The following is a 57671-nucleotide window of genomic DNA, read 5'->3' as shown; positions in this document are numbered from 1 at the left end:
CACAGGAAGCTTTTGAACAGGCCAGAGCAGACTGGATCAATGGAGATGCCATTCAGGAGGCTGCAAGATATTATATGACTATATATGGAATGAGTCAGGTAGAGTATCATTATGGAATTCTGGAAAATATGAAAACGATCTATTATATGTTTTAAAAGGAAGAGGTATAAACAGATATGGTTGATATTTTAAAAAATATTATGAATATTGCATACAGAGTTCGGGATATGCAGATCGCGGGTACTTTGTCCATGGCGTTATTTGGAGTAGTGCTTGTGTTCGGAATTATGAACTGTGTACTCGGATACCGTCTTTTAAGATTCTGGATGATGATCTTTGGATTTCTCATTGGAGCAGGAATCGGATTATTTGCCATTCATCAGATCGGATTCGGGGAAAAGATGTATTATGCAGTGGGAATGATCGGGGTAGGACTGGTACTTGCCATTCTTTCTTTTGCAGTGTTTAAGGCCGGTATTTTTATTATGGGAGCAGGAATTGGGCTGACGATTACTGTATATATTATCCATCCGACTACTTCTTTCAGCTTTTTCATCTGTCTTCTGGCGGGAGTAGGTCTCGGAATGCTGGCGCTTCGCTATGAAAGAGAAGTGATCATTGTGGGAACCAGTATTCTGGGTGGTATCTTAAGTGGCTTTTCTGCTGCCAAGCTGGCAAAAATGGAGGAAATTCCTTTTGGAATTATTTTTTCCATTGGGTTCGCCCTTGTGGGAATGTTGATCCAGTTTGCCATTAATAAGCCGAAATATGACGATGATTACGATGACGAGGAAGATGAGGATCAGGGGAAAGTACCAGAAAGACGACAGAAACGGGAAGAAGCTGACTGGGAGGAGGTTGAAAACGAGACAAAGCGCAGAGGGAAAAAAGAACGTGATGATAAAAAGAATCCTTCCAGGGAGCAGTACAGAAAGTATCAGGAAGAGTATGAAGATGATGATTTAGATGATGATCTGTCTGATGCAGATGACAAGGAAATTGATGAGATTCTGGATGAGTATGGCGTGGACGAGGAAGATGTGATTGAGGAATATCTGGAAGATTATTATGGCGAGAACAAGAGAAAGCCGCAGAAAAGACGGAAAAGTAAGAACAAGCGGAAAAACAGTGCCAGCCCTTATCAGAAGAACAGATAGATGAAATCCATTTTCAAACACGCTCTAGAGAGAAAGGCAGAAGAAAGTAAATAAAAACTATGAAATCCTGGAGTCAATAATGCTTCAGGATTTTGACTTATAAAGAAAACGCAGTCAATTGATTTTGAAATTGACTGCGCTTTGTTTTGTGAATTAGAATTCGATTTCCTTTAAATATCTTGCCAGAGCATCCTGCCAGGTTGGAAGAGGGGTGAATCCATTTTCTACCAGCTTCTTTTTGTTCAGACGGCTGTTAAATGGGCGTGCTGCTTTGGAAACTCCGTATTCAGCGGTGGTAACAGGAAGAACTGTTACTTTATCCTCGGCATACTCGGTATGTCCAAGCTCAACAGCCTGACGGAAGATTTCCTTAGTGAAATCATACCAGCTGATATAACCACCCTCATTGGTTGCGTGATAGTAACCGTATTTGTCAGTGAGAATCATGTCGATCATCAGGCGGGCAAGGTCATAGGTGTAGGTTGGAGTACCGATCTGGTCGTTGACAACCTTTAAGGTATCATGCGTTTTGGCAACGTTTAACATGGTTTTGATAAAGTTCTTGCCATTTTTACCAAATACCCATGCAATACGGATAATAAAAAATTTGTCAACATTGTTATAAACTGCAAGCTCTCCGTCAAGTTTCGTCTGACCGTAAACATTCAGAGGCTTGTAGGCTTTACAGTCTGGCTCCCATGGAGTGGTGCCCTGACCGTCGAATACATAGTCTGTGGAAAGATACATCATTTTGATGCCCAGCTTTTTGCAGACTTTTGCAATATTTTCAGTACCAAGAACATTTACTTTGCGGACGATTTCCTGTTTGTCCTCATCTTCAGCTGCATCTACAGCTGTCCAGGCTGCACAGTGTACCACGCCGTCCACGCCTGCTTCTGTAATGGCTTTTTCCACAGCGGAAGCATCTGTAATGTCTACAGAAATATAAGGCATTGTGGTGACAGCAGTACTATCCTGAATTCCGCTATACTCCGGGGCAAGGTCAGAGCCTACCCCTTCGTATCCGCGTTTGTTAAGTTCGTTCATTACATCATGACCAAGCTGACCGGCCACACCTGTTACAAACAGTTTCATAAAAACAGCCCTCCTTAGCGGTTGCCGTACATTTTTTCGTAGTAATTCTGATACTCTCCGGAAATAATGGTCTCCCACCATTCCTTGTTGTCAAGATACCACTGGATGGTCTTCTTTATACCGTCTGCAAATTTGGTTTCTGGCAGCCAGCCCAGTTCGTTGTGGATCTTGGTTGGGTCGATCGCATAACGCATGTCATGACCCTTACGGTCTGTTACGTATGTGATCAGGCTCTCTGGTTTTCCAAGCTCTTTGCAGATGATCTTAACGATGTCGATATTTTTCATTTCGTTGTGTCCGCCTACATTGTAAACCTCACCAACACGTCCTTTGTGGATGATCAGGTCGATGGCGCGGCAGTGATCCTCAACATACAGCCAGTCACGAACATTCTCACCTTTTCCATAAACAGGAAGCGGTTTGTCATTTAATGCGTTGGCGATCATAAGCGGAATCAGTTTTTCAGGGAAATGATATGGGCCGTAGTTGTTAGAGCAGCGGCTGATGGATACAGGAAGTCCATAGGTTCTGTGGTAAGCAAGTACCAGAAGGTCAGCAGAAGCCTTGGAAGAGCTGTATGGGCTGCTTGTGTGGATCGGAGTCTCCTCTGTGAAGAACAGGTCCGGTCTGTCAAGTGGCAGATCACCGTAAACCTCGTCAGTGGAAACCTGATGGTAACGTTTGATTCCGTATTTGCGGCAGGCATCCATAAGAACAGCAGTACCAATGATGTTTGTGTTCAGGAAAACTTCAGGGTTTTCGATGGAACGGTCAACGTGGCTCTCAGCCGCGAAGTTTACAACCATGTCCGGATGTTCTTCCTCAAAAAGCTTGTAAACTGCTTCACGGTCTGTGATGCTCTCTTTTACAAAACGGAAATTCGGGTTATCCATAACCGGTGCCAGAGTAGAAAGATTACCTGCATAGGTAAGGCAGTCCAGACAGATGATGCGGTAGTCCGGGTACTTTTTTAACATGTGGAAAATAAAGTTGCTTCCGATAAATCCGGCACCGCCGGTAACGATAATATTCATGATATAATTCTCCTTTGATTTTTATAATTAGTGAAGTACGTCCATATATTTGCCATCCAGTACGTCCTTCAGATACTGACCATACTGATTCTTCTTCAGCACGTTGTAAACTTCCATAACTTCTTCTCTGGAAATCCAGCCGTTTAAGTAAGCAATTTCCTCAAGGCATGCAATCTTACGGTGCTGATGGGTTTCTACTGTTTTTACAAAATTAGTTGCGTCTACAAGACTCTCATGTGTACCTGTGTCAAGCCATGTGAAGCCCTGACCAAGAAGCTCTACATTTAACTGACCTTTTTCCAGGTAAATACGGTTCAGGTCTGTGATCTCCAGCTCACCGCGGGCGCTTGGTTTCAGGTTCTTTGCATATTCAACAACTTTGTTATCATAGAAGTAAAGACCTGTTACACAATAGTTGCTCTTCGGATGCTCCGGCTTTTCTTCGATGGAAATGGCCTTGCCTTCCTGGTCGAATTCAACGATACCAAATCGTTCCGGGTCGTCTACATAGTAGCCGAATACAGTAGCACCTTTTCCTGAGCTTGCATTCTCAACAGCGGCTTTCAGACGCTTCTTAAGACCGTGTCCTGCGAAAATGTTGTCTCCAAGAACCATGGCAACCGTGTCATTTCCAATGAACTCTTCGCCGATGATAAATGCCTGTGCAAGTCCATCCGGGCTTGGCTGTACAGCGTAAGTAAGAGATACGCCGAACTGATGACCGTCACCAAGAAGCTCCTTGAAACGTGGGGTATCCTGTGGAGTGGAAATGATCAGGATATCACGGATCCCTGCGTTCATAAGAACGGACATTGGATAGTAGATCATTGGTTTATCATAAATTGGAAGCAGCTGCTTGGATGTGACCATAGTCAATGGGTAAAGTCTGGTACCGGATCCACCGGCTAAAATAATTCCCTTCATAATTTCGTTCTCCTTTGTTGGATTTGCTATATTGTTCCTATTGCGAACAATATCTGATTTATGCTGTCAGGTGCATAATTTCGTAGTCGTTCATGAATGCTGCCGGATTTTGGGCAGCATTTGTTTGCCCTGACCTGAGTCTGTAGCTACATTATAAAAGGTGACCTTACGTTACCTTCAAGACCTTTTTTACAATTATTTCAAGTTTGTTACTTTTTCACAAAGAAATACCCCTGCATCCTTGGTGATATGGAACCCATTTTCTGTTTTTTTCTTAACAAGGGCGCGAAAATCCTTGTAACGGTCTGGCAGATACTGGTTCTGATTGCCGTGGCAGGAGAGAATATAGGAAATTAAAGGTTCCGCATCGGTGACAATCAGTTCGTCCTCATAGGATTTCCAGGTAATCTGCTGAAAATAAGGGGAAAGGATATCCGTTCCATTTTCCCTGCCAAAGCGTTCGTACAGTTTATCTGCGGAGAGGGCAATCCTTTCATCGAAGGACTGGACTAGAAGGCTGACCTCCCGCATATGTCTGGAACCGTAGGTACTGCAAAGAAAACGTCCGCCTGGCTTCAGGATTTTTGTTACATTTTTGCACACCTTTCCAATGTCGTCACAGTAAAAAAGTACATGATTGGCAATGACCAGATCAAAGGTGCCAATCCTTGGAGGAATGTTGTGACAGTCAAAAGCTTTGAAAGAAAAACGGGGATCTTCTCCGCCAATGGCACGCCTGGCGTCACGGAGCATACCCTCGGAAATATCAGAAAGGGTAATGTGTATGTTCCCTGGCAGTTTTGATAAGTTCTGGGTCCAGAGAGCTCCGTCACCGCATCCAAGCTCCAGAATATTCATTCCCTCATGAATCTGGCACTGCTGGCAGATCCAGGGAAACCAGCCTTCCTGGTTTACAGAATAAAGACTGTGCAGGTTGATCCTGGAAGAAATGTTGGAAGCATTCTGGTACTGATTTTTCAGGCTTTTTTCCATAACAGTCAGATGAATCAGGTCCAGCATACGGCTCCAGTCCACGGTATGCTCCTCAGAAATGGCCTGGGCAGTATCTTTCAGTGTTTTTTCCACAAGCTGCATCTGTTCAATCCGGTCCTGTACAAGCTTCAGCTGTACATTCAGGGCATTGAGCATAAAATGACTGTCCGGGTCTTCGATAGTCATCTCCCGGATATCCTCCAGGGAAAATCCAAGATATTTCAGCAGCAGGATCTGCTGCAGCCTTGCAAAGTCTGTGTCAGTATAAAATCTTGCGCCGGACTCGGATACAAGAGAAGGTTTCAGAATATCGTGCTGGTCGTAATAGCGGATGGTCCGCAGTGTTACTCCAGCCATCCGGGCAAACTGACCGGAAGAGTAGTAGCCGTCTTTTTTCAAAAAAACACCTCCTGGATTGCCAAATGTTATATTATATTATAGGGAAAATTTATCTGGGGTGCAATGGAAAGTTTGAGGCAGGTTATGGTTTATTACACTTACAAAAGAACAGCTTGCGGAATATTACTGGCAGATCCTGTCGCAAAGAGGCGAACGCTTTTCCTTGTGCTTTTTTTATCTGTGTGCTACCCTTTAAGCAAGGCCAGCGGGGCCGAAGATGAATCTTAAAACTGGCAGTTCTGTCAGTCTTTTTCCACAATAAAATGTAAGGAAGAGAAGAAAAAAGGACAGGAGGTTAACATGAACCTATTCGATTTTACCTACTGCGGTAATTATAACCGGCAGATTCAGAACTTGGCCAGGATATCCCCTGAGAAGTGGAGTTTTGGGCAGTCCGGGGATAACGGGATCCTGAAAGGTTATCTGGAAAATACATTCCGCAGACTGTATGAGGAAGGAAAAGTACGGGAAGAGAAAGAATATGCCCTTTTTCATACAGGACTCTTTAATCAATATTATCAGCCAATTTATGCTTATTTTGTTCCAAATGTAGTACCGGACAGACAGAAATGGTATCTGGAAGGATTTTATACAGACTACTCGCTTTTAAAAATAAAAATTACGGATCTGCCGCCCAGGGCTGCTTATGTGGAAAATCCTTCCGATCTGGTGTTTGATACCAAGCTGCCGGTGGTGCCTCAGTATGAGCATATTTTTGATGATGAGGAAAATGTGCAGCGGCTTCCTTCCGCAGTGAGGGAGAGCGGCATGCGGGTACAGCTTTTTGATGGAGCCTTACAGCAGACCAGACGGATACTGGAGTCAGACTACAAGGCTGCCATTCCTCAGTATTATAACCATTCCATTCAGCTTTTAATCCCAATCTGCCTTCAGAATCCGGGAATTCCGGATCTGGCACTGGCCTGTATGAAAACTCCGGATGGGACCAAATATCTGGGACGAACCTGTCTGACTCTCCGGATGGCCTATCACAATGCCAGACTGCTTGCAAGGCTGGACGGGAGCTGGCTGAGGGCGTGAAGAAGTTAGAGAAAATGAAATACCTTCAAAGAGGATATTGGAACAGCAATCGGAAAGCTGCAGTTTCCTAGCAATGTCCTGCTGTTATGGGGCAGATTGTGAACAGGGATAAAGAGTGTGAAAGAACTGTGACTTTCTTTCGGAAAAACTGTTCAAAATATATAAAACGTGTTACAATATAAAACTATCACAGAGAGAAAATCAGAGGTAAGGACTACATAAGACAGCAAGTCCTGGATCGATCAGAGAGGCAGGCGTCAGACCTTGGATTTTCTTACAGAACACAGGAGAATGTATGAGAATCGAATTAAAAGACGAAAATCAGGAAGAACCGCAGAAAATTGATGAGAACGACATCCGTTACAAACACGAGACCGATCTGACGAAGAAAGAGAAGCGTGAACTTGAGAAAATGAAGCTTGCCAGTATGGGCTGGAAGGGAAAGCTTCAGTATATCTGGGCCTATTATAAGCCACAGATGGCAGCCATTGTGGCGGTGATCGCCATAGCCTTTTTTGTAAAAGATCTTTACGAAAATTCCAGGATCCATACAGCACTTACGGTTATGGTAATTGACTCCTACGGAACGAAACAGGAGGAAGCCGAAGAAAAGGTACAGGAAGCGCTGGGAATCCAGGATGATCCATATGAAATCGTCACAGTAGACGAAAGCCTGCGCACCGGTGAAGACGGAGTTGCATTGGAATCCTACAGCCAGATGGCCTTTACCACCAAAGTATCTGCCAGGGCAGTGGATGTGCTTATTGGTTCCGAAGATTATATGGACGGTTTTGAGTTCAAAGATGAGTATTTTATGGATCTGACAGAGCTTTTGCCAGAGGATGTTTACCAGGTATTTGGGGAGCAGAATGACAAATACAGCATTACCATTGATTCTGATGAACTGGCAGAGGAACTTGAGGTGACCTATGAGCCTGTTAGGATCGGAGTTCTCGCTAATTCAGAGAATGTGGAGAATGCAGTGAAATGGCTGACGAAACTGGCAGAAGAATTATCGTAAATAATGAAGGGAGACGTGTGAAAGCTGCCACGTCCCCCTTCCTTTTTCTGTAAAAATATGCCGGATTTTCTGAGTGCATTTCACATCAAAGCTTTTTCAGATAGTGTTTTTCAATAAAAGAGAGAACTCCATATAGCCCCATGGCAATCAGACACAAAACCACAATGGACATCAGCACCCAGGTAAGCTTGAAGAAGTGTGTCTGCAATCTGAAAGAAAACTATATAAAATTCAGAAAAAATTTTGTAAAAATGTCAATAGGATATTTGACCGAAATAAGGTATCCTAAACAGACAGAAGAGATTCTAAAGGATAACAGGAGAGAAGAATATGAAGGTTTTGCTGGCCGGGAATACCGGCTATGTGACAGAAGAATTTGTAGAAGAAGCATTTCCAGAATGTCAGGTAATGGTACTTGGAAATAAAATGCTAAAGACAGTCCGGAGAAGGGAACTTATTTCCAGACCATTTCCCAGGACGGAACTGGAACTTGGAGATATTTTCAGAACATACGAATTTGAAGCTGTGGTATACTTTTCTAATTATCTGACCTTACATGGAGAACTGGAAGGGGAAGCAGAGAATCTGCGCAAGATCCTGCAATACTGCAGGAAAGGGGTTCAAAGCCATTTCCTTTACGTGACAGGACCAGAGGGAATGTATGATGTACCAACAGGCAAGACTCTACTGGTGCAAAATGCAGAGGATGTGTGCAGACGCTATGCGGGACTGTACGGTCTGAAGGTAAAAATACTGCGGGTACCCTATTTATATTCAGGAATCTATAAAAAAGATTTTTTTTACAGAATTTTCCAAGCTTCGAAAGAGAGCCAGAAGCTGTTTTTTCAGGAAGCTCCGGAGCAGAAAGCCTGTTTTTTATATTCTATGGATCTGGCAGAACTGATGTACAAGCTTTTTGATAACTGGAATGATGAGGAAGAGGTATTGAATGTTCCAGATGTATTTGACATCTGTTTTCAGGATGTGACCGAAGAACTGAAAAAGGTTTTATCCCCGGTCTCCATTATCTATAAAAGCAGTGCCGTTGTAGAAAAAATAAAAGAAGACGACAGACAGATCCGAACAAACTATAACTGGTTTCCAAAGATTTCAGTATTAGATCATATTTCGGAAATGTATAAAGAATATAATGAATACACAAAAAACAATGGGGGAAAAGTAAGCTGGCTTACCAGACTTTTCAATCAGAACCAAAGATGGCTGCGGGCATGTGAGTTTGTGCTCTGCTTTCTGGCGTTCGAATTTTTGCAGCGTCTTCTGGGAAATCAGGCTCAGTTTAAGATGATTGATCTGCGTCTTGTGTTTATTGTCTTGTTTGGAAGTCTTTACGGTCTGGGATATGGAATTGCCGGAGCAGCAGCCCAGACAGTATCCTTGCTTCTGGCATATGAAAGCCAGGGAATAAAGTGGTATACCCTTTTTTACGAACCAGCTAACTGGATCCCATTTATCTTTTATTTTGCTGCAGGTGCCGTGTGTGGTTATGTGCGAATGAAAAACAGGGAAAATCTGGAATTTATATCAGAGGAGAATCAGCTGATCCGGGAAAAATTTCTCTTTATGCGTGATCTGTACCAGGCGACCCTTCAGGACAAAAAAAGATACAAAAAACAAATCCTGGGCAGTAAGGACAGCTTCGGAAAGATCTTTGACATTACCAGAAAGCTGGATATTGTACAGCCAGAGGAACTGTTTATTGAAACGATGCACATTATGGAAGAGGTTCTGGAGAATGAAACCTTTGCGTTTTATTCTCTCAGTCAGAAAAACGGCTATGGCAGGCTGGAAGCTGCATCTCCCAAGTCTCAGGGAATGTACTCTGCTTCTGTCAGATTAAGCGAGTATACGCTTGCCATGGATACCCTGGAAAAAGGGCAGGTATGGGCAAATCGGGATTTCGTAAAAGGTTATCCTATGTATATGGCTGGTATCAGGAAAGAAGGCAGTCTGGTGATGCTGATCTGTATTCAGGAGGTAAGAAACGGGCAGCTGACTTTATATTATATGAATCTGTTTCAGATTTTATGTGGTCTGGTAGAAACATCTCTTTTACGTGCCCTTGAATATCAGGAAGCCACGGAATACAAGAAATATGTAGAGAATACGAGGATCCTGAAGCCGGAATACTTTGAAAAAAGTCTGGAGCTTCAGCATTCTATGCGTGAGCAGAAGATGGCATCCTATATCCTTCTGAAACTGAAGTATGGGAATATGACCATTGAGGATGCGGATGAGGTACTGGACCGCTGTATCAGAGAAAACGATATCCGTGGTATTTCTCCGGAAGGGGAGTTGTATCTGATCCTGACACAGGCAGATGACAAGGCATTGCCAATTATCCTTGAACGTCTGAAAAGAAATGGCTTTGAGGGAAAGGTACTTGATGTTCCGGCAGGAAAAGAGACAGCAGGAGTGGAATCATGACAAAAACAGCAATTGGAATCACGGCGCTGGTGATCCATCTGATCATCTGTATACTGATCTGGTTAGGAATACGCACAGGTTTTCTGAAAGTAAAGATGTACATGCTGTCTCTTGCCGTATTTGTACCAGTCTGGGGACCGGTGTGTGTCCTGCTCATACATTTTCAGCTTTTTTCCGGTACGGACCAGGTGAAAACAGTGGGAGTTGAAAAGCTTAGGGTTAACGAGGAAATCTATAAGAACATGTTTCCGGCCATGGAGGAAAATGACAGGGATGTGGTTCCTCTGGAGGAGGCCCTTCTTCTGAATGACCCTTCCAGGCGCCGGGAACTGATCATGAACGTTCTGAATGATAACCCGGGGGAATATGTGGAATTATTAAAGCAGGCACGAATGAATGAGGATGTGGAGGTAGTCCATTATGCGATTACAGCCATGGTGGAACTGTCCAAAGAATATGATTACAGATTACAAAAAATTGAGAAAAAATATACGAATGATCCAGATGATCCTGTTATTCTGGAGGAGTACTGTGATTTCCTGAAAGAATATCTGAGTCAGGGCTTTATGGAGAAGCAGATGGAACAGATTTACAGAAACCAGTATACCCAGCTTTTGTTAAAACAGCTGGAACAAAAGGTGAATCTCCATACCTGTGTCTGCCTGATGGAAAATCTTATGGTGCAAAGGGATTTTTTTCTGGCAGAAAAAATATTGAAAATCATGGATCAGAACTGGCACAGAGGTGAAGAATACTGGATCTGGAAAATTCGGTATCTGGCAGAACGGAAAATGGGGAAAGAACTGAAACAGAGCTTACAGGCATTGAAGGAAGAGCATATCTATCTTTCTTCCAGAGGAAAGGAGGCACTGGGATTTTGGCTGGATGGATCAAAAAAGTGAAAGCTTTTCAATTTAAGGGAATTCTGGTGATCCTGGGCTGTTTTCTGCTTATAGGAGCCATTCTGTTTGCAGAACGATCCGGTCTGTCCTACCGGGAAAAGGCAAAGAAACTGACTTATCTGGATGCAGATAAAGTGGTTACGGAAGAAACTGCGATAAAGACACTAAAGCCAACCTGCCTTGTTCTTACAGACAGCAGTCAGGCGAACAGCACCATGGCGTGGATCCAGTTCGAGCAGATCTTTAAGGACATGAAGGTGGGTACTGATCTGGTTGATGTAAATCATGAAAGTATACCGGATGATCTGTCTGATTATGAGACTGTGGTCGTTCTTTTAAGCGATTTAAGTCCGCTGAAAGAAAATGTGCTGAAGATCAGCGACTGGGTAAAAGAAGGCGGAAGTGCCATGTTCGCCCTTACTCTTCAAAAGGATACTTATGTATCCCTTATTGAGCAGAAGCTTGGAATTGTATCCTCAGGTTACACAGATGCCATGGTAAACAGCATTTATTTCGACAGTGAGTTTCTCGTCGGAGGCGGAAAAGCATACAAAGTCACAGACGGCTACGAATCGGCCTGGGCAGTGGAGCTGAGTCAGCGTGCAAGGGTATACGCCTGGGCAGATGATACGTCAGGCGTTCCTTTGATTTGGGAAGCTGATTATGGAAACGGAAAGTTTGTAGTAGATAATTTTGGGTTTTATGAAAAAGCTTTCAGAGGCTTTTTTGCTGCATCCTATAGTCTTCTTACAGATGTGGGGGTATATCCGGTGATTAACGGATCCGTCTTTTATCTGGATGATTTTCCCTCCCCAGTTCCAAATGGAGATGGAACTTATATAAAAAGGGATTATGGCACCAGTATTGCGGATTTCTATACCAATATCTGGTGGCCGGATATGATCGCCCTTGCTACGACTCACAATGTGCAATATACAGGAGTTATAATAGAAAATTATGAGGATGAAACAGACGGAGAGACGGAACGCCAGGATGATGTACAGCGGTTCCAGTATTTTGGAAATATGATCCTTCATCAGGGCGGGGAACTGGGGTATCACGGTTATAATCATCAGCCGCTCAGCCTGTCAGACACGGATTATGGAGATGCACTTCCCTATAAGACCTGGACAAGCTTTTCTGCCATGGAAAAAGCAATGAAAGAGCTGATGGATTTTGGAAAGGAAATGTTTCCGGAAACTACCATGTCTGTTTATGTTCCTCCTTCTAATGTTTTGTCAGAAGCGGGAAGGAAACTGCTGGGTTCCCTGTATCCCAAGATTCGTACTATTGCCAGCAATTATTTTTCCGGCGACTATGCTTATGTGCAGGAGTTTGAAGTGGCTGAAGATGGAATCGTAGAACAGCCGCGTATTATTTCCGGTGCGATCATTGACGATTATATGCAGATGGCTGCTTTGTCTGAGTTGAATATGCATTTTGTAAATACACATTTTATGCATCCGGATGACCTTCTGGATGAGGACAGAGGCGCTGCCCTTGGCTGGGAAAAGCTGAAAAACCGTCTGGATGAGTACATGACCTGGCTGAATGAAGCAGCACCGGCACTTCGAAATCTTACAGGCTCCCAGTTATCCGGTGCCATTGAAAGATATGATGCCCTGACCGTGGAGAAAGACATTACAGACAAGGAAGTGCATCTTTATCTGGGGAATTTTTACGATCAGGCGTATCTGATGGTGAGAATGAATAAAGGAACTCCGGTGCGTGTGACTGGCGGAGACTTGACTCAGGCTGCTGGGAATCTGTATCTGCTGAGCGCAGAACAGGAAGATGTGTACATTGAGTTCGAATAAATATAATGACAGCAGTGTCAAAAGGTCTTTTACTATTGGTAACATAAACATATGTATTGAAAATGCAGATAAAAGGAGAAAACAGTGAGAATCTGTCTGGTTTTGGAAGGATGTTATCCGTATGTATTTGGCGGTGTTTCCACATGGATGCACCAGTATATCAATCAGATGCAGGAGCATGAATTTGTGCTCTGGGTTATTGGGGCAAATGCAGAAAAAAGAGGGAAATTTGTCTATGAACTTCCAGAGAATGTTGTGGAGGTTCATGAGGTTTTTCTGGATGATGCGCTCCAGGTGAAAGAAAAGGGGAAAATGTCCCATATTTTTTCCGAAAAAGAACTAGAAAGTCTGAGCGAGCTGATGCAGATGAAGAGACCGGACTGGGAGACGTTGTTTTCCCTGTATCATGATAAACATTTAAACCCTATGGCTTTTTTGAAAAGTGAGACTTTCCTGGAGCTTCTTATAAAAATCTGTAAGGAACAGTATCCGTATATTGCTTTTGCAGATGCCTTTCACACCATGCGTTCCATGCTTCTTCCTGTTCTGTATCTTATGGGAAGTGAAGTGCCAGAGGCGGATGTGTATCATGCCATATGTACCGGGTACGGCGGACTTCTGGCCTGTCTGGGCGGCTATGTGTACAAAAAGGATGTTCTTCTTACAGAACATGGAATTTATACAAGGGAAAGAGAGGAGGAGATTATCCGTGCCAAGTGGGTGGTTCCATCCTTTAAGAAACAGTGGATCGCTTTCTTTTATATGCTGTCAGATATGATCTATCAGAGGGCATTTCGTGTGACCTGTCTTTTTACAAATGCAATGCGCACTCAGATTCAGATGGGCTGTGCACCTGGGAAGTGCCGGGTTATTGAAAATGGGATCGACTATGACAGGTTGTCCGGAATCCCTTTGAAAGAAGAGGATGGCTGGGTAGATATTGGAGCAGTAGTAAGGCTTGCTCCTATCAAAGATATCAAGACCATGATCTACGCTTTTTTTGAACTGTCTGCACATGTAAAAAATGTACGCCTTCACATTATGGGAGGAGTCGATGATGAAGAATATGCACAGGAATGTTACGAGCTGGTGAAACAGCTGAAGCTGGAAAACATTATATTTACAGGGCGTGTGGACATTGTAAAATATATGGAGAAACTGGATTTTACCATCCTTACCAGCATTTCAGAAGGACAGCCCCTGTCTGTGCTGGAATCCTTTGCTGCAAGACGTCCCTGTGTTACCACAGATGTCGGCTGCTGTCGGGAACTTCTGGAAGGAAAGGAAGAGGATGTATATGGAAAGGCAGGCTATTATGTGGCACCTATGTATCGTGACGGACTGGCTCTTGCCATGGAGAAAATGTGTGAATCCAGAAGAAGGCGGCTTCGTATGGGAAAAAATGGACAGGAACGGGTAAAGGCTTATTACAGACAGGAACGCATGATCCGTCTGTACAGGGAGCTTTATGAGGAGGTGATACAAAAGAATGGCCGGAATCGGATTTGAACTAAAAAAACTGTTTAACAGCCGGGGACTGTTTGCTTCCTTCAGAGCTTACGGATATGCGGGAGTCGTATGTACCGGTCCAATGCTTCTTGGAATTGTATTGCTTCTTGGTGTTATGTATCTTTGTGATAAAACAGGAGGCAGCAGACACAGCCGGGAACTTCTGGTGTGTATGATCACGTATACCCTTTTGTTTTCCCTGACAGTTACCAGTTTTTTGTCTATGGTAGTTACCAGGTTTATTGCGGATATGCTGTACGAAGAAAAATATGATATGGTATTGCCTTCTTTCTGGGGCTCTACAGGGATCATGCTGGTGGCCGGCGGGATTCTGTATGGAATTTTTCTTATCTTTTCCGGAGCAGGACTTATGGACAGCTTGTTGTGTCTGTGGCTTTTTGGAGAGCTGACCGTCACCTGGAATGCAATGAGTTATCTCACTGCAATCAAAGATTACAGAGGAATCATGCTGTCATTTACAGCTGCTATTGTGATCACATTTATATCCGGCTGGGTATTGCTGATGCTGGGGATTCCCCATGTGGAAGCTCTTCTGATTGCAGTGGCTGTGGGATACGGAGTGATGCTTTTGTGGGATGTGATCCTTTTGTATCAGTATTTTCCCCAAGGGGAAAAGGGTGCCTTCCTTTTCCTAAGATGGGTGGATCAGTTTCTGCCTCTGGCATTTACCGGGCTTTTTATCAATATTGGACTGTTTGCCCATTTGGTGATCATGTGGGTCGGACCGCTTCAGGTACAGGTGCAGGGACTGTTTGTTGGTGCACCCTACCATGATGTGCCAGCTCTTGTGGCATTTCTTACAATTTTGGTAACAACAGTAAACTTTGTGGTTTCTGTGGAGGTGAATTTTTATCCGAAATATAAAAACTACTACAGTTTATTTAATGATAAAGGTGCTGTAGGAGATATTACCCAGGCTGGTGAGGAAATGTTAAAGGTATTGAATGTGGAATTGAAATACACGGCCTTGAAGCAGCTCCTTGCTACAGCACTTGCTATTTCTCTTGGCGGACTGCTCCTGGAGTATGTGCCGCTTGGATTTAACGATCTTATGGAAGGGTATTTCAGAACCCTCTGCGTGGGATATGGCATTTATGCAGTGGCAAATACCATACTTCTGCTGCTTTTATATTTTACAGATTACAAAGGAGCGCTGGCGGCCTCCGGATGTTTTGCAGGAGGAACTGTGCTGTTTACAGTAATATCCCTGTTTTTCCCAAGAGTATATTATGGTTTCGGATTTCTCACAGGCAGCGCAGTGTTTTTTCTGATTGCAGCCTTTCGTCTGGACTATTACACAAAGAGGCTGCCCTATTATATTTTGAGTGTACAGCCTGTGGTGGCCAGGGAAAAAAGAGGAAAGTTTTCCAGACTTGGTTTTTTCCTCAGTAAAAAACTGGAAAGGAGTCAGAACAGTGAAAAAATATAAAAAAATTGCATGTATTCTTGCCGGAAGTATGATCATGTCTTTATTCGCAGGCTGTATAGGAAATGGAGATGTAGTGCCGGAAGAAAAAAATGAGAGCACAGATACAGAAGAACCGACAGCATCCGAAACGTCACAGGAGATAAAAAAAGCAGAATCCCGGGATATTGACCAGGTTCATTTAAGAGATAAGGACAGTCTTTATGAAAACGATGACGATACCAGCGTGGTTACCATGTACCTCACTGTTTCAAAGGGGAATTCTTCAGAAAATACAGATCATACATGGGAAGAAATCAATAGTTATTCTGTCTATGATTATGAAGAGATGGGAGTAGACAGATATCAGGCGGCTGCACTTTTACAGATAGGGAATGAGAATGGTCCGACAGAGGGAATGGTAGGATATGGGGAGAATATTCCCAATGCCACGGTACAGATCCGTGGGCAGACTTCAAGCCGGAATGCCCAGAAAAACTATAAGATTGAGCTGAAGAAAAATAAAGGAACCTGGCGCGGGCAGAGAACCATTAATCTGAACAAGCATATGACAGAAGGAATGCGGTTTCGGAACAAGCTCGCCTATGACCTGCTGAAGGGCATTCCCCAGCTGATCAGTCTGAGAACACAGTTCGTTCATCTGTATGTAAAAGATACTACAGATGGTTCTGCTGACGCGAAATTTGAGGACTATGGCTTGTATACCCAGGTAGAGCAGCTGAATAAGACTGGATTGAAGAATCATGGACTGGATTCCAATGGACAGCTTTATAAAATTAATTCTTTTGAATTTTACAGATATGAAGATGTGATAAAACTCCAGGATGATCCATCCTACGACAGTGCTGCTTTTGAAAAATTGCTGGAGATAAAGGGAAGTACCGATCATAGGAAACTGATTCAGATGCTTGAAGCAGTAAATGACTACAGTATTCCAATTGATACGGTTCTGGAAGAATACTTTGATGAGGAAAATATTACATATTGGATGGGATTCCAGATTTTGATGGGAAATGTGGATACCCAGAGCCGAAACGTGTATTTATATAGTCCATTAAATTCTGATACCTGGTATTTTATTCCCTGGGATAATGATGGCAGTCTGATGAGACCTGAATATAAGATAACCGGTTTTAGTGATCAGAAAAGCTGGGAATCCGGCGTTAGTAACTATTGGGGAAATGTACTGTTCCAGAGATGCCTGAAATCAGAGCGTTTCCGGGAAAAGCTGGATGAAGCCATTCTGGATCTGAAAGAATATCTCAGTGAAGAGAGACTGGGCACTATGATTGAAAAATACAAGACTGTGGTGAAGCCGTATCTTTATGAGATGCCGGATGTGTTTTATGCACCTCTTACCAGTGAACAATATGATGAGCTTGCTGCATCACTTCCGGAAGAAATAGAAAAAAATTATCAGCTCTATGTAGAAAGTCTTAGTAAGCCTATGCCGTTTTATATTGGTGTTCCTGTTGCAGAGGGAAATAAAATGAAAATAAACTGGGATAATTCCTATTCCTTTGACGCGGAGGATATTACTTATTCTGTAGAGATAGCAAAGGATTATCTTTTTCAGGATGTGATCTATACACAGGATGGCCTTCTGATCCCGGAAACGGAGCTGGAGCTTCCGGAAGCAGGACAGTATTTTATCCGTGTGCGTGCAACCAATGAAAAGGGAAAAACACAGGATGCTTTTGACTATTATGTTACAGATGAAGGAAAGCAGTATGGCATGAGGTGCATCTATGTAACGGAAGATGGTCAGATCGAGGAAGATATTTATGAGGAATAAAAGCAGGGAAGCATTTCGAAATGAATGGAAGTATCTGATCAGTACCAGTGAAAAAGAAATGCTTATGCTCAGGCTGAAGCCATTTCTACAGCCGGATCCCCATGCCGGGGAAGGGGGATATTATATCCGCAGTCTGTATTTTGAGGATTACTGGAACAGTGCATACGCGGAAAAGGAAGCCGGGGTACTGATGCGAAAAAAATACAGGATCCGGATTTATAACAATAATGACAAATTTATCAAACTGGAGCGGAAAAAGAAGTTTGGAAGTTATATTTACAAAGAGAGTGCACCGCTTACAAGAGAAGAGGTGGAGAAAATCCTGAAGGGGGACTATGCGTTCCTTTTGTACAGTCCCCACTCTCTATGCCGGGAATTTTACATAGAATGTACCTGCAATATGATGCGGCCAAGGACCATTGTGGATTACGAACGGATTCCCTGGATCCTGGATGCCGGAACGGTAAGGATCACCTTTGATTCAGATGTGAGAGCGGCTATTGGCAGTTATGATATTTTTGATCCTGGATTGCCTGCTTTGTCTGTGCTGGAACCTGGAAAACTGATTCTGGAAGTGAAGTTTACAGAAATGCTTCCCCAGCTTTTACGCGATGTTCTGCCACCGCCAGCAGCGGAATTTACAGCAGTTTCCAAATATGTACTCTGTTATGAGAAAACCAGGTATATGAATGGATTCGAGTACTGGTATGAGACATAAAAAGAAAACGTATAACTGTGAACTATGTTCACAAAAAATATCTTGCAAAATACTGCCTTCTGAATAATTACAAAAAAGCACAAAGAGATAAGTGGAGGAATTTTTTATGAGTGTAAAGGACATGATCAAAAAATCAGTTCTGGAATCCGGAGCGTTTACCAATTATGATGTTCCGGGGATTCTCACAGCTCTTGCGGCGGCTCTGCTGTTAGGGGCGCTGATCTATCTGGTATACCGGAAGTTTTACGCAGGAGTTGTTTTTTCAAGAACATTTGCTGTTACTCTGGTGGGAATGACAGTGCTTACCTGTATGGTAACCTTGGCTATCAGTACCAATGTGGTAATTTCACTTGGTATGGTAGGAGCGTTGTCCATTGTCCGTTTTCGTACAGCAATTAAGGATCCTATGGATCTTTTGTATTTGTTTTGGGCAATCACCACAGGAATTACGGCTGGAGCGGGAATGTATGTCCTGGCGCTTTTGGCGGCTGCGATTATGATCCTGATGATCGTATTGTTTTATCACAAACAGCAAAGAGGAAAAATCTATATTGCAGTGATCCACTATACAGGAGACCAGGCAGGGGATGAGGTAATCCGCTGCTTTGGAAAAAGAAAGTATTTTGTCAAATCCAAGACCATGCGCAAAGAAAAAACAGAGATGGCAGTGGAATTGTACTGCCGACAAAATGATATGGATTTTATGGAAAAAATCCGCAGCATTGAAGATGTAGAAGATGTCACTCTGATTCAGTATAATGGAGAATATCACGGATGAAAAAGATTCTGGCAGCAATGTTGCTGATTCTGATAGTCATTCTGGCAGCTGGCGCAGGTTATCAATGGTGGTCTTCCGGAAATGGAAACAAAAAGCAGTTTCAGAAATCCCGGGAGATTTTTGGAAATCCGCTTATGGGATATGCACCAGGTGCCTGGTATGAGAAAGTGTCAGAAGACATTTCGCTTTTGTATATGGACATTACCTGGGCAGAATTAGAGCCGGAAGAAGGGGTGTATGCCTGGGATTCCATAGAAGAGGAAAACCAGATAAACAGGTGGAAAAAAGAAGGAAAGCATCTGATCCTTCGTTTTGTCTGTGACATTCCAGGTGATGAGAAACATATGGATATCCCCCGGTGGCTGTATGAGAAGACGGGGGAAGACGGAACCTGGTATGACGGTGAATATGGAAAAGGATATTCACCGGATTACAACAATAAGGTTTTTATAGAAGAGCATGAGAAGGTAATCAAAGCCCTTGGAGAGCATTTTGGAAAAGACGGGCTGATCAGTTATATTGAGCTTGGAAGTCTTGGACATTGGGGAGAGTGGCATGTAAATTACAGCGATGGGATTACGAGAATCCCTGAGGAAGCTGTAAGAAATCAGTATATTATGCCCTGGCTGGAAGCTTTTCCCGGCGTAAACATGCTTATGAGAAGACCTTTTCATATTGCAGAAGCTTATGGAATGGGGCTTTATAATGATATGACCGGGCATAAAGAGTCCACAGAAGAATGGCTGACCTGGATTCAGGAAGGTGGAGATTATGGACAGGCAGAGGAGAAAGATGCGCTTGGCAGTATGCCAGATTTCTGGAAGACAGCTCCATCGGGCGGTGAATTTACCAGCTCTGTTTCCATGGAACAGATGCTGGTGACAGATCTGGAACAGACTGTAGAATTGGTCCGGAAGTCTCACACTACATTTTTAGGTCCGAAATATGCAGACAGTCAGTATAAAGATGGCTATGACAAAGTGCTTTTGAATATGGGGTACCGCCTGTGGATCTCAGAAGCTGCCTGGAAAAGGGAGGGGCAGGAAGATTGCCTGTGCCTGACCTGGAATAATGACGGCGTTGCTCCGTTTTACAAAAAATGGCCGGTATATCTGTATCTGGAGGATCCCTCTGGAAATACAGTGGAGAAGACTGAAATCAATATGCTTCTTTCTTCTGTTTTACCAGATACACAGCTTATTACCCGGACTGTATTTGAAACCAGGGATATTCCGGCACTTTTGAAGGAGGGATATGCGCTGTCTGTGGGAATTGAAGATCCCATGACAGAAAAGCCTGGCGTAAGGCTGGCAATGGACTGCGCTTACCAGAATGGCAGAAATATACTATGGCAGAAGGAAAAATAGAGAGGTTTTCGTTCCCCTTGATTCCAAGAACAAAAGAAACGGTAATAAAAAGTTGGAAGAGGTAGAGAAATGTCAGAAAAAATAGTGAAATACGAGTATGAATATGGCCTGTGTAAACGGATGCACTACCGTGGATTATGGTGCGTGCGTTATGAAGGTGTGCCAGGGCATTTTGAGAAAGCGGGTATGGCCTGTTCCTGTGCAGTGGATGGCTGTGATAAGGATTGTGCAGTTATGGAAAGTGCGGATGCCGTTATTGATCCGGAGTGGGAGTGGCATATGCTGGACAATCCGCCTGGAAGATAGAAAAAAATTACGGCAGAGACAGGAAGAACTGCATATTATACCATAAGGCATGAAAACCGGAGTTGATAGTATGAGTCTGGCGGAATCCTTAAATTGGGAGCAAGAAGAGCAGTGCACATCCGTTTTTCCACGGTCTGTTACCAACCGGAAAAATCAGGAAAATTTAAAATTGTCAGAGAAAAAGGAATTATTAAAGAAAATCGCAGATATTCTTGCAGAGGAAAAATGGATTACCTCAGCTGAATTGTTGGTTTTGAAGGAAAAAATAGAAAAATACGGTGGCACTTTATGACCAGGGCGGTGATCTACTGCCGGTGCAGTACAGAAGAGGAGTGCCAGAAGGATGCGCTTATAAGACAGGCGGCGGAGGCAAGAGAATGCGTCCGCCGCCTGAACTGGTCCTTAGAGGATGAATATATAGAAAGCAGGTCCGGCACCAGCACCCGGGGACGGGAACAGTACCAGCGGCTTTTTTCTGACCTTCTTAGAGATAAATTTGAGATTGTGGTGATAAAATCCCAGGACAGACTGATGCGAAACACAAAGGACTGGTATGTTTTTGTGGACCGTCTCGTGACTTGTGGCAAACGGCTGTATCTCTATCTGGAAAACCGTTTTTACAGTGCAGATGACAGTCTGATCACTGGAATCAAGGCAATTCTGGCAGAGGAATACAGCCGGGAATTAAGCCGTAAGATCAATAACGCCCACCGGAACCGGCAAAAGACTGGAAGTGCCCTGATGCTTACTTCCAATACCTATGGCTACCGGAAGCTGCCCGATAAAAGTCTGGTGCTCATAGAGGAAGAGGCACAGGTGAAAAGAAAAATGTATGAGCTTTGTGCAGGAGGTCTTGGCAGCAGATGTATCGCCCGGATTCTGCGGGAGGACGGTGTGCGGAAACGAAATGGAAGTTTTTTTACCGATTCTGATATCCGCCGTATGATCCGAAATCCTGTCAATAAAGGTACTGTGGTCATGAACCGGAAGCATTATGATTTTGATACCAGGCAGGTGGTAAAAAATCCACAGGAACAGTTTTATATTTATGAAAACCGGATTCCGGCAATTGTGTCAGAAGAACTGTGGAAGGCTGCCAATGAAGAAATCGACAAAAGAAAGAAACTTGTCGGAAACCAGGAGAGAACGGCCAGGTGCTTTGGAGTAAATCCGGGAAAGCATGTGTTTAGCGGAAAATTGGTCTGTGGTTTGTGCGGGGCTCCTTTTTACCGGACAACAAGAAAGGGAAAAAACCATAAAATCCATGAATGGAAATGTAAAACTTATCTGGAACAGGGGAGAAAAAAGGAGGAAAAGCCAGGCGGCTGTGCCAATATCCATCTGGAAGAGGAAAAGTTGTTTCTTCTTCTGGAAAGGTCCGGAGGAAAAGAAATCCTGCCAGATCAGGAAAGGGAGATTACGGATTCTTTCATGCAGCTTTTGAAGGAAAGTCTGGAAGAAAACCAAAAGAAGAATTTGGAAAAGTACGAACAGCTGGAAAAAAAGATTAAATACCAGCAACAGCTTTTGCTGGACAAATATCTGGAAGGCCTGGTGGAAGAATCTCTTTACCAGATCAAGGAAAGGGAACTGCAAAATAAATTAAAGAACAACACCGGCAGCAGAACGTGCAGGCAGAAGAACAGGGATTTTCTGGCAGAGGAACAGGAAGAAGTGGAAAAAAGGCTTCGGGAGACAGAGCAGTTTTTAAAAGAACATCATGTGATTCTAAAGGCCCACGTATTATGTGAGTTAAAAATGGTGGAGAAAATCCTGATTTATCCGGATCATCTGGAAGTGGTAAAGAAACAGGGAAAATGCATTATTGCGGCAGAGACCTTGGATATGCTATACTGAAAAAATCATAACTGCCCGTCATATCTGCAGTTACAGACACTATTTAGAGCCTGTTTGAAAAATCATTCCCGCAATCTGCACGCCCTGCTGTGCGGTATATTTTGTCCGAACAGGCAGAAAGGAACAGGATTATGAACATCAGAAAATCTACACTTCAGGATCTGCCACAGATACTGAACTTATATAAAATTGCCAGGGAATTTATGAAAAACAACGGCAATCCAAACCAGTGGGAGGATCGCTACCCGGAAGTTTCCACGGTAGAAAATGATATAAAAACAGGAATTTCCCATGTATGCGTGGAAAATGGGGGAATTGTGGGAACATTTGTATTTTTTACAGGAGAAGATCCTACTTACCGTGTGATCGAAAATGGTGAATGGCACAGTGACAGGGAGCCCTACGGCGTGATTCACAGAGTTGCTTCCAATGGGGTGACAAAGGGTGTGACCAGGGCTGCATTTTCTTATGGGTTGGAGAGAAGCGGATATGTGCGCATTGATACCCATGAGGACAACAAGCCCATGCAGGGCGCTTTGAAGAAATTTGGTTTCAGGGAATGCGGTGTGATCCATCTGGAAAGAGGAGCGGAGAGGATAGCCTTTGACTGTCGAAAAGAGTGGCTCTGAAAAATAAAATTAAATTTCTTTTTTGAAGAAATACGGAATTGCACTTCGTTATAGAAAATTGGAAAGAGAAGAGGACAGCATTTTGGGGAAACTGTCAGAATGCGTACTCACTGGAATGTCTGACTTCCATATATGATCAGGTAGCCAAGCCCCTGTCTTGCACCGATGAATTCGCCTATGATCACCCCTACCAGGCAAAGACCGATATTTACTTTCATATTTGCAAGAATAAGGGGCACGGAGGAGGGCAAAACAATTTTTAAAAGTTCTTCTTTTTTACCGCCTCCAAGTGTGCGGATCAGCTTCAGCTTTTCCTGGCTGATCTCCCCGAAGCCTGTATACAGGTTCAGAATCGATCCAAAAATTGCCACAGACATACCTGCAACAATGATGGTCCGCTGACGGGCACCCAGCCATACAATGAGAAGGGGGGCCAGGGCAGACTTAGGAAGGCTGTTCAGCACTACCAGATAAGGCTCCAGTACTTTTGCAAGTCTGGGGCATCCCCACAGCAGAATGGAAATGCCAAGACCCAGGACTACTACGAAGAGGAAACTAAGAAGAGTTTCTTTCAGGGTGGCGCCAATGTGGATGAACAGCGAGTGGTTTTGGGCCATCTCCACAAAGGTTTTGAAGATCATGGAGGGGCTGCTGAAGATGAAAGAGTCGATCCAGCCAGCCCTTGCCAGGATTTCCCATTGTGCCAGAAAAATAAGAAAGACCAGAAGCCTTGCGCTTACAACAAGGCGACGGTCCCTTTTCTGACGGGCAAGATATGCTTTTTGAGTGGGGGAAGGTTCATGCATTCTGATTCAACTCCTTCCAGATCAGATTAAAGTAGGATTTGAAAGCCGGGGCATTTCTCGAAGAAAGGGGCGTGCGGTCTTTCATATCCAGATCAATGGGAACAATCTTTATTACAGTGGCAGGACGCTTTGAAAGAATCAGTACCCGGTCTGCCATGCTGATGGCTTCGGAAATATCGTGAGTGACAAGAATAGCCGGCTTTCGTTGTTTTTTTAGGATTTTTCCAATGTCATCACTTACATTCAGCCGTGTCTGGTAATCAAGTGCGGAGAATGGTTCGTCGAGAAGCAGAAGATCCGGTTTTAATACAAGAGTGCGGATCAGTGCCGCTCGCTGCCGCATGCCGCCGGAGAGCTGGCTTGGACGACTGTTACGGAATTTGTCCAGCTCATAAAGCTTTAACAGTTCATCTACATAGGAAAGATTGTCTTTTGTGAGTTCGCCTTGTATTTCCAGTCCAAGGAGAACATTGCGGTAGATGCTGCGCCATTCCAGAAGGTGGTCTTTTTGAAGCATATAGCCAATACGGGCGCTGTCCTTGTTCAGTGGCTTTCCATTCATAAGAATGGTTCCGCTTTCCGCATGTAAAAGCCCGCAGATCAGATTCAGCAAAGTGGACTTTCCACAACCGGAAGGCCCTACGACAGCCAGAAACTCTTCTGGCATAAGATGAAAAGATATATGAGAAAGGGCAGCCGTTTCCCCGGATAAGCTATGGTAAGAAAGGCACACATCCTTTACTTCCAGAAGCGGATTCATAATCAAACCTCCATTTTCGTATAATTTATGATATGCTTTTGGGGTGAGGTGTGTTATAATGAAGTGATTTATCTATGTGCAGAGTGTAGCGAAGCGGAGTTCGCGGTTCCTGTACCGACAATTTTTTAGAAAGAAAATAATATTATGAGTAAAAAGCAAACGGTTTTCAACCTGTTATTTCTGGTGATCGTTTTCGGTCTTACCGTGTACCTGGTTTTTCGCGGCAAGGACATCGGGGATATTATCCGTACTGCCAGGGAAGCTGATGGAAGATATCTGCTTCTGAGTCTTGTGTGCGTGGTATTTTTTATTCTTGGCGAATCGGTTATCATTTTTTATATGATGAAAACACTTGGAGCCAGTGTGAAAATGACTCATTGTGCACTGTATTCCTTTGTTGGATTTTTTTTCAGCTGTATTACTCCGTCTGCATCAGGCGGACAGCCCATGCAGATCTTTTACATGAAAAAAGATAAACTGCCTATTCCGGTAACTACTCTGGTCCTGATGATCGTTACCATCACCTACAAGGCAGTTCTTGTAGTGATCGGTGTTCTGATCTGTTTTCTGGGCGGTGATTTCCTGAGAGGCTATCTTGGGGACTATATGTGGGTGTTTTATCTAGGCGTGGGTCTGAACGTGTTCTGTGTTACCTTTATGATGATATTGGTGTTTGCCCCAGGCCTTGCGAAATGGATCATGGTAAAAGGTCTGAAGATCATTGAGCATGTCCGGATTCTGAAGCCAAAAAAAGCAAGGCTTGAGAAGCTGGAGGCTTCCATGGACCAGTATCACGCAACGGCAGCCTTCTGGGCCAGCCATAAGCGGATCATACTGAATGTATTTATCATTACATTTGTGCAGAGGTGTATTCTGTTTACGGTCACTTACTGGGTGTACCGCGCTTTGGGACTCCATGAGTATGGAATCCTGACCGTTACTATTTTACAGGCGGTGATTTCCGTATCTGTGGATATGCTTCCTCTTCCGGGAGGCATGGGAATCAGCGAGACTTTATATATGGTGATGTTTGTGCCCGTATTTGGACCGCTTTTGCTGCCATCTATGCTGCTCAGCCGTGGGATTTCCTATTACGGACAGATGCTGATCAGTGCACTTATGACCTGTGTGGCACATCTTACCATTGGAAGAAAAAACGAAGAGATACAAAGGATGTAATTAACTGCAATGAAGGAAGAACGTTTGAAAAAGGAGAAACAGGATATGCTTGGATTTTATGATTATACGGTGGTGCTTACATACATCAGTCTCGCTGTTTCCGTATTTGGAATGACAAGAGCACTGGAGGGAGACTTCAAAGTTGCAATTTTGTGTCTGGCACTGTCCGGACTTTGTGATATGTTTGACGGGAAAATCGCCCGTACAAAGAAGAACCGTACAGAGGATGAGAAGAAATTTGGAATTCAGATCGATTCCCTGTGTGATGTGGTATGTTTTGGTGTGTTTCCGGCAATGATCTGTTATTGTCTGGGAATGAACCATATCCCAGGAGTGATCATTCTCTGCCTGTATTGTGTAGCTTCTGTAATCCGTCTGGGTTACTTTAACGTAATGGAAGAGAAGAGACAGAACGAGACCTCCGAGCTTCGTCACTATTACCAAGGTCTGCCAATCACTTCGATGGCGATCATCCTTCCGTTCCTTTATCTGCTGAGAAGAGGATGCGGGAAAAATTTCCTTCTGGTGATCCATGTGGCAGTGGTAGTAGTCGGAGTGCTGTTTATCAGTGATTTTAAGGTGAAAAAACCTCAGAATCCAATGGTGATCCTTCTGGTTGCCCTTGTGGCACTGGCGCTTTCCATGATGTTTCATCTGTTATAAAACGGATATTCACCATATATGAAAGTCAGCTGTCTGGCGCCTGTTGCGCTCCTGCAGCTGCCGGCTGCATTCGTAATCCGGGCTGTCGCCAGACGATATCCATGAATTCGCTTATGCAGGCATGGCTCTTTTGTGGATGCCATCGGGAACTTTTATAGCAAATGCAGGGGAGGTATTATGAAATATATAGACAGAAAAGGCAACATCACAATAGAGGAGAACAGACAGGATAAATTTTTGCGCCATCTGTATAATGACTGGGGCGGACGTCTTTGCCTGAAGATCATAATACAGCCTTTTGTTACCAGACTGGGCGGCTGGTTTTTGAATACCAGGCTTTCTGCGAGGATGATTCCTGGATTTGTGGAGCGCAATCACATTGATCTTTCCAGCTGCACCAGACAGGAGTTTGCTTCCTATAACGACTTTTTTACCCGCAGGCTTAAAGAGGGGCAGCGGCCTGTGGCAGCGGATGACAGCGTACTGGTCAGTCCTTGTGACGGAAAGGTTACAGTAAGCCGTATTGGCAGTGATTCCAGGTTTTATATAAAAGATACTCTGTATACTCTGGAACGCCTGCTGAGGAATAAAAAGCTGGCAGAGCGGTATCTTGGCGGTTATGCAGTGATCCTCAGGCTGACAGTCGATGATTATCACCATTACTGCTATGTGGCAGACGGAGAGAAATCTCCGGATGTAAAGATCCCCGGTGTTTTTCATACGGTAAATCCTGCTGCTAATGACGTATGCCAGATTTATCATGAGAATACCAGAGAGTATTGCCTGTTAAAAACAGAGCAGTTTGGAACCATTGCTATGATGGAAGTCGGAGCTATGATGGTGGGGAAAATTACCAATCTGAAACCTGGTGCCTGCGAAGTGAAAAAGGGTGAAGAAAAAGGTTATTTTGAATTCGGAGGTTCTACCATTGTCCTGCTTCTTCAGCATGGAAAGGTAAGAATGGATTCTGACCTGATTGAGAATTCTGAGAATGGATATGAAACGATTGTAAGAATGGGTGAGAGAATTGGCAAATGTAAATTACCAAAAAGAGCTTGAAAAATTAATCGAACAGCATGAGAAAGAAGGAAAGGTTCCCAGACTTTTTCTTCATGCATGCTGTGCGCCCTGCAGCAGTTATGTCCTGGAATATCTTTCCAGGTTTTTTTCTGTTACAGTATTTTTTTATAATCCCAATATTTCTCCCAAGGAGGAATATGAGAAGCGGGTGGCAGAAATCCGCAGGCTGATCAGCGAGATGGAGTTTCTTCATCCAGTCGATCTGGTGGAAGGCGCGTATAGACCAGAGGATTTTTATGCCATGGCAAAAGGGCTGGAGGATGTACCGGAGGGAGGAGAACGGTGTTTCAAATGTTATCGGCTTCGAATGGAGGCAGCAGCAAAGCTGGCTCAGGAGGGCGGATATGATTATTTTACCACCACACTTTCCATCAGTCCTTTAAAAAATGCAGGAAAGATCAATGAGATAGGCCAGGAACTTGCACAAATCTATAAAGTGGAGCATCTTCCGTCTGATTTCAAGAAAAAGAACGGATATAAGCGGTCTATAGAACTTTCCCATGAATATGGGCTGTATCGGCAGAATTATTGCGGGTGTGTGTTTTCTAAGCGGGAGAGCATGGAGCGGGAAAAGCAGAAACAACAGAGCTGCATGGACTGTCAGTGAAACCATCTGATATTTTGCAAACAATAGTGCAGAGTCATGCACTTGCATGAATTTTGTGCATTGCAAAACGGTTTGATGCAGTAATGTATAGCGAAAATCATAATGAAAGACTCTTTGCAATTAGCAGAAAGTGTGATAAACTAGCACTTGATTGTAGTAAAGTTAGAAAGAATTTGTAAGGTTCCTATAATACTTCAAAGTGTATTTCTGTAAAATTCTTAAGCATCTTGCTTTTGGAATAAAAATATTGAAAAATTCGTGGAACTTTGCAGGAAATGAGGGAAAATATTATGGCACAGCTTTGGGGCGGACGCTTCACTAAGGAAACCGATAAACTGGTTTATAATTTTAATGCATCCATTTCATTTGACCAGAAATTTTATGAACAGGACATCCGTGGCAGCAAGGCACATGTAAAGATGCTTGCAAAACAGGGGATTCTGACAGAGAAAGAGAGAGATCAGATATTAGAAGGACTGGAGGGAATCCTGGCAGATGTGAAAGCAGGCAGACTTGCAATCACATCAGAATATGAGGATATCCACAGTTTTGTAGAGGCAAACCTGATCGACCGTATTGGTGATCCGGGTAAGAAGCTTCACACGGGAAGAAGCCGTAATGACCAGGTTGCACTGGACATGAAGCTTTATGTGCGTGATGAGATCGATGAGATTGACCAGGAAGTAAAATCACTGCTTGAGGCTCTTCAGAAGATCATGGAAGAGAATGTGCATACGTATATGCCCGGCTTTACCCATCTCCAGAAAGCCCAGCCAGTTACGCTGGCGCATCATGTGGGAGCATATTTTGAAATGTTCCGCCGTGACAGAGGACGTCTGTTTGATATCCGCAAGAGAATGAACACCTGTCCTCTTGGCGCGGGAGCTCTTGCAGGAACTACCTATCCGCTGGACAGAGAATACACCGCACAGCTTCTGGACTTTGATGAGCCAACCAGAAACAGCATGGACTCTGTATCTGACAGAGATTATGTGATTGAACTGTTGTCCGCACTTTCTACGGTTATGATGCATCTCAGCCGTTTTTCCGAGGAGATTATTCTCTGGAATTCCAATGAGTACCGTTTTGTGGAAATCGATGATGCATACAGTACCGGAAGCAGTATTATGCCTCAGAAGAAGAACCCGGATATTGCTGAGCTGGTAAGAGGAAAAACAGGACGTGTTTATGGAGCACTGACATCAATTCTTACTACCATGAAGGGAATTCCGCTGGCATACAATAAGGATATGCAGGAGGATAAGGAACTTACATTTGATGCTATTGATACTGTGAAAGGTTGTCTGGCTCTTTTTACCGGCATGATATCCACCATGCAGTTTAACAAGGCGAACATGGAAGCAAGCGCAAAGAATGGCTTTACCAATGCTACTGATGCGGCAGATTACCTGGTAAATCATGGCGTGCCTTTCCGTGATGCGCATGGAATCGTTGGGCAGTTGGTTCTGAAATGTATTGAAAAGGGAATTTCCCTGGATGAACTGTCCCTTGAAGAGTATAAAGAAATCAGTCCTGTGTTTGAACAGGATATTTATGAGGCTATCAGCATGAAGACCTGTGTGGAGAAACGTATGACTCTTGGAGCTCCCGGTCCGGATGTGATGGAGCAGGTAATTGCAGGAAATAAAAAGTATCTGGAAGCGAACTGAAAAGAGGACACATCCTGCAGAAAGCCTTTTTCAAACATGCTCTGGGCAGTTCGGTGGAAAGTAACGAAAGAATCTTGTTTTACAGGATTTTTTTGGTAAATCAGATAAATTTATTGCTTTAATATGATAAAATTTAAGAAAGTACTTGCATTTTCTCAGAACATGGTATAGTATGTCATAGAAATACACATGTACGCAGAGGAAAGAATGAGGAGAGAATATTATGAGTGAAAAGCTTAGAGTTGGTATTTTAGGTGCTACCGGAATGGTGGGTCAGAGATTTATTTCCCTGTTAGAGAATCATCCATGGTTTGAAGTTGTAACTGTTGCAGCAAGCCCGAGAAGTGCTGGAAAGACTTACGAGGACGCTGTAGGAGGCAGATGGAAAATGGATACTCCAATGCCGGAAGCAGTGAAAAAGCTTGTTGTTATGAATGTAAATGAGGTAGAGAAGGTTGCGTCAACTGTTGACTTTGTATTCTCTGCTGTAGATATGTCCAAGGACGAGATTAAAGCCATCGAGGAAGCATATGCCAAGACTGAGACACCAGTTGTTTCCAACAACAGCGCTCACAGATGGACACCTGATGTGCCGATGGTAATTCCGGAAATCAATCCAGAGCATTTCGAAGTTATCAAACATCAGAAAGAGCGTCTGGGAACAAAGAGAGGTTTCATCGCTGTTAAGCCAAACTGTTCTATTCAGAGCTATGCACCTGCACTTACTGCATGGAAAGAATTTGAGCCATATGAAGTAGTTGCTACTACATATCAGGCAATTTCCGGAGCTGGAAAAACATTTAAGGACTGGCCGGAAATGGAGCATAACATCATTCCATATATTGGTGGCGAGGAAGAAAAGAGCGAGAAAGAGCCACTTCGTATCTGGGGTAAAGTTGAGGACGGCGTGATTGTTCCGGCGAAAGAGCCTGTTATCACATGTCAGTGCGTTCGTGTGCCGATCCTGAATGGACACACTGCAGCTGCATTTGTAAAATTCAGAAAGAAACCTACGAAAGAGCAGCTTGTAAAAGCACTTGTAGAGTTCAAGGGAGTTCCTCAGGAACTGAATCTTCCAAGCGCACCGAAGCAGTTCATTCAGTATCTTGAGGAGGATAATCGTCCACAGGTTACAGAGGATGTGAACTTCGAGAACGGAATGGGCGTATCAATCGGAAGACTTCGCGAGGATACTGTTTACGATTGGAAGTTCATTGGACTTTCCCACAACACTGTAAGAGGTGCTGCAGGTGGTGCTGTTCTTTGCGCAGAGACATTGAAGGCGCAGGGATATATCCAGGCGAAATAAATTGAAGAGTGAATAAATGCAGGGAGAATGCTGCCGGATGTGGTGGCATTCTCCCTTTTTGGGATTGCCGGCAATCAGCACGCCCCACTTTGTGGTAGATTTCACTCGAATTCGTCTGCCGTAGCCCGTTACGGCAGACGAATTCGAGTGAAATCTACCGCAAATTGTGACGTACATCTTGCACCTTTTTCAAGAATAGTAGCAGATAAACAACTAAAATAAAAAACTGACCGTTTACGATAGGGGAGATTCATGTTAAAATAGATAGCACGTTAGAGCCTGTTTGAAAAATCATTCCCGCAATATGCACGCCCCACTTTGCGGGAGATTTCACCCGAATTCGATTGCCGTAGCCCGCTACGGCGCCCTCATCCGGGCAAAATTTCCCACAAATTGTGACGCACATCTTGCAGAAAGCCTTTTTCAAACACGCTCTAGAACTGACAGGAGGTGAGTCCATGAGCGACAGAGAGCGAATCCGCCTTACCCAGTATTCTCATACATCTGGCTGAGCGGCGAAAGTAGGTCCGGGGACCCTTGCCCAGGTTCTGGGTAAGCTGCCGAAGTTTTATGATTCGAATTTACTGGTCGGAACGGAATCTTCCGACGATGCTGCTGTATATCGTATATCTGATGATCTGGCCATGATCCAGACCGTGGATTTTTTTACACCGATCGTGGACGATCCTTATACTTTCGGACAGATCGCAGCGGCAAATGCGTTAAGTGATGTGTATGCTATGGGTGGAGAGCCTAAGCTGGCATTGAATATTGCAGCCTTTCCTAATTGTCTTGATCCGGAGATTCTGGGCGAGATTCTGCGGGGAGGTGCAGACAAGGTAATGGAGGCTGGTGCTTCTCTTGCGGGAGGACACACGATTCAGGACGATGAGCCGAAATATGGCTTGTGCGTTACCGGATTTGTAAATCCTGCCTCAATGTGGAAAAATATTGGAGCAGAGACCGGAGATGTTCTGATCCTTACCAAGCCTCTTGGAACCGGAATTCTTTCTACTGCAGTGAAAGGAGAGATGGCATCTGAGGAAGAGACTGCCTATGCAGCTTCTGTGATGGCGACTTTGAACAGGTATGCCAGAGATAAAGTGGCAGATCTGCAGATTCATGCCTGCACGGATGTAACAGGTTTTGGTCTTGCCGGACATGCCCTGGAAATGGCGAAGGGAAGTGGGAAGACCCTTTGTATTTCTCTTGGTTCCCTGCCGATTATGAAAGGAGCACTTGACTATGCTTCTATGGGATTTATTCCTGTAGGTGCATACCGCAATCGGGAATTTGCAGGGGGAGAGTGCGAGTTTTCATGGAAGAATCACAGTGGGGAAAGCAGTGAGAATTTCTGGCTGGAAAAGACCAGGTGTGAAGCTGTGGAAAATGAAACAGGCAGAAGTGAAACCATCATAAATGAAGCAGAGCTTGCTGCCCGTGAGGATATAGTATTTGACCCGCAGACTTCCGGAGGGCTTCTCCTGAGTATAGATTCTCAGGATGCGGGCAAGGCAATTAGTCGACTGTCTTCTCTGTCGCTTCCCTGTGCTGTGATTGGACGGGTAATTAATTTACAAAAGAAACATCTTGTTTTTGTGAAATAGTTCCTAATTGATAAAAAATTATCAACTTCTATTGTGAAAAATACATCAAAGTGTTATAATTGTAAAAAACAATACGGAGGTGTTTTTTATGAACTATGAAGATGTGCAAAAACTTTCAAACGCAGCCAAAAACAAAATCGGGCTGCTGAACGGCAATTTCCTGAAGTACTTTCTTCGGGCTGTAATGGCTGGTTTCTTTATTGATGTGGCAGTTATTTACAGCAATGTTATAGGAAGTGTATTTTCAGGATCAGATCCTGCCTGGGGCAAGTTTCTTGGAGCTGTAGTGTTCTCCATTGCTGTTCTTCTGATCAGCCTGGTTGGCGGCGAGCTGTTTACCGGTAATAACATGGTAATGGCATTCGGCGCCTTCGACAAGAGTGTATCCTGGGGGGATGCAGGCAAGGTATGGCTGGTAAGCTACCTTGGCAATTTCGTTGGATGTGCAATTATGGCACTTCTTTTTGTAGGAGCAGGTGCATCCGGCTCAGCAGATTATTTCGCAGGCTTTATTAACAACAAGCTGACGATCCCTATGGGACAGATGTTCATGCGTGCAATTTTGTGTAACTTCTTCGTATGTCTTGGTGTACTCTGCGGAATTAAGCTGAAAAGTGAAACCGGTAAATTCCTTATGATCGTAATGTGTATCTCTGCATTCGTTTTCAGCGGATTTGAGCACTGCATTGCAAACATGGGAATTTTTGTAGTAAGCCTTGGTCTGGTAGATGGCCTTTCCGTTGGTCTCATGCTGAAGAGTATGCTGATCGTAACCATTGGAAATATGGTGGGAGGTGCTCTTTTACTGGCATGGCCATTAAGAAAGATGAGCGCAGATAAATAATATGTCAAAAGCTTTATACATAGCAGAGAAGCCCAGCGTGGCTCAGGAATTTGCGAAAGCTTTAAAATCTGGCGGACAAAGACGGGATGGCTATATCGAGTCTGATACTTGCGTGGTGACCTGGTGTGTGGGACATCTGGTCACCATGAGCTATCCTGAGAAATATGATATGAAATACAAAAGGTGGAGTTTAGATACCCTGCCTTTTTTGCCGCATGATTTTAAATACGAAGTGATACCTGGCGTGGAAAAACAGTTCCAGATCGTGAAAGGGCTTTTAAACAGACCTGATATTGATACCATTTATGTGTGTACCGACTCTGGGCGTGAAGGTGAATATATTTACCGCCTGGTAGCACAGATGGCGGGAGTGAAGGACAGGACGCAGAAGCGTGTGTGGATCGACTCCCAGACTGAAGAAGAGATTCTTCGGGGAATCCGTGAGGCAAAGGACATCTCAGAATATGATAACCTTGCCGCAGCCGCCTATCTTCGGGCAAAAGAAGATTATCTGATGGGAATTAATTTCTCACGTGTACTGACTTTGCGTTATGGAAACAGCGTAACCAATTATCTTGGAGGCAAATACCAGGCAATTTCCGTTGGACGGGTTATGACCTGTGTCCTTGGGATGGTAGTTCGCCGCGAGCGGGAAATCCGCGCATTTGTGAAAACACCTTTTTACAGAGTTGTGAGCAGCATTGCTCTTGAAGGAGAAAGCTTTGAAGGAGAGTGGAGAGCTGTAGAAGGCAGCCGCTATTTCCAGTCCCCTGTTTTATATAAAGAAAATGGTTTTAAGAAAAAAGAAGATGCCCAGAAGCTGATCTGTGAATTAAGTACACAGCAGCCTCTTATATGTACGGTGGAGAAGATTGAGCGAAAGAAGGAAAATAAGAATCCGCCTCTTCTGTTTAATCTGGCAGAGCTTCAGAATGTCTGTTCCAAACTGTTCAAGATCAGTCCGGATGAGACTCTTTCCATTGTGCAGGATCTTTATGAAAAGAAACTGGTCACATATCCCAGAACAGATGCCAGAGTTTTATCGACAGCTGTGGCAAAGGAGATTTATAAGAATATTTCCGGGCTTCGGAATTATCCTCAGGCCGGGGAAGCTGCGCAAGGTGCGTTAGAGCTTGGCGCATACAAAAATATCGCGAAGACACGTTACACCAATGACAAACAGATTACAGACCATTATGCTATTATTCCTACTGGCCAGGGACTTGGCGCACTAAAGGGACTTTCTCTGACAGCACAGCGGGTGTATGAGACGATTGTGAGACGATTTTTAAGCATTTTTTATCCACCGGCTGTTTATCAGAAGGTAAGCCTTGTGACGAAAATGGAGAATGAATCTTTCTTTTCTTCTTTTAAAGTTTTGCTTAGTGAAGGGTATCTGAAGATTGCTGCAAATTCTTTTGCAAAAAAGAGTATGGCAGAAGTTTCCGGAAAAACTCCCGAAAGTGAAGGAGAAGGTGAGGTTTCCTGCGACGAAGCTTTGTTAGCTGCATTGCAGAAACTGAAAAAGGGTGATATACTAAACATAAATGGTCTTGGTATCAAGGAAGGAGAGACATCTCCACCGAAACGATACAATTCCGGTTCTATGATCCTGGCAATGGAGAATGCAGGCCAGCTGATCGAGGATGAGGATCTTCGTTCACAGATCAAGGGAAGCGGAATTGGTACCAGCGCCACCAGAGCAGAGATTTTGAAGAAGCTGTTTAATATCAGATATCTGTCTCTGAATAAGAAAACCCAGGTGATCACACCTACCCTTCAGGGGGAAATGATTTATGATGTGGTAAACTGTTCTATCCGTCAGCTTCTGAACCCGGAACTGACTGCCAGCTGGGAGAAGGGACTTACCTATGTAGCAGAGGGATCTATTACAGAGCAGGAATATATGGATAAGCTGGAGCACTTTGTAAGGATTCGTACCAAACAGGTGGAGGACAGTCATTTTCAGTATGCGCTGAGGCAGTTTTTTGATGCAGCTGCGCAGTTTTATAAGAAGCCGGAGCGGGAAACTGCTATGAAAAAAAGGCAGAACACGCTCTGATACAGATTTGGGAATAAAGGAAATCATTCATTAAATTAGATTTATATGAGGAGGATGTATTATGTTAAAAGATTTTACCATCGCAAACATGCTGGATATGACCCAGACCATCGCAGGAGAGCTTTTCCAGGGGAAAACCTATCCGTGGGAAGTTCTTCCGGAGATTGGTGATTTCATTGTGAAATTGGGAAAAACATTGGATCCAGATGAATATGACTATCTGGAGGGGAATATCTGGATTGCGAAATCTGCCAAGGTTGCACCTACCGCCTGCATTAACGGACCAGCCATCATCGGCAAGAATACAGAAGTGCGCCACTGTGCATTTATCCGCGGCAAAGCTCTTGTAGGAGAGGGCTGTGTAGTGGGAAACTCCACAGAGCTTAAGAATGTAGTCCTTTTTAACAATGTGCAGGTTCCCCATTACAATTATGTAGGAGACGCTGTACTGGGTTACAAATCCCATATGGGTGCAGGTTCCATCTGCTCCAATGTAAAGTCAGACAAGAAACTGGTTGTTGTAAAAGACGGCGAGGAGAAGATTGAGACAGGACTTAAGAAGTTTGGTGCCATGCTGGCAGATCATGTAGAAGTTGGCTGTGGTTCGGTTCTGAATCCGGGAACTGTGATTGGAAGAAACACTAACATTTATCCGCTTTCTCCAGTACGTGGATGCGTTCCGGCAAACAGCATTTATAAGAATAAAGACGAGATTGTAACAAAGAATTAAACTAGAGCGTGTTTGAAAAAGGCTTTCTGCAAGATGTGCGTCACAATTTGTGGGAGATTTCGCCCGGATGAGGGCGCCGTAGCGGGCTACGGCAACCGAATTCGGGTGAAATCTCCCGCAAAGTGGGGCGTGCAGATTGCGGGAATGATTTTTCAAACAGGCTCTAGTATAATAAAATGGCTTGGCAGAAAATGAATTCTGTCAAGCCGTTTTTTCTGGACATGTCCATAAATAATTTTTATATCATAGCTGTTCTAAATTCCAAACCACATCTTGCGGATTACGGTCAGTATAGCAATATGTACCGGATAAAAAGCATAGAAGAGATATTTTACCCATTTCCCCTGAATAAATCCCCGTTTTTCATTGTACATATTCAAAGGAATAAAAGCAAAGCAAGCCTTCCATTCATAGATCAGCCAGCAGCTTCCAATAACTGCCTGTGCAGGTTTGTGCTGATGCAGCCAGTACATGATCAGGAGAAATACAAAGCCTTTATATCCGTAATCTGCTTTGAGAAAATAGGAGACTGCAAGAAGCAACAACATGCAGACAAGCTGCATGGAAGCATTTTTTTCAAAGTGTTCGACCAGGCAGAATGCAAGATATCCCAGAAATAAGGTGAAAAAAACGTTCTGCTTATCTGGATACAGCAGAGTGCCATTTTGTGCAAAATTCCATGGAATTTCTGAAATACAGGCGAAAATCAGAAGATTTCTTCCATATTTAAAGCGGTTATGGGTGTGAAGAAATCCTTCCACAAGCAGGAAACAGAAAATAGGGAAAGCTGCACGCCCCACGTCACGCATTACCCGGTATAGGGAATAAGTGGTGCTGCCTATTTGAAACCAGGGCGCAATGGCTGGCGGGTAGTGACGCAGAAGGAAAGAAGCGGTATGGTCGATCAGCATAATCGCCATAGCCAGCATCTTCAGGGCACTTCCGCTTAGGATTCTCAGTTTTTCGGGCATAAAAGAAGTTGAGGTTTGCGATGACATATCTATGTAAGTCCTCCTGTTTTGAATATAAAGTATTTCCGGATGTTTTTTGCCATGAAAATTCCAGGTGGCAGCTGTGATCGGAATGTTCTTATGTAGTTTATCATGAAAATAAAATTTCTACAAGACAAATCCAATAAATGGTACTGACAATTTTTTCGTAAATTTTGCAAAATATGACTAGACGAATGAAGGATTTTGTGAGAAAATAACACTAGGTTGTTAGGTCTTTAACAACGATTAAGTAATCAACACTGAAAGGAGTCTTAAAATGATTTACACTACTGAAGTTGAAAACATGTGCCCAGTAGCTAAGGGTGCAAAACATGAGCCAGCTCCGATCCCGGAAGAAGGCCAGTGGGTCCATGCAAAGAAAATTGAAGATATCTCTGGTTTTACACATGGTGTAGGCTGGTGTGCTCCTCAGCAGGGTGCCTGTAAACTGTCCTTAAATGTTAAGAATGGTGTAATCGAGGAAGCCCTTATTGAGACAATCGGATGCTCCGGTATGACACATTCTGCAGCTATGGCAGCAGAGGTTCTTCAGGGTAAGACAATTCTTGAAGCATTAAATACAGACCTTGTCTGTGATGCAATCAATACAGCAATGAGAGAACTGTTCCTTCAGATCGTTTACGGACGTACTCAGAGTGCTTTCTCTGATGACGGTCTTGCTGTTGGTGCAGGTCTTGAGGACCTTGGTAAAGGCCTTCGTTCCCAGGTTGGTACAATGTACGCTACCAAGGAAAAAGGAGTTCGTTACCTGGAAATGGCAGAGGGCTATGTAACAGGTATTGCTCTTGACGAAGACAACGAAGTAATCGGATATCAGTTCGTTTCTCTTGGAAAAATGACTGACTTTATCAAAAAAGGTGATGATCCTAACACTGCATGGGAGAAGGCAAAAGGTCAGTATGGCCGTGTAGCTGATGCTGTTAAGATTATTGACCCAAGAAAAGAGTAAGCCACAAGCGAAAGGAGACGAACAGAAATGGCATTATTTGAAGGATATGAGAGAAGAATTGCTCAGATCAATTCTGTATTAAATAGCTATGGAATCAGCTCTATCGAAGAAGCTGAGAAAATCACAAAAGACGCTGGTCTTGATGTATATGACCAGGTTAAGAAAATTCAGCCGATCTGCTTTGAGAATGCTGCATGGGCTTACACAGTAGGTGCTGCAATCGCAATCAAGAAAGGCTGCAAGAGAGCTGCTGACGCTGCTGCAGCTATCGGAGAAGGACTTCAGGCTTTCTGTATTCCTGGATCTGTTGCTGACCACAGAAAAGTAGGTCTTGGACATGGAAATCTTGGTAAAATGCTCCTTGAGGAAGAGACAGAGTGCTTCTGCTTCTTAGCAGGACATGAGTCTTTCGCAGCTGCTGAGGGTGCTATCGGTATCGCTGAGAAAGCAAACAAAGTACGTCAGAAACCATTACGTGTTATCCTGAACGGACTTGGAAAAGATGCTGCCCAGATCATTTCCCGTATCAACGGATTCACATTTGTTGAGACAAAATACGATTACAAAGAAGCTAAATTAAACGTAATCTATGAGAAGCCATATTCAAACGGACTTCGTGCTACTGTAAAATGCTACGGTGCAGATGATGTTCAGGAAGGTGTTGCTATCATGCATCACGAGAACGTTGGTGTTTCCATCACTGGTAACTCCACTAACCCGACTCGTTTCCAGCATCCGGTTGCAGGTACATACAAGAAAGAATGTATCGAGCAGGGTAAAAAATACTTCTCCGTTGCTTCCGGCGGTGGTACAGGACGTACTCTTCACCCAGACAACATGGCAGCAGGTCCTGCTTCCTACGGTATGACAGATACTATGGGACGTATGCACTCTGATGCACAGTTCGCTGGATCCTCTTCCGTACCGGCTCACGTTGAGATGATGGGTCTTATCGGAATGGGTAACAACCCGATGGTTGGTGCTACTGTTGCTGTAGCTGTTTCTGTAGAGGAAGCTGCTAAGGCTGGTAAGTTCTAATAATTGAATAAACTATAATTGCTATGCAGCAATGAAATTGGGCATTCTGTACAAAATACAGGGTGCTCATTTTTTATCCGCAAAGTCAACACGCAGACCCTGCCCACGTCCTGTTCACATAAGTAATTCCGTATGGGCAAAATGTGGGTGAAATTCTGAATGCATAATATATAATGTGGGTGCTAAAATTTGACTTCTACTCACAGAAATTTTCACAAACCCATCAAATCTCCCTCACAATTTCATCACAGATTCCAGGTATATTAATAATCAAACAAAGGCGATAACCTTTTTAATCGTATAGATCATATTTTCTTTTTCATACTTGCCAGGACTTTTTGATAAGTCCTGGCCCTCCTTTTTTTCTGGGGCAAAATCAGCCCGACAGATTCCATTGACGAAAACATAATTCTATGGTAAAACTTTACTATGCCAATACATTACAGGAGGTTGACCCGAAATGGCAAAAGAAGCAAAGACAAATGCAATGCGAATGCTGGACAGACAGAAGGTAAAGTATGAAACACTTGCTTATGAATGTGATGAATTTATTGATGGAATCCATTGTGCGGATATTACAGGAGCACCTTATGAGCAGTCCTTTAAAACGCTTGTGATGGAAGGGAAAAGCGGCGGATATTATGTATTTGTAGTTCCGATTGAGAAAGAAGTGGATCGTAAGGCAGCTGCCAAAGCAGTAGGAGAGAAGGCAGTTGATATGATCCATGTGAAAGATATTACGAAGATCACAGGCTATGTTCGCGGTGGCTGCAGCCCTATTGGAATGAAGAAACCTTTTCCCACGGTTTTTGATGCTTCGGCAGGAAATTTTCAGGAAATTTATGTAAGCGGGGGGAGAATCGGCCTGACCTTGAAAGTGCCGGTAGCGGATCTTCTGAAAGTGACAGGCGGCAAACTGGCTGCAATCACAGCAGAAGAGTAAGAAACATATATTTTACAGAAAACAAAGCGAAATATGCTAAAATACTTATAAAGAAAACACTGCATGCTGCTATATGTCAAATGCCTTTTTCAAACACACTCTGGCACAGTCGGCAGTGCGAATCAGAAACAAATGATAAAGTGTTCCTGATAAGGGTTCGGTAAGCAAAAGCCACCAGCAAATGTATTATATTAAGCTCGCCAGACGAGCAGCAAGGAGGATTTATGAGAGAAGGAAAGAAGTTTAAGAAACTATTGATCGGGGTCGCAGCGGCTGCTATGACCATGCTTTGTACCTTGCCGGTATCAGCGGCAACTAAATCGTTTAAACCGATCACAGTAAAAGCAGGCAGATGTATTCATTTATTGAATACCAATATTCAGTCAAATGCGATTACGAATTACAGTTACCGCATTCAGCCGCAGAGTTCCGGCACCAGATATGATATTGTATATGCATATGGCGGAGAAGCAGAAGCTTTGAAGGGCGCCAGAACAGATTCCGGCCAGATCATTAACAACACATACATTAAGAGCAGCACCTCTTCCAATCAGGGAATGATCGCCTGCCTTAAGGTTACATCAGGTTCTGTGAAGCTTAGCGTGAAAATTACCTCACCGAATGCCAAGAGCAAGATTACAGCAGCATACCAGAGTTCCAGTCACAGTCCATTGAAGAACACAAGGACCATCAAGAAAGGTCAGTGGATCAAGATGACAAGAACCGGAAGCAATCTTTCTACTTTACCATTAATTGTTGCGGCTAAAAAGGGTGCTAACATTAATCGCAGATTAAACACAACCTCTTATGAAAATTACAGCTTCAAGTCCAAGTATGTGGCATTCAGACGCTACACCAATAAGAAGGGCGGCAAACTCTATAAGAGAAAATATCTGACTACCAATGGAAGCACCAAGTATCATTTTATGCTGATTCCACAGAGCTCTGCCGGAAGATCTTATACAGGTGTTCTGACCACGAAGAAAGGCAATGTAACTTATTACTATCCGTCTGATTATATCAAGGTAAGCGGATATGCAGGAAACAGTAAATAAACCCTGAACCCATTTTCAAACATGCTCTAGAAAAGCAAACAGCAATATCTGCGAAAAGCTCCTCCTGTCAGTTGATTTGACAGGAGGAGCTTTTTAAGAATGTGTTTGGAAAATTTGCGTCGTATATCTTGCGGAAAGACTTTTCAAACGCGTTTTAATTATCCTGAGCGTCTTCTTCAGTAATCTCAAAGACATGGCGCTTTTTAGCCATCTCATCACTTGCAAGATATTCGTCATAAGTAGTGATCTTGTCAATCATAGTACCATTTGGAAGGATTTCCATAATACGGTTTGCAGTTGTCTGAACAAACTGATGATCATGAGAGGTGAAAAGAATTACCCCCGGAAACTTGATCAGACCATTGTTCAATGCAGTGATGGACTCCATGTCCAGATGGTTGGTAGGCTCATCCAGAATCAGGATGTTGGCACCGGAAATCATCATTTTGGAAAGAAGGCAGCGAACCTTCTCGCCACCGGAAAGTACGCGGACACGTTTCACACCATCCTCACCAGGGAAGAGCATACGTCCAAGGAAACCACGCACATAAGTGGCGTCCTTGATCTCAGAATACTGTGTCAGCCAGTCTGTGATCGTAAGATCGTTATCGAATTCCTGAGTATTGTCTTTGGGAAAATAAGCCTGGGTGGTAGTGATTCCCCATTTGTAATTACCTTCATCCGGTTCCATTTCTCCAGTGATGATCTTGAAGAAAGTAGTGATCGCCTGCTCATTGGCACCAACGAAAGCAACCTTGTCCTCACGTCCAAGAGTGAAGGAAATGTTATCCAGAACCTTCACGCCGTCAATGGTTTTGGAAAGATTTTCGACCATGAGAACTTCATTTCCAATTTCACGGTTTGGGCGGAAGTCGATGTAGGGATATTTACGGCTGGAAGGACGCATGTCATCCAGCTGGATCTTCTCAAGGGCTCTCTTACGGGAGGTTGCCTGCTTGGACTTGGAAGCGTTAGCGCTGAATCGGGAAATAAATTCCTGGAGCTCTTTGATCTTCTCTTCTTTTTTCTTGTTTGCTTCTTTCATCTGCTTGATCAGAAGCTGGCTGGATTCATACCAGAAATCATAGTTACCTGCGTACAGCTGAATTTTACCATAATCAATATCAGCAGTCTGTGTACAAACCTTGTTCAGGAAGTAACGGTCATGGGATACCACGATAACAGTATTATCAAAATTGATCAGGAATTCTTCAAGCCACTCAATCGCGGGAAGATCCAGATGGTTGGTAGGCTCATCCAGCAGCAGAATGTCAGGATTTCCGAAAAGTGCCTGTGCAAGAAGAACCTTGACCTTCATGCTACCGGTCAGGTCAGCCATCTGTGCATAGTGGAATTCAGTGTCAATTCCAAGACCGTTCAGAAGAGTAGCAGCATCGGATTCTGCTTCCCATCCGTTCATCTCTGCGAATTCACCTTCAAGCTCGCTGGCACGGATTCCGTCTTCGTCGGTAAAATCCTCCTTGGCGTAAATGGCTTCCTTCTCTTTCATGATCTCATAGAGACGAAGGTTACCCATAATTACAGTGTCGAGAACTGTATAGGCATCATATTTGAAGTGATCCTGCTGTAAAAAAGAGAGACGCTGTCCTGGTGTGATCACAATGTCGCCCTTGGTAGGCTCCAGCTGACCGGAAAGAATCTTCAGAAATGTAGATTTTCCTGCACCGTTGGCGCCAATAAGTCCGTAGCAGTTTCCTTCTGTAAATTTGATATTAACATCTTCGAAAAGAGCTTTCTTTCCAACTCGCAAAGTAATATTGTTTGCTGAAATCATATTTTCCTCCTATATTAAAACGTTATCCTTATAAATACACATATAATGATAAGTATAGCCGATTTTCATTTTATCGTAAACTGGCAAATTTGCAACAATTATTTCTTGTTTAAAGGCTGTTTTACAGCAGAAACATGGAGAAAACTCACAAAATCCAAAAACCTTAGACTTTACAAAAAAAAAAGCCGCTGTTATAATGGCTGAATATAATGCCAGAATGAATAAAAGCACCGGAAGTTTTTTCTAAAAGGTGGTGTACGGTGCTGCTTCCCTGGCATTCAACTGGAGGAAAAATTATGCCGAAGAAACAGATATATCTTACCGGTTTTATGGGAACCGGTAAAAGTATGATCCTGAATTGCCTGCATGAGGTATGCGGTTTTGACAAAATTGAGATGGATGAGCAGATTGTTCAGGAACAGGGAATGAGCATTCCAGAAATTTTTGAAAAAAAAGGGGAAGAATATTTTCGGAATCTGGAGACCGAACTTGTAAAAAAAATTTCTGCCATGGATAATATCGTAGTATCGTGTGGCGGAGGAACTGTAATGCGTCAGTGCAATGTAGATGAGATGAAGAAGAATGGAACGATTGTTCTTTTGACAGCAGAACCAGAGACTGTTTACGAAAGAGTGAAAGGCAGCCACAACAGACCTCTTCTGGAAAAAAATATGAATCCGGAATACATAAAAGAATTGATGGAGGCAAGGCGTCCCAAGTATGAAGCTGCTGCAGACTTTGTTATAAAAACAGACAATCGGACAGCGGAAGAAATCTGCCTGGAAATAAATAAACGTCTAAAAACAGTCGATAACTAAAAATAGTGTGAAATTAATGTTAAAAAAATTAAAAAACTATTGAAATAGAAGTTGAAAATTGCTATAATTTGAACATACTGGGAGGGGAAGAGAAGAAAAGGGACATAATATAAGAATCAGTATGATTTGTGTCCAGTAAGGAGAAGGTACAGACATGTTTATTACAAGAGAGTGCGATTACGCAGCAAGAGTTCTTCGGGCACTGTCAGGGGAAACTCGCCTTAGCGTTAATGAAATCTGCGAGAAGGAATCCATTACCGCTCCCTTTGCCTATAAGATACTAAAGAAACTTCAGAAAGCCGGTATTGTGAAAGGATATCGCGGAGTCCATGGTGGATATGCCATGAATAAATCACTTGGTGAACTGACTCTGTTTGACGTATATAAGGCTATTGACCCGGATTTGTTCATTATAGAATGTATGGCTTCAGGTTATGAGTGTCCAACAGATGGAAAAGGAGATCATCTTCCTTGCTACATGCACAGAGAACTCTGTGAGATTCAGCAGGGGGTGTGGGAAATGCTTAAGAGAAAATCCCTTCAGGAAGTTCTCATGCCGGAAATGTAATATGCTAAAAAGCTGGTCAGACTCCATAAAGGAGTATCTGGCTGGCTTTTTTTATGCTTACTGGTAATCTTTGTATGTGATAATATACAAAAATCAAAATAGACATCATTGGAAGATTATGCTATAATGTCATATGGACTTTTAGACACATGGTGTCTAGAAATATTATTTTCATCATACCTTTAAGGAGGAAAAACAAACTATGGCAAGAAAGATGAAAACCATGGATGGTAACCATGCAGCCGCTCATGCATCATACGCTTTTTCTGATGTAGCTGCAATTTACCCGATCACCCCTTCATCTGTTATGGCTGAGGCTACAGACGAGTGGGCAACCCAGGGAAGAAAGAACATCTTTGGACAGGAAGTACAGGTAACAGAGATGCAGTCTGAGGCTGGTGCTGCTGGTGCAGTACACGGATCTCTTGCAGCTGGTGCCCTTACTACTACCTATACAGCATCCCAGGGTCTGTTACTGATGATCCCGAACCTTTACAAGATTGCTGGTGAGCAGCTTCCGGGTGTATTCAACGTATCCGCTCGTGCACTTGCTTCCCACGCACTTTCCATTTTCGGAGATCATTCCGATGTTATGGCCTGTCGTCAGACTGGTTGTGCAATGCTGTGTGAGTCTTCCGTACAGGAAGTTATGGACCTTACTCCGGTAGCACACCTTGCAGCAATCAAGGGAAAAGTTCCGTTCATCAACTTCTTCGACGGATTCCGTACATCTCACGAGATCCAGAAGATTGAGACATGGGACTATGAAGACCTGAAAGATATGGCAGATATGGACGCTATCCAGGCATTTCGTGATCACGCACTGAATCCGAACCATCCATGTCAGAGAGGTTCCGCTCAGAACCCGGATATCTTCTTCCAGGCAAGAGAGGCATGTAACCCATACTACGATGCTCTTCCGGCAGTCGTACAGGAGTACATGGACAAAGTTAACGCTAAGATCGGTACTGATTACAAGCTGTTCAACTACTATGGAGCAGCAGACGCAGAGCACGTTATCGTAGCTATGGGTTCTGTAAATGATACAATCGAGGAGACAATCGACTACTTAATGGCAGCTGGCAGAAAAGTTGGTGTTGTTAAAGTTCGTCTTTACAGACCATTCTGCGCACAGGCTCTTATCGATGCTATTCCTGAGACAGTTAAACAGATCACAGTTCTTGACAGAACGAAAGAGCCAGGAGCTCAGGGCGAGCCTCTGTATCTTGATGTTGTTGCTGCACTTAAGAACAGCAAATTTGACGGCGTTAAGATCTTCACCGGACGTTACGGACTTGGTTCCAAGGACACAACACCGGCTCAGATCGTAGCTGTTTATGACAATACTGAGAAAGAGAAATTTACTCTTGGTATCGTTGATGATGTTACAAACCTTTCTCTTGAGACAGGCGCTCCGCTTGTAACTACTCCAGAGGGAACAACAAACTGTAAGTTCTGGGGACTTGGTGCTGATGGTACTGTAGGTGCTAACAAAAACTCCATCAAGATCATCGGTGACAATACAGATATGTACGCTCAGGCATACTTTGATTATGACTCCAAGAAGTCAGGTGGTGTTACAATGTCCCACCTTCGTTTTGGTAAGAAACCGATCAAATCTACCTACCTGATCCACAAAGCAAACTTTGTAGCATGCCACAATCCGTCCTATGTGAACAAATATAACATGGTACAGGAACTGGTTGACGGCGGTACATTCCTTCTGAACTGTGCATGGGATATGGAAGGTCTTGAAAAACATCTTCCAGGACAGGTTAAGGCATTCATCGCTAACCACGGTATCAAATTCTACACCATCGACGGTGTTAAGATCGGTATTGAGACTGGCATGGGACCAACACGTATCAACACAATCCTTCAGTCCGCATTCTTCAAACTTACCGGAATCATTCCGGAGGAGCAGGCTATCGAGCTTATGAAGGCTGCTGCGAAAGCAACATACGGACGTAAAGGTGATGATGTTGTTCAGAAGAACTGGGCAGCTATCGATGCTGGTGCTAAGCAGGTTGTTGAGATTCAGGTTCCAGAGAGCTGGAAAGATGCTGCAGACGAGGGTCTTCATATGACTCACGCTACAGAAGGACGTCAGGAAGTTGTTGATTTCGTTAACAACATCCAGGCTAAGGTTAATGCTCAGGAAGGTAATACACTGCCTGTATCTGCATTTAAAGATTATGTTGACGGTACTACACCATCCGGTGCTGCTGCATACGAGAAACGTGGTATCGCTGTAAATATCCCTGTATGGAATCCGGAGAACTGTATCCAGTGTAACAGATGTGCTTATGTCTGCCCGCACGCAGTTATCCGTCCGGTAGCTCTTACAGCTGAAGAGGCTGCAAATGCTCCGGAGGGAATCAAGACATTACCAATGACTGGTATGAAAGATGAGTATCAGTTCACAATGACTGTATCCGCTCTTGACTGTACAGGATGTGGTTCCTGTGCGAATGTCTGCCCAGGCAAGAAAGGTGCTAAGGCACTTGCTATGGAAAACCTTGAAGCAAACATGGGAGAGCAGAAATACTTCGATTACGGTGTAACTCTTCCGGTTAAAGAAGACGTTATCGCTAAATTCAAAGAGACAACTGTTAAGGGAAGCCAGTTCAAACAGCCGCTTCTTGAGTTCTCAGGAGCTTGTGCTGGATGTGGTGAGACACCTTACGCCAAACTGATCACCCAGCTGTTTGGTGACAGAATGTACATTGCAAACGCTACAGGATGCTCCTCTATCTGGGGTAACTCCTCACCTTCTACACCATATACCGTAAATGCTAAGGGACAGGGTCCTGCATGGGGCAACTCCTTATTTGAGGATAATGCTGAGTTCGGTTATGGTATGCTTCTTGCTCAGAAAGCTATCCGTGATGGCTTGAAAGCAAAAATTGAAGATGTTGTAGCTAACGGTGACAATGCAGACGTTAAAGCTGCTGGTCAGGAATGGCTGGATACTTTCGCATGCGGTGCTACCAACGGTGCAGCAACAGAGAAACTGGTTGCAGCTCTTGAGGCTTGCGGATGCGACAAGGCAAAAGACATTCTTACACAGAAAGACTTCCTTGCTAAGAAATCCCAGTGGATCTTCGGTGGTGACGGATGGGCTTACGATATCGGATTCGGTGGTGTTGACCATGTTCTCGCAAGTGGACGTGACATCAACGTTATGGTATTCGATACAGAGGTTTACTCCAACACAGGCGGACAGTCTTCCAAGTCTACACCTACAGGTGCAATCGCACAGTTCGCAGCTGGCGGTAAAGAGACCAAGAAGAAAGATATGGCTTCTATCGCAATGAGCTATGGTTATGTATATGTTGCTCAGATCTCTATGGGAGCTGACTTCAACCAGGCTATCAAAGCAATTGCAGAGGCAGAGGCTTATCCGGGACCATCCCTTATCATTGCATACGCTCCATGTATCAACCATGGTATTAAGAAAGGTATGTCAAAAGCTCAGACAGAGGAAGAGCTTGCTGTTAAGTGTGGATACTGGCACAACTTCCGCTTCAATCCAGCTGCTGAGGGAAGCAAGTTCAGCCTTGATTCCAAAGCACCGGATATGACAGATTATCAGGAATTCCTGAATGGCGAGGTTCGTTACAACTCCTTACAGCGTCAGAATCCTGAGAAAGCTGCCAGACTGTTCGCTAAGAACCAGTCCGAGGCTAAGGCAAGATACGAGTATCTGCAGAAGTTGATCACTCTGTACGGAACAGAGGAATAAGAATTACCCGCGGCAAGTCCGCATTATAAATATATAATATAAACATGTAATATAAACATGTAATGTTTATTATGTCGTAGCGTAAAGTGAGCCTGCGATACTGCCTAAAAAGGGTGGTATCACAGGCTTTTCTTGTGTGGATTAAATTCTGGGTGGCTACGGTGACTGACGTAGGCGCAGCAGATGAAAAATCAGACAAGTCAATATGGCGGTTACTTAATATTCGATGTACCCGATCGGTTCAGTTACTGTCAGAAGTGCTAGTGCAAATAGGAAAGCATTCACGTATAATGAAAATAACAAAAAACACGATAATAACAAGAAGGGAGATGTTTTTATGAACAAAAAAATGAGACTGTGGGTGGCTGGAACAGTTGGAGTCTTAATGACAGGCCTGATGAGCGTGAATGCTTATGCACTTGAAGAAAAGGATGTTATTGGAACCTGGTATGTAAATGAGCTTTCCATGGGTGGAGACATTTTGTTTCATCCAGGAGTAATGGGAATGGAAGTGACCGTGGATATTAAAGAAGGCGGTCAGATGGAAACCATAACGTCCTACAGTGGGGAAGAACCAGAGGCAGATCAATCAGAGTGGAAAATAGAAAATGATAAATTGTTGATGACTTATAGCGATCAAACGGTAGAATGTGAGTATGCTGATGGCAAAATAACGATAACTGCAGATGGAACGACAATGATCCAGCGGAAGCCTACTGCTATGATTTTTCAATATATTATGATTGGGATGAGTATCAATCAGAGTATGATTATTCATTGGATATAAATATTGCCAGGGACTTGATTGCGCAAACAGACGAAGGTAGTTATTACCTTGGTCTTGGAATGTCCCTGTGGTATACCGGTACGGAGGAGTATATTGAGGGAAGAAACTGTCCGGTATTTGTTATAGGGACAGATCATGAGGAACATTTTACAAAAGAAAAATATTATGCGGCAGGAGATAATGTGGTTTATTATTACGATCCGTTAGGCGATGCGTGGCTTTTGCTGGGAGCTGGCTGACAGACGGATTTGGGTATATGCTGACAGAAGATTCATCAGGGCGTGCAGATTGCAGGAATGATTTTTTAAACAGGCTTTCGTATATAACAGAGATTGATTAATTGGGGAAAGAGGAAACAGACATGAATGATTTTTTAACAGAAAAGAATAAAAAAACAGGAGTGTTAGGAAAACTGAAATGGGTTCTTTGTGGCTTCTGTATACTTTTTACTCTGGGAGCTATTGGCGCAGCAGAGAAATATATTGGTGAAGGACGCTGGGGAATGGCAGCAACGGAGATTATACTGGGATTGTTATTTTTGTATCCCACCTTCCGGGAAATCCAAAAAGCATTGAAGAAGAAAAAAGCCAGAGAAATAGCCTGTTGGTTTGAATCTTATGCCCAGAGCACGCTCTCATTTGAGAAGTTTGAGACTGAGATGGGAAAAGATGCTGTAAGGAAATTGGAAAAAATGATTGCCAAAGGGTATATTCGAAATATTCAGATAGACAGAGAAGAAAATTATATATTGATTACTGCACCAAACAGACGTGTGAATGAGAAGATTTATATTACAGTTACCTGTCCCAGCTGCGGTGCAAAGAATCAGATAATAAAAGGGCGCCTGTGCAACTGTGAATATTGCGGACAGCGTCTCACTTCCTGACAGCAGATGCGAATTATTACACAAGGGGCTGCCTGTTTTCCGGCAGCCCCAATGTTAGATTGTCACTTGTTAAGTTGGTTGAACCGCTGTATACGGAACCGTACGGTGGCGTGATAGCACGGATTACGAATGCGGTCGGCAGCTGTGGGAGCGTCATAGGCGCGGAACAGCTGACTTTCATATGTGATGTCTCCGGTAGGCGACATGTTCGTTTAGCGGCAAAGAAGAATATTTAAAAGCTGTGAAATTGTCTGATTTAGTACAGGATGCCTGAGGTAAGGGGCAATCTGGTTCATAGGAGCCAGCACAAAGTCACGATTCTGCATATCCGGATGGGGGATGTGAAGATCTGCAGTATCAATGATTTCCTGATCATAAAAGAGAATATCCAGATCCAGAGTACGAGGACCCCAGTGAATAATACGTTCCCGGTTTGCCTCCTGTTCCAGCTGATGAAGACGTTCCAGCAATTCTTCCGGTGAAAGAAGGGTACGCATTTTCAAAACTCCATTCAGAAATTCATCCTGATCGGTAACACCATAAGGTTCTGTTACAAGATAATCAGAAACGGCCTCTATCCGGCATCCTTTTGTTTTTTTCAAACCACGTATCCCATTGTCGATGAACAGCTTTTTATCTCCCATATTAGAGCCAAAAGCAATGTATGCAGTATGCCATTTTCTTGTGATTTCCACAGATACGGTTTTCAGTGGAAGACCAACAGGAGCCCATGGCTTTTCAATTTTCAGTGTGATCTGTTCCAGACCGGAAAGAGAGTCGAGCAGCATCTCTGCAAGATTTTCTGCAAGTGCTTCCAGAAGCTTAAAAGTATGTTTTCTGGTGAAATCTGTAATCATGTGGCTGACTTCTCCGTAATTGATAGAAGCAGACAGATCGTCCGTTAACCCGGCCTGACGTGTGTGGGTAAAGAGGGTGGCAGAAATAACAAATTTTTGTCCAAGTACATTTTCTTCCGGATAGACACCATGGTTGGCAAAAATTTCCAGTTCTTTAATTTCTATTTTATCAAATCTGGTTTCATCCATAACAGTTGTTCCTTTCTGTTGACTATTTACAATTTTGAGGAATTTGAACGCAATCGTTTCGCGACTGCGTTCATGAGCAAGTAGCAAAGCGGATTGCGAATGTCCTCTTTACTCTCAATTACAACCCCAAATTGCTTCTGTCATCTGGATCACGCGTCTGTTCTCCTTGACATCATGAACACGCACAAAAGAACAGCCCTTCATCACACCAATTACACTGGTAGCCAGTGTTCCCTCTACACGCTGGTCTACAGGCAGGTCAAGTGCCAGTCCGATCATCGACTTGCGTGAGGTGCCAAGAAGAACCGGAAAGCCCAGATTCTTAAAAAGCTCCAGATGCTTCATAGTTTCCAGATTCATCTCAAATGTTTTTCCAAACCCAACCCCTGGATCGAGAATGATTTTCTCATCTTTGATTCCTGCTTTTCTTGCAAGATTGACACATTCCTGTGTCTCAGAAAGCATATCAATGAGAAAATTGTTATATTCTGTATTGGACTTATTGTGCATGAGACAGCATGCAGCATCATATTTGGCAATTACAGCGCCCATTTCAGAATCATATTTTAATCCCCAGATATCGTTGACCAGATCTGCACCGGCCTGAATCGCACTTTCTGCCACGCTGCTTTTGAAGGTATCTACAGAAATGGGAATGTCAAAACGTTTTCTGACCGCTTCGATAACGGGCAAAACTCTCTGAGCTTCTTCCTCTGCACTGACCGGCGTGTGTCCGGGACGCGTAGACTCCCCGCCAATATCGATAATATCCGCACCATCCGCGATCATGGCTTCTGTATGCCGCAAAGCTTCATCTAAATGATTCCATTTCCCGCCATCGGAAAAAGAATCAGGAGTAATATTTAAAATTCCCATTATATAAGTGTGATTTTGTGTATCAAAAAAACGATTTCCAATTTTCATAAATAGAAACCATCCTTTCTGTTAGATTTTTTAGAAGGCTTAATATTCAATTGTCAGATTTTTTTTCTCAGAAGGCCAGTAACATTCTGAAGCTGCTGAACAGGAAAAACAATTTCTGGACTTTTTATCAGCCTTATATAGCAGCATAGCCAATACATTATCAGATCCATCCGTCCTGTGCTGACTGATCGCAGATAATATTTCCTCTTTTTCCTGCTCTGTAAAATGCAGATCGGCCAGAATCTTTCCGGCTATTTCAGCTCCTGCAATGTCATGAGAAATACCCGACAGATATTGCTGCGCACGGCCAATGTCATGAAGAAGAGCAGTGGCATAAATGATTTCCCTGGACAGATTAAGCTTGTTTTCCAGAGAATAAATATACATCAGCCTGGCAACATCCAGAAAGTGTTCCGGCGTATGTCTGCAGAAAATACGATCTTTTTCAAGCTCCTGTATTTTCTCACAGTGCTTTTGATAAAGGGGATGCCGCCAGATTAAAGAAATACGGTTTGTTTCAGAAAAAGAACTGCTCATTTTCCGACCATGGAAAGGAACATTTTCTGCAGCTCCTTATCTTCTTTGAAGGCTCCGCGGGTTACAGTCGTAATTGTTTTGCTTCCTGGCTTTTTAACGCCTCGCATGGTCATGCAGGTGTGTTCTGCTTCCAGCATAACCATAATTCCCTTCGGAGAGAGGGCACGCTCCAGAGCGTCCGCAATCTGTACTGTGAGGCGTTCCTGGATCTGCGGTCTTCTGGCATAAACCTCTACCGTACGTGCCAGCTTGCTTAACCCTGTGACTTTTCCATCGGGAATATAAGCCAGGTGCGCCTTACCATAAAAAGGCATCAGATGATGCTCGCACATAGAGTAAAAAGTAATATCTTTTTCCAATACGATCTCATTATTTTCTACTGGAAACTGCTTCAGTAAATGGTGATCTGCTTCCTGATCGAGACCACCGTAAATTTCCTCGCACATACGTGCAATTCTGTCGGGAGTATCAATCAGTCCCTCCCGGGTAATATCCTCACCGATTCCTTCCAGAAGCAGGCGGATGGCCTGTTCTACTTTTTGTTTGTCAACCATTAAAAATAACCTCCTTTGTATTTGATTGCGGAGACTATCCTTTTTTGATAAAACCGGGGAAGGATTTTCGAATTCGAATATCTGCCTGCTTAATACGCAAAAAAGGATATCTCCAATTGTGATAGAATGTATGTCGAAAACATTCCCTTGAGCCTGTTAAAAAACGTTTCCACAAATCGCAATGTGCATCTTGCAGAAAGCTCCTTTCGGGCAGGCTCTGACACAATATGAGATATCCCTCTTATAGTGCTTGCAACGGGTGCGGATAATATACCGTAAGACGTGCTTTTCGTTTCAGTGACAACTCCCCATTCACCGAACACTTGACGCATAAAATCCTATTTTGCATATCATTCATTTCGAAAGTTAGTATATCACGTCTTTTGGGAATAGAAAAGTGTTTTTTCTTAAACAGGTTGCGAAAGGGTAACGTGGATATTATAATAGGAATAGACAAAATTCACTGGAAGGAGTCAGTTTTATGACAGTTAAAGAACGAATCACCGCACTTCGGGAAGTAATGGCAGAGAAGAAAATAGATGCTTATCTTGTTCCCACAGATGATTTTCATGCATCTGAATATGTAGGAGAATACTTTAAGTGCAGAAAATATATTACAGGTTTTACCGGATCTGCCGGCAGAGCAGTCATCATGCAGGATATGGCTGGATTGTGGACAGATGGAAGATATTTCATCCAGGCGGCCGCACAGCTGGAGGGAACGGGTGTAGAGCTTTTTAAAATGGGAGAACCAGATGTTCCCACTGTGCACCAGTTTCTGGAAGAAAAATTAGGCGAGGGAATGTGCCTTGGTTTTGACGGAAGAACCGTCAGCGCCGAAGAAGCAGATGAACTGGCCGAACTTCTTGCAAAAAAAGGAGCCACTCTTCAGACGGATTCTGATCTGGTAGGAGAAATATGGGAAGATCGTCCGGCACTTTCCTGCGAACCGGTTATGGAACTGGATGTAAAATGGGCAGGCGAATCCCGTGCTGACAAATGTGGAAGAATCCGTAAATCAATGGAAGAGAAAGGTGCAGATGGATTTGTACTGACTTCTCTGGATGACATTGCATGGCTGCTGAATATTCGTGGCGGCGATGTACATTGCTGTCCGGTTGTTCTCTCTTATTTGGTCATGACCAAAACAGAAATCAGGCTGTTTGCAAATGAAAAAGCATTTTCGGCTTCAATTCTGGACGCATTATCTAAGGATGGCGTAACCATTTTGCCCTATGACAGCATTTATGAATATGTAAAAACATTTGAGAAAGACATGACAGTTCTTCTTTGTAAAAAGAAAGCCAACTGTCGTCTGGTAAACAGTATTCCGAAGGAAGTAACGATTCTGGATGAAGCCAACCTGACTTTTCTTCCAAAATCAATTAAAAATCCAGTAGAAGTAGAAAATGAACGTATCGCTCATATCAAAGACGGAGTTGCGCTTACCAAATTCATCTGCTGGCTAAAGAAAAATGTTGGCAAAATTCCAATAACAGAGTTAAGCGCAGGAGAGAAGCTGTACAGCTTCCGTGCCCAGCAGGAGAACTTTATCGACAACAGCTTTGACCCCATTATTTCTTATGGCATTCATGCTGCAATCAACCATTATTCTGCAACATCAGAGACAGATATTGCCATTGAGCCTGGCAATTTCCTTCTGGCAGACACAGGCGGACACTATTACGAAGGTACTACAGATACCACCCGCACAATTGTTATGGGCTCTGTGAATGACGAGCAGAAGAAATATTTTACCGCTGTTTTACGTGGCATGCTGAACCTTGGAAATGCCAAATTCCGTTATGGCTGTACTGGTGTAAATCTGGATTATCTGGCGCGTGGTCCGTTATGGGAAATGGGACAGGATTTTAATCATGGAACAGGACATGGAGTTGGTTATCTTCTGAATGTTCATGAAGGACCAAACAGCTTCCGCTGGAGAATTATTCAGGGAGATAATGCAGTACTGGAAGAGGGTATGATCACATCAGATGAGCCTGGATACTATGTGGAAAACCAATATGGAATCCGCCACGAAAACCTGCTCGTATGCAAAAAAGCAGAGAAAACTACATTCGGCCAGTTCATGTGCTTTGAACATCTGACTATGGTACCGTTTGATCTGGATGCTGTTGTTCCCGAGCTGATGACTGTGCAGGAACGGGCACTTCTTAATAATTATCATACACAGGTATATAAAAAGATTTCTCCATATCTGGAAGAAGAGGAAAAAGAATGGCTGAAAGAAGCTACACGCGAAATCTAAAGCTAATCATTTAAAACAGTAAACAGGGGCATGTATAAAACTGATATGCATCGCCCCTGTTTTATATTTCACAGAAAAAAGCAGCGCCTGCGGGAAGGAGAATAAATGACAATAACTACTTTATGCTATATCGAAAACGATGACAAATATCTGATGCTTCACAGAGTAAAAAAGCAAAATGACATAAATAAAGGCAAATGGATTGGTGTAGGTGGACATACAGAAAATCAGGAATCCCCTGAAGAATGTCTTCTGCGTGAAGTAAAAGAAGAAACAGGACTCACACTTACTTCCTACAAATTTCGTGGCCTGGTAACCTTTATAAACAGCGAATGTGAATCTGAGCTTATGTGTGTATTTACAGCCGATGGATATACCGGGGAACTGATTGAATGCAATGAAGGCGAACTATGCTGGGTTGATAAGAAAATAGTGCCAGAGCTTCCTACATGGGAAGGTGATAAAGTTTTTCTGAACCTGCTTCTTTCAGAGGAAAAACGTTTTTTCTCTGTTAAACTACAATATGAGGGAGAGCTGCTTGTAAATACGGAAATTCGCTTATACTAAATGAAAATTAATATAACAGAAAGAAGAAACAAATATGTTAAAATAAAACAAAAACTTGCAGAAAACCTTTGCAAAAAGGACTTCATCGACCGTACAAGGAGGTTATACATGAATAAAATAAAACTTTTTGCCGGAGCACTGACGTTCATGACAACCATGGCTCCTCCAATCCATGCATATGCTGCCACAGCCAGTCACGCAGAATTAAATGCAGCTGAAAAGAACATTGATCTTGATAAATCAGTTAATCTGCAGAATTCTATTAACCTTACAGATGAAATAGCCAAAGAAAATCAGGATTCCAATATAATGTTCAGCCCCACAAGCCTTAACTTCGCCCTTGGCATGATTGCAGAAGGTGCCAAGGGCGAAACGAAAAACGCATTAAATGAATATTTAGGAACCGATGATTTTGCAGCATATGCCAGAAAGTATATGAATGTAATTAAAAGCTATAATACAGAAGACGAAAATTATGGTTATACATCGAAATTAAAAATTGCAGATGCTTTATGGGTAAATCGGGGACTGACTCTGCAGGACCAATTTCAAAAAAATGCAGAAGATAATTTTGAAGCAGAGGCGGAAATTCTTGATTTTTCTGATAAAGAAAACACATGCAATACTATTAATGCATGGTGCAATGAAAATACAGATGGGCTGATTCCGGAAATTATGAAACCTGACATGCTTAATGAAAACAGTGAATTGTGTCTCACCAATTCATTGTATTTCGAATCCGGATGGTCCCAGGATCCATGGGATGTTTCTGATGAAAAAGAAAAATTCGGCGATAACGAAGAAACAAAGTACATGACAAGCATCGGTGATAATTACTATGAAAATGATGCGGCAACAGCATTTGAAAAATACTATGCAAATAATCTGAGTTTCATTGGAATTTTGCCGAAAGCAGAAGGAGATTTTACTCTTGATGAGCTGGATATTGAAGGTCTTCTGGAATCAGAACCGGAATACGATGAAGTTAATTGTAAAATGCCTAAGCTGAATTTTGAAACAACCGCTGAGTTAAGTGATATCCTCAGTAGAATAGGACTTGAGAATGTTTTTTCGGACGATGCTGATTTTTCAGGCATTGCAGATAAAGCGGTCCATGTCAGTTCTGTTTTACAGAAAACAAAGCTGGAACTAGACGAAAATGGAACTAAAGCTGCCGCTGTGACTGCAGTGACAATGGAGTGCATGTCTGCAATGGATACGGATCCGATTATAAAAGATGTTGAGTTGACACGGCCATTTGCATTTCTGATCTACGACAGTGCAAATGAGGAAGTGCTGTTTATGGGAAAAGTTCTAACGGTACAGTGACAGAAATTCTTCCATTATGAAAACAATTTAATTAAAAAGTGAAAGAAAATATATTTGATGTATATTATGGCGTACTTGTTATGATAGGACTTTTCAGATTGAGTGTTTTATTGGGCTGCAATATGGAGATTGCTGCGAAAAAATCTAAAAGATTTTTGTAAGATTTTGTAAAAAGTGCTTGACGATTCCTTGCGGCAGTGGTATAGTAAACAAGCTGTCACAAGGAATTGCTTCTGAAATACTGAAAAATAAAATAGTTTTCAGAAAATTCAAATTAACTGTTGACAATCGACTGAA

Annotated in this window: 57 protein-coding genes, 1 pseudogene and 1 riboswitch (1 of these 59 running past the window's edge); of the genes and pseudogenes, 43 read left to right on the top strand and 15 right to left on the bottom strand. The window is 43.3% G+C overall.

From position 1 onward, the window contains the following. Positions 1–155, top strand: the 3' end of a protein-coding gene (locus AB5170_RS11255) for a transglutaminase domain-containing protein (protein ID WP_173718600.1). 1090 nt of this gene lie to the left of the window's left edge; the window shows 155 of its 1245 coding nt (coding positions 1091–1245); the start codon falls outside the window, past its left edge; the stop codon is at positions 153–155. Between the two features lie 21 nt (positions 156–176). Beyond that, entirely contained in the window at positions 177–1157 is a 981-nt protein-coding gene (locus AB5170_RS11250) for a DUF4203 domain-containing protein (protein WP_173718599.1), read from the top strand. 153 nt (positions 1158–1310) lie between these two features. Here AB5170_RS11250 and rfbD read toward each other — a convergent pair whose 3' ends face one another. The 4 genes from rfbD to AB5170_RS11230 all read right to left on the bottom strand — a co-directional run bounded on the left by rfbD (position 1311) and on the right by AB5170_RS11230 (position 5602). Next, positions 1311–2252, bottom strand: a complete 942-nt coding sequence (gene rfbD / locus AB5170_RS11245) for a dTDP-4-dehydrorhamnose reductase (protein ID WP_173718598.1) — start codon at positions 2250–2252, stop codon at positions 1311–1313. A 14-nt stretch (positions 2253–2266) separates the two neighbouring features. Continuing rightward, complete coding sequence (rfbB, locus tag AB5170_RS11240) at positions 2267–3286, bottom strand: dTDP-glucose 4,6-dehydratase (protein WP_021926781.1); 1020 nt, start codon at positions 3284–3286, stop codon at positions 2267–2269. Positions 3287–3313: 27 nt separating this feature from the next. Beyond that, positions 3314–4210, bottom strand: a complete 897-nt coding sequence (rfbA, locus tag AB5170_RS11235; protein WP_118581363.1) for a glucose-1-phosphate thymidylyltransferase RfbA — start codon at positions 4208–4210, stop codon at positions 3314–3316. A gap of 195 nt (positions 4211–4405) precedes the next feature. Then, positions 4406–5602: a methyltransferase domain-containing protein gene (locus AB5170_RS11230; protein ID WP_118581366.1), complete on the bottom strand. Its 1197-nt coding sequence runs from the start codon at positions 5600–5602 to the stop codon at positions 4406–4408. Positions 5603–5902: 300 nt separating this feature from the next. Between AB5170_RS11230 and AB5170_RS11225 the strand changes: the two genes are divergently transcribed. From AB5170_RS11225 to AB5170_RS11150, 16 genes are all read left to right on the top strand, one after another. Continuing rightward, positions 5903–6643: a DUF3825 domain-containing protein gene (locus AB5170_RS11225; RefSeq protein ID WP_118581369.1), complete on the top strand. Its 741-nt coding sequence runs from the start codon at positions 5903–5905 to the stop codon at positions 6641–6643. A gap of 295 nt (positions 6644–6938) precedes the next feature. Next, complete coding sequence (locus tag AB5170_RS11220) at positions 6939–7664, top strand: hypothetical protein (RefSeq protein ID WP_368361559.1); 726 nt, start codon at positions 6939–6941, stop codon at positions 7662–7664. A 330-nt stretch (positions 7665–7994) separates the two neighbouring features. Continuing rightward, the gene (locus AB5170_RS11215) at positions 7995–10109 is read left to right on the top strand and encodes a hypothetical protein (protein ID WP_368361560.1); all 2115 of its coding nucleotides are present in this window, start codon (positions 7995–7997) and stop codon (positions 10107–10109) included. After that, positions 10106–11011, top strand: coding sequence for a hypothetical protein (locus AB5170_RS11210; RefSeq protein ID WP_226855131.1), 906 nt, complete (start codon positions 10106–10108; stop codon positions 11009–11011). The genes AB5170_RS11215 and AB5170_RS11210 overlap by 4 nt, the downstream gene beginning before the upstream one ends. Then, a complete protein-coding gene (locus AB5170_RS11205; protein WP_368361561.1) occupies positions 10987–12828 on the top strand; it encodes a DUF2194 domain-containing protein in 1842 nt (613 codons plus the stop codon). The genes AB5170_RS11210 and AB5170_RS11205 overlap by 25 nt, the downstream gene beginning before the upstream one ends. Positions 12829–12912: 84 nt before the next feature. Then, a complete protein-coding gene (pelF, locus tag AB5170_RS11200) occupies positions 12913–14337 on the top strand; it encodes a GT4 family glycosyltransferase PelF (RefSeq protein ID WP_368361562.1) in 1425 nt (474 codons plus the stop codon). Continuing rightward, the gene (pelG, locus tag AB5170_RS11195) at positions 14318–15787 is read left to right on the top strand and encodes an exopolysaccharide Pel transporter PelG (protein ID WP_173771059.1); all 1470 of its coding nucleotides are present in this window, start codon (positions 14318–14320) and stop codon (positions 15785–15787) included. Before pelF ends, pelG begins: the two co-directional genes overlap by 20 nt. Continuing rightward, positions 15774–17579 carry a CotH kinase family protein gene (locus AB5170_RS11190; protein WP_368361563.1) on the top strand — a complete coding sequence of 602 codons (1806 nt, stop codon included), beginning with the start codon at positions 15774–15776 and terminating at the stop codon, positions 17577–17579. Before pelG ends, AB5170_RS11190 begins: the two co-directional genes overlap by 14 nt. Next, positions 17569–18297, top strand: coding sequence for a polyphosphate polymerase domain-containing protein (locus tag AB5170_RS11185; RefSeq protein ID WP_202187722.1), 729 nt, complete (start codon positions 17569–17571; stop codon positions 18295–18297). Before AB5170_RS11190 ends, AB5170_RS11185 begins: the two co-directional genes overlap by 11 nt. A gap of 106 nt (positions 18298–18403) precedes the next feature. Continuing rightward, positions 18404–19075: a DUF4956 domain-containing protein gene (locus AB5170_RS11180; RefSeq protein WP_118581390.1), complete on the top strand. Its 672-nt coding sequence runs from the start codon at positions 18404–18406 to the stop codon at positions 19073–19075. After that, positions 19072–20442: a DUF4832 domain-containing protein gene (locus tag AB5170_RS11175; protein WP_368361564.1), complete on the top strand. Its 1371-nt coding sequence runs from the start codon at positions 19072–19074 to the stop codon at positions 20440–20442. Before AB5170_RS11180 ends, AB5170_RS11175 begins: the two co-directional genes overlap by 4 nt. 69 nt (positions 20443–20511) lie before the next feature. Continuing rightward, positions 20512–20748, top strand: a complete 237-nt coding sequence (locus AB5170_RS11170; RefSeq protein WP_118581393.1) for a hypothetical protein — start codon at positions 20512–20514, stop codon at positions 20746–20748. 169 nt (positions 20749–20917) lie between these two features. Beyond that, positions 20918–21040 (top strand): hypothetical protein, encoded by a 123-nt coding sequence (locus tag AB5170_RS11165; protein ID WP_255610631.1) that lies wholly within the window; start codon positions 20918–20920, stop codon positions 21038–21040. Further along, positions 21037–22605 carry a recombinase family protein gene (locus AB5170_RS11160; RefSeq protein WP_368361565.1) on the top strand — a complete coding sequence of 523 codons (1569 nt, stop codon included), beginning with the start codon at positions 21037–21039 and terminating at the stop codon, positions 22603–22605. The genes AB5170_RS11165 and AB5170_RS11160 overlap by 4 nt, the downstream gene beginning before the upstream one ends. Before the next feature lie 54 nt (positions 22606–22659). Then, a complete protein-coding gene (locus tag AB5170_RS11155; RefSeq protein ID WP_368361569.1) occupies positions 22660–22740 on the top strand; it encodes a DUF6783 domain-containing protein in 81 nt (26 codons plus the stop codon). Beyond that, entirely contained in the window at positions 22737–23234 is a 498-nt protein-coding gene (locus AB5170_RS11150) for a GNAT family N-acetyltransferase (RefSeq protein ID WP_270414288.1), read from the top strand. Before AB5170_RS11155 ends, AB5170_RS11150 begins: the two co-directional genes overlap by 4 nt. 107 nt (positions 23235–23341) lie before the next feature. Here the strand turns inward: AB5170_RS11150 and AB5170_RS11145 are convergent, their stop codons facing one another. After that, on the bottom strand, positions 23342–24040 hold the full coding sequence (locus AB5170_RS11145; protein ID WP_195992164.1) for an ABC transporter permease: 699 nt from the start codon (positions 24038–24040) through the stop codon (positions 23342–23344). Further along, positions 24033–24800, bottom strand: coding sequence for an ABC transporter ATP-binding protein (locus AB5170_RS11140; protein ID WP_118581408.1), 768 nt, complete (start codon positions 24798–24800; stop codon positions 24033–24035). The genes AB5170_RS11145 and AB5170_RS11140 overlap by 8 nt, the downstream gene beginning before the upstream one ends. A 144-nt stretch (positions 24801–24944) precedes the next feature. Here AB5170_RS11140 and AB5170_RS11135 point away from each other — a divergent pair, with 144 nt between their 5' ends. From AB5170_RS11135 to AB5170_RS11105, 7 genes are all read left to right on the top strand, one after another. Continuing rightward, entirely contained in the window at positions 24945–25979 is a 1035-nt protein-coding gene (locus AB5170_RS11135; protein WP_179988298.1) for a lysylphosphatidylglycerol synthase transmembrane domain-containing protein, read from the top strand. A 9-nt stretch (positions 25980–25988) separates the two neighbouring features. Beyond that, a complete protein-coding gene (locus AB5170_RS11130) occupies positions 25989–26642 on the top strand; it encodes a CDP-alcohol phosphatidyltransferase family protein (RefSeq protein WP_330602670.1) in 654 nt (217 codons plus the stop codon). Positions 26643–26819: 177 nt separating this feature from the next. Further along, entirely contained in the window at positions 26820–27701 is an 882-nt protein-coding gene (locus AB5170_RS11125; RefSeq protein WP_368361566.1) for a phosphatidylserine decarboxylase, read from the top strand. Then, positions 27670–28329, top strand: coding sequence for an epoxyqueuosine reductase QueH (locus tag AB5170_RS11120; protein ID WP_173716235.1), 660 nt, complete (start codon positions 27670–27672; stop codon positions 28327–28329). The genes AB5170_RS11125 and AB5170_RS11120 overlap by 32 nt, the downstream gene beginning before the upstream one ends. 290 nt (positions 28330–28619) lie before the next feature. Beyond that, entirely contained in the window at positions 28620–29999 is a 1380-nt protein-coding gene (argH, locus tag AB5170_RS11115) for an argininosuccinate lyase (protein WP_118581414.1), read from the top strand. Positions 30000–30222: 223 nt separating this feature from the next. Next, positions 30223–31308 carry an aspartate-semialdehyde dehydrogenase gene (gene asd, locus AB5170_RS11110; RefSeq protein ID WP_118581417.1) on the top strand — a complete coding sequence of 362 codons (1086 nt, stop codon included), beginning with the start codon at positions 30223–30225 and terminating at the stop codon, positions 31306–31308. A gap of 27 nt (positions 31309–31335) precedes the next feature. Next, positions 31336–31530 carry a DUF6783 domain-containing protein gene (locus tag AB5170_RS11105; protein ID WP_368072622.1) on the top strand — a complete coding sequence of 65 codons (195 nt, stop codon included), beginning with the start codon at positions 31336–31338 and terminating at the stop codon, positions 31528–31530. 28 nt (positions 31531–31558) lie between these two features. Here the strand turns inward: AB5170_RS11105 and AB5170_RS11100 are convergent, their stop codons facing one another. Further along, positions 31559–31702 (bottom strand): DUF6783 domain-containing protein, encoded by a 144-nt coding sequence (locus AB5170_RS11100; protein WP_308768408.1) that lies wholly within the window; start codon positions 31700–31702, stop codon positions 31559–31561. On the opposite strand from AB5170_RS11100, the gene AB5170_RS11095 reads away from it, so the two are divergent. The 4 genes from AB5170_RS11095 (at position 31652) to AB5170_RS11080 (ending at position 35821) form a co-directional block, all read left to right on the top strand. Next, positions 31652–31762, top strand: coding sequence for a DUF6783 domain-containing protein (locus AB5170_RS11095; protein ID WP_308768407.1), 111 nt, complete (start codon positions 31652–31654; stop codon positions 31760–31762). The genes AB5170_RS11100 and AB5170_RS11095 overlap by 51 nt on opposite strands. Before the next feature lie 4 nt (positions 31763–31766). Then, positions 31767–32915 carry a selenide, water dikinase SelD gene (gene selD / locus AB5170_RS11090; RefSeq protein WP_226837910.1) on the top strand — a complete coding sequence of 383 codons (1149 nt, stop codon included), beginning with the start codon at positions 31767–31769 and terminating at the stop codon, positions 32913–32915. Between the two features lie 88 nt (positions 32916–33003). After that, entirely contained in the window at positions 33004–33759 is a 756-nt protein-coding gene (locus AB5170_RS11085; protein WP_118581426.1) for a formate/nitrite transporter family protein, read from the top strand. Between the two features lies 1 nt (position 33760). Then, complete coding sequence (locus tag AB5170_RS11080; protein WP_173771052.1) at positions 33761–35821, top strand: DNA topoisomerase; 2061 nt, start codon at positions 33761–33763, stop codon at positions 35819–35821. Between the two features lie 499 nt (positions 35822–36320). Here the strand turns inward: AB5170_RS11080 and AB5170_RS11075 are convergent. Next, positions 36321–36647 (bottom strand): annotated as a pseudogene (locus tag AB5170_RS11075) (DUF6783 domain-containing protein); the annotation flags it as partial. Between AB5170_RS11075 and AB5170_RS11070 the strand changes: the two are divergent. After that, positions 36585–36746: a DUF6783 domain-containing protein gene (locus tag AB5170_RS11070; protein ID WP_306797080.1), complete on the top strand. Its 162-nt coding sequence runs from the start codon at positions 36585–36587 to the stop codon at positions 36744–36746. The pseudogene AB5170_RS11075 and the gene AB5170_RS11070 sit on opposite strands and share 63 nt — an antisense overlap. Before the next feature lie 59 nt (positions 36747–36805). On the opposite strand, the gene AB5170_RS11065 is transcribed toward AB5170_RS11070, so the two are convergent. Further along, a complete protein-coding gene (locus AB5170_RS11065) occupies positions 36806–37549 on the bottom strand; it encodes a TraX family protein (protein WP_195409006.1) in 744 nt (247 codons plus the stop codon). Positions 37550–37820: 271 nt separating this feature from the next. On the opposite strand from AB5170_RS11065, the gene AB5170_RS11060 reads away from it, so the two are divergent. From AB5170_RS11060 to AB5170_RS11045, 4 genes are all read left to right on the top strand, one after another. Next, positions 37821–38513: an iron-sulfur cluster assembly scaffold protein gene (locus AB5170_RS11060; RefSeq protein ID WP_118581434.1), complete on the top strand. Its 693-nt coding sequence runs from the start codon at positions 37821–37823 to the stop codon at positions 38511–38513. Positions 38514–38540: 27 nt separating this feature from the next. Further along, positions 38541–39551 carry a GGGtGRT protein gene (locus AB5170_RS11055; RefSeq protein ID WP_118581437.1) on the top strand — a complete coding sequence of 337 codons (1011 nt, stop codon included), beginning with the start codon at positions 38541–38543 and terminating at the stop codon, positions 39549–39551. A gap of 460 nt (positions 39552–40011) precedes the next feature. Next, positions 40012–40494, top strand: a complete 483-nt coding sequence (ybaK, locus tag AB5170_RS11050) for a Cys-tRNA(Pro) deacylase (RefSeq protein ID WP_118581456.1) — start codon at positions 40012–40014, stop codon at positions 40492–40494. A 224-nt stretch (positions 40495–40718) separates the two neighbouring features. Next, a complete protein-coding gene (locus AB5170_RS11045) occupies positions 40719–41549 on the top strand; it encodes a hypothetical protein (RefSeq protein WP_173719454.1) in 831 nt (276 codons plus the stop codon). 154 nt (positions 41550–41703) lie between these two features. Here the strand turns inward: AB5170_RS11045 and AB5170_RS11040 are convergent, their stop codons facing one another. Next, on the bottom strand, positions 41704–43344 hold the full coding sequence (locus tag AB5170_RS11040) for an ABC-F family ATP-binding cassette domain-containing protein (protein ID WP_118581462.1): 1641 nt from the start codon (positions 43342–43344) through the stop codon (positions 41704–41706). Between the two features lie 296 nt (positions 43345–43640). Here AB5170_RS11040 and AB5170_RS11035 point away from each other — a divergent pair, with 296 nt between their 5' ends. The 6 genes from AB5170_RS11035 (at position 43641) to AB5170_RS11010 (ending at position 50148) form a co-directional block, all read left to right on the top strand. Continuing rightward, positions 43641–44162 carry a shikimate kinase gene (locus AB5170_RS11035; protein ID WP_148462237.1) on the top strand — a complete coding sequence of 174 codons (522 nt, stop codon included), beginning with the start codon at positions 43641–43643 and terminating at the stop codon, positions 44160–44162. 154 nt (positions 44163–44316) lie between these two features. Next, positions 44317–44730: an Rrf2 family transcriptional regulator gene (locus AB5170_RS11030; RefSeq protein WP_118581465.1), complete on the top strand. Its 414-nt coding sequence runs from the start codon at positions 44317–44319 to the stop codon at positions 44728–44730. A 202-nt stretch (positions 44731–44932) separates the two neighbouring features. After that, positions 44933–48475 carry a pyruvate:ferredoxin (flavodoxin) oxidoreductase gene (nifJ, locus tag AB5170_RS11025; protein ID WP_148462236.1) on the top strand — a complete coding sequence of 1181 codons (3543 nt, stop codon included), beginning with the start codon at positions 44933–44935 and terminating at the stop codon, positions 48473–48475. 337 nt (positions 48476–48812) lie between these two features. Beyond that, complete coding sequence (locus AB5170_RS11020) at positions 48813–49262, top strand: hypothetical protein (RefSeq protein ID WP_237926004.1); 450 nt, start codon at positions 48813–48815, stop codon at positions 49260–49262. Beyond that, positions 49253–49501 carry a hypothetical protein gene (locus AB5170_RS11015; protein WP_237926005.1) on the top strand — a complete coding sequence of 83 codons (249 nt, stop codon included), beginning with the start codon at positions 49253–49255 and terminating at the stop codon, positions 49499–49501. The genes AB5170_RS11020 and AB5170_RS11015 overlap by 10 nt, the downstream gene beginning before the upstream one ends. A 122-nt stretch (positions 49502–49623) precedes the next feature. Beyond that, entirely contained in the window at positions 49624–50148 is a 525-nt protein-coding gene (locus AB5170_RS11010; protein ID WP_173719453.1) for a hypothetical protein, read from the top strand. Between the two features lie 16 nt (positions 50149–50164). Here the strand turns inward: AB5170_RS11010 and AB5170_RS11005 are convergent, their stop codons facing one another. The 5 genes from AB5170_RS11005 to folE all read right to left on the bottom strand — a co-directional run bounded on the left by AB5170_RS11005 (position 50165) and on the right by folE (position 53209). Further along, positions 50165–50329 carry a hypothetical protein gene (locus AB5170_RS11005; RefSeq protein ID WP_173772581.1) on the bottom strand — a complete coding sequence of 55 codons (165 nt, stop codon included), beginning with the start codon at positions 50327–50329 and terminating at the stop codon, positions 50165–50167. Between the two features lie 31 nt (positions 50330–50360). Next, entirely contained in the window at positions 50361–51194 is an 834-nt protein-coding gene (gene folK / locus AB5170_RS11000) for a 2-amino-4-hydroxy-6-hydroxymethyldihydropteridine diphosphokinase (RefSeq protein ID WP_118581489.1), read from the bottom strand. 114 nt (positions 51195–51308) lie between these two features. After that, positions 51309–52118, bottom strand: a complete 810-nt coding sequence (gene folP / locus AB5170_RS10995) for a dihydropteroate synthase (protein ID WP_118581492.1) — start codon at positions 52116–52118, stop codon at positions 51309–51311. A gap of 39 nt (positions 52119–52157) precedes the next feature. Next, the gene (locus AB5170_RS10990) at positions 52158–52655 is read right to left on the bottom strand and encodes an HD domain-containing protein (RefSeq protein WP_118581495.1); all 498 of its coding nucleotides are present in this window, start codon (positions 52653–52655) and stop codon (positions 52158–52160) included. Further along, positions 52652–53209, bottom strand: coding sequence for a GTP cyclohydrolase I FolE (folE, locus tag AB5170_RS10985; RefSeq protein WP_118581498.1), 558 nt, complete (start codon positions 53207–53209; stop codon positions 52652–52654). The genes AB5170_RS10990 and folE overlap by 4 nt, the downstream gene beginning before the upstream one ends. Positions 53210–53460: 251 nt before the next feature. Continuing rightward, positions 53461–53557: riboswitch (THF riboswitch) on the bottom strand. Positions 53558–53690: 133 nt separating this feature from the next. On the opposite strand from folE, the gene AB5170_RS10980 reads away from it, so the two are divergent. From AB5170_RS10980 to AB5170_RS10970, 3 genes are all read left to right on the top strand, one after another. Further along, entirely contained in the window at positions 53691–55478 is a 1788-nt protein-coding gene (locus AB5170_RS10980; protein WP_173772583.1) for an aminopeptidase P family protein, read from the top strand. Positions 55479–55583: 105 nt separating this feature from the next. After that, positions 55584–56045, top strand: coding sequence for an 8-oxo-dGTP diphosphatase (locus tag AB5170_RS10975; RefSeq protein WP_187565516.1), 462 nt, complete (start codon positions 55584–55586; stop codon positions 56043–56045). Positions 56046–56153: 108 nt separating this feature from the next. Further along, entirely contained in the window at positions 56154–57374 is a 1221-nt protein-coding gene (locus AB5170_RS10970) for a serpin family protein (RefSeq protein ID WP_148462226.1), read from the top strand. Positions 57375–57671 lie beyond the last annotated feature (297 nt).

The sequence above is a fragment of the Ruminococcus sp. RTP21484sp1_RTP21281st1_A8_RTP21281_210402 genome, from assembly GCF_040914025.1.
GTDB lineage: Bacteria > Bacillota > Clostridia > Lachnospirales > Lachnospiraceae > Blautia_A > Blautia_A faecis.
This window is presented reverse-complemented; position numbering and strand designations above follow the sequence as displayed.

What these genes read in the sequence shown, in the direction of transcription:
- AB5170_RS11250 (WP_173718599.1), top strand. Translation starts at nt 177, where the DNA reads ATGGTTGATATTTTAAAAAATATTATGAATATTGCATACAGAGTTCGG.
- rfbD (WP_173718598.1), bottom strand. Translation starts at nt 2,252, where the DNA reads ATGAAACTGTTTGTAACAGGTGTGGCCGGTCAGCTTGGTCATGATGTA.
- rfbB (WP_021926781.1), bottom strand. Translation starts at nt 3,286, where the DNA reads ATGAATATTATCGTTACCGGCGGTGCCGGATTTATCGGAAGCAACTTT.
- rfbA (WP_118581363.1), bottom strand. Translation starts at nt 4,210, where the DNA reads ATGAAGGGAATTATTTTAGCCGGTGGATCCGGTACCAGACTTTACCCA.
- AB5170_RS11225 (WP_118581369.1), top strand. Translation starts at nt 5,903, where the DNA reads ATGAACCTATTCGATTTTACCTACTGCGGTAATTATAACCGGCAGATT.
- AB5170_RS11220 (WP_368361559.1), top strand. Translation starts at nt 6,939, where the DNA reads ATGAGAATCGAATTAAAAGACGAAAATCAGGAAGAACCGCAGAAAATT.
- AB5170_RS11215 (WP_368361560.1), top strand. Translation starts at nt 7,995, where the DNA reads ATGAAGGTTTTGCTGGCCGGGAATACCGGCTATGTGACAGAAGAATTT.
- AB5170_RS11210 (WP_226855131.1), top strand. Translation starts at nt 10,106, where the DNA reads ATGACAAAAACAGCAATTGGAATCACGGCGCTGGTGATCCATCTGATC.
- pelG (WP_173771059.1), top strand. Translation starts at nt 14,318, where the DNA reads ATGGCCGGAATCGGATTTGAACTAAAAAAACTGTTTAACAGCCGGGGA.
- AB5170_RS11185 (WP_202187722.1), top strand. Translation starts at nt 17,569, where the DNA reads ATGAGGAATAAAAGCAGGGAAGCATTTCGAAATGAATGGAAGTATCTG.
- AB5170_RS11180 (WP_118581390.1), top strand. Translation starts at nt 18,404, where the DNA reads ATGAGTGTAAAGGACATGATCAAAAAATCAGTTCTGGAATCCGGAGCG.
- AB5170_RS11175 (WP_368361564.1), top strand. Translation starts at nt 19,072, where the DNA reads ATGAAAAAGATTCTGGCAGCAATGTTGCTGATTCTGATAGTCATTCTG.
- AB5170_RS11170 (WP_118581393.1), top strand. Translation starts at nt 20,512, where the DNA reads ATGTCAGAAAAAATAGTGAAATACGAGTATGAATATGGCCTGTGTAAA.
- AB5170_RS11160 (WP_368361565.1), top strand. Translation starts at nt 21,037, where the DNA reads ATGACCAGGGCGGTGATCTACTGCCGGTGCAGTACAGAAGAGGAGTGC.
- AB5170_RS11150 (WP_270414288.1), top strand. Translation starts at nt 22,737, where the DNA reads ATGAACATCAGAAAATCTACACTTCAGGATCTGCCACAGATACTGAAC.
- AB5170_RS11145 (WP_195992164.1), bottom strand. Translation starts at nt 24,040, where the DNA reads ATGCATGAACCTTCCCCCACTCAAAAAGCATATCTTGCCCGTCAGAAA.
- AB5170_RS11140 (WP_118581408.1), bottom strand. Translation starts at nt 24,800, where the DNA reads ATGAATCCGCTTCTGGAAGTAAAGGATGTGTGCCTTTCTTACCATAGC.
- AB5170_RS11135 (WP_179988298.1), top strand. Translation starts at nt 24,945, where the DNA reads ATGAGTAAAAAGCAAACGGTTTTCAACCTGTTATTTCTGGTGATCGTT.
- AB5170_RS11130 (WP_330602670.1), top strand. Translation starts at nt 25,989, where the DNA reads ATGAAGGAAGAACGTTTGAAAAAGGAGAAACAGGATATGCTTGGATTT.
- AB5170_RS11125 (WP_368361566.1), top strand. Translation starts at nt 26,820, where the DNA reads ATGAAATATATAGACAGAAAAGGCAACATCACAATAGAGGAGAACAGA.
- argH (WP_118581414.1), top strand. Translation starts at nt 28,620, where the DNA reads ATGGCACAGCTTTGGGGCGGACGCTTCACTAAGGAAACCGATAAACTG.
- asd (WP_118581417.1), top strand. Translation starts at nt 30,223, where the DNA reads ATGAGTGAAAAGCTTAGAGTTGGTATTTTAGGTGCTACCGGAATGGTG.
- AB5170_RS11105 (WP_368072622.1), top strand. Translation starts at nt 31,336, where the DNA reads ATGCTGCCGGATGTGGTGGCATTCTCCCTTTTTGGGATTGCCGGCAAT.
- AB5170_RS11085 (WP_118581426.1), top strand. Translation starts at nt 33,004, where the DNA reads ATGAACTATGAAGATGTGCAAAAACTTTCAAACGCAGCCAAAAACAAA.
- AB5170_RS11080 (WP_173771052.1), top strand. Translation starts at nt 33,761, where the DNA reads ATGTCAAAAGCTTTATACATAGCAGAGAAGCCCAGCGTGGCTCAGGAA.
- AB5170_RS11070 (WP_306797080.1), top strand. Translation starts at nt 36,585, where the DNA reads ATGTGCGTCACAATTTGTGGGAGATTTCGCCCGGATGAGGGCGCCGTA.
- AB5170_RS11065 (WP_195409006.1), bottom strand. Translation starts at nt 37,549, where the DNA reads ATGTCATCGCAAACCTCAACTTCTTTTATGCCCGAAAAACTGAGAATC.
- AB5170_RS11060 (WP_118581434.1), top strand. Translation starts at nt 37,821, where the DNA reads ATGATTTACACTACTGAAGTTGAAAACATGTGCCCAGTAGCTAAGGGT.
- AB5170_RS11055 (WP_118581437.1), top strand. Translation starts at nt 38,541, where the DNA reads ATGGCATTATTTGAAGGATATGAGAGAAGAATTGCTCAGATCAATTCT.
- ybaK (WP_118581456.1), top strand. Translation starts at nt 40,012, where the DNA reads ATGGCAAAAGAAGCAAAGACAAATGCAATGCGAATGCTGGACAGACAG.
- AB5170_RS11045 (WP_173719454.1), top strand. Translation starts at nt 40,719, where the DNA reads ATGAGAGAAGGAAAGAAGTTTAAGAAACTATTGATCGGGGTCGCAGCG.
- AB5170_RS11040 (WP_118581462.1), bottom strand. Translation starts at nt 43,344, where the DNA reads ATGATTTCAGCAAACAATATTACTTTGCGAGTTGGAAAGAAAGCTCTT.
- AB5170_RS11035 (WP_148462237.1), top strand. Translation starts at nt 43,641, where the DNA reads ATGCCGAAGAAACAGATATATCTTACCGGTTTTATGGGAACCGGTAAA.
- AB5170_RS11030 (WP_118581465.1), top strand. Translation starts at nt 44,317, where the DNA reads ATGTTTATTACAAGAGAGTGCGATTACGCAGCAAGAGTTCTTCGGGCA.
- nifJ (WP_148462236.1), top strand. Translation starts at nt 44,933, where the DNA reads ATGGCAAGAAAGATGAAAACCATGGATGGTAACCATGCAGCCGCTCAT.
- AB5170_RS11020 (WP_237926004.1), top strand. Translation starts at nt 48,813, where the DNA reads ATGAACAAAAAAATGAGACTGTGGGTGGCTGGAACAGTTGGAGTCTTA.
- AB5170_RS11010 (WP_173719453.1), top strand. Translation starts at nt 49,624, where the DNA reads ATGAATGATTTTTTAACAGAAAAGAATAAAAAAACAGGAGTGTTAGGA.
- AB5170_RS11005 (WP_173772581.1), bottom strand. Translation starts at nt 50,329, where the DNA reads ATGAAAGTCAGCTGTTCCGCGCCTATGACGCTCCCACAGCTGCCGACC.
- folK (WP_118581489.1), bottom strand. Translation starts at nt 51,194, where the DNA reads ATGGATGAAACCAGATTTGATAAAATAGAAATTAAAGAACTGGAAATT.
- folP (WP_118581492.1), bottom strand. Translation starts at nt 52,118, where the DNA reads ATGAAAATTGGAAATCGTTTTTTTGATACACAAAATCACACTTATATA.
- AB5170_RS10990 (WP_118581495.1), bottom strand. Translation starts at nt 52,655, where the DNA reads ATGAGCAGTTCTTTTTCTGAAACAAACCGTATTTCTTTAATCTGGCGG.
- folE (WP_118581498.1), bottom strand. Translation starts at nt 53,209, where the DNA reads ATGGTTGACAAACAAAAAGTAGAACAGGCCATCCGCCTGCTTCTGGAA.
- AB5170_RS10980 (WP_173772583.1), top strand. Translation starts at nt 53,691, where the DNA reads ATGACAGTTAAAGAACGAATCACCGCACTTCGGGAAGTAATGGCAGAG.
- AB5170_RS10975 (WP_187565516.1), top strand. Translation starts at nt 55,584, where the DNA reads ATGACAATAACTACTTTATGCTATATCGAAAACGATGACAAATATCTG.
- AB5170_RS10970 (WP_148462226.1), top strand. Translation starts at nt 56,154, where the DNA reads ATGAATAAAATAAAACTTTTTGCCGGAGCACTGACGTTCATGACAACC.